The organism is Streptomyces erythrochromogenes, from assembly GCF_036170895.1.
Taxonomy (GTDB): Bacteria; Actinomycetota; Actinomycetes; order Streptomycetales; family Streptomycetaceae; genus Streptomyces; species Streptomyces erythrochromogenes.
Genome location: NZ_CP108036.1, coordinates 2,674,483 through 2,730,044, shown reverse-complemented (window position 1 = coordinate 2,730,044; position 55,562 = coordinate 2,674,483). Strand labels below are relative to the sequence as shown.

55 protein-coding genes, 5 tRNA genes and 1 pseudogene (1 of these 61 running past the window's edge) are annotated in these 55,562 nt (G+C 71.1%); 42 read left to right on the top strand and 19 right to left on the bottom strand.

Features of this window, described 5'->3' with window-relative positions:
- Positions 1 to 128, bottom strand: the beginning of a protein-coding gene (locus OHA91_RS12095) for an NADP-dependent oxidoreductase (RefSeq protein WP_328739223.1). It extends 886 nt beyond the left edge of the window; the window shows 128 of its 1,014 coding nt (coding positions 1-128); the start codon lies at positions 126 to 128; its stop codon lies beyond the left edge, outside the window.
- Positions 129 to 229: 101 nt separating this feature from the next.
- Between OHA91_RS12095 and OHA91_RS12090 the strand changes: the two genes are divergently transcribed.
- The 4 genes from OHA91_RS12090 to OHA91_RS12075 all read left to right on the top strand — a co-directional run bounded on the left by OHA91_RS12090 (position 230) and on the right by OHA91_RS12075 (position 3,946).
- Entirely contained in the window at positions 230 to 1,114 is an 885-nt protein-coding gene (locus tag OHA91_RS12090; protein WP_328739222.1) for a LysR family transcriptional regulator, read from the top strand.
- A gap of 260 nt (positions 1,115 to 1,374) precedes the next feature.
- Positions 1,375 to 1,503 (top strand): hypothetical protein, encoded by a 129-nt coding sequence (locus OHA91_RS12085; protein ID WP_258054012.1) that lies wholly within the window; start codon positions 1,375 to 1,377, stop codon positions 1,501 to 1,503.
- A 90-nt stretch (positions 1,504 to 1,593) separates the two neighbouring features.
- Entirely contained in the window at positions 1,594 to 2,634 is a 1,041-nt protein-coding gene (locus OHA91_RS12080) for a 3-isopropylmalate dehydrogenase (protein WP_031148591.1), read from the top strand.
- Between the two features lie 226 nt (positions 2,635 to 2,860).
- Complete coding sequence (locus OHA91_RS12075) at positions 2,861 to 3,946, top strand: branched-chain amino acid aminotransferase (protein ID WP_031148593.1); 1,086 nt, start codon at positions 2,861 to 2,863, stop codon at positions 3,944 to 3,946.
- An 87-nt stretch (positions 3,947 to 4,033) separates the two neighbouring features.
- On the opposite strand, the gene OHA91_RS12070 is transcribed toward OHA91_RS12075, so the two are convergent.
- The gene (locus OHA91_RS12070) at positions 4,034 to 5,455 is read right to left on the bottom strand and encodes a cytosine permease (protein ID WP_031148595.1); all 1,422 of its coding nucleotides are present in this window, start codon (positions 5,453 to 5,455) and stop codon (positions 4,034 to 4,036) included.
- Between the two features lie 157 nt (positions 5,456 to 5,612).
- Between OHA91_RS12070 and ureA the strand changes: the two genes are divergently transcribed.
- From ureA to cimA, 5 genes are all read left to right on the top strand, one after another.
- Positions 5,613 to 6,350 carry an urease subunit gamma gene (ureA, locus tag OHA91_RS12065; RefSeq protein ID WP_051893010.1) on the top strand — a complete coding sequence of 246 codons (738 nt, stop codon included), beginning with the start codon at positions 5,613 to 5,615 and terminating at the stop codon, positions 6,348 to 6,350.
- Positions 6,347 to 8,089 (top strand): urease subunit alpha, encoded by a 1,743-nt coding sequence (locus OHA91_RS12060; RefSeq protein WP_328739221.1) that lies wholly within the window; start codon positions 6,347 to 6,349, stop codon positions 8,087 to 8,089. Before ureA ends, OHA91_RS12060 begins: the two co-directional genes overlap by 4 nt.
- Before the next feature lie 29 nt (positions 8,090 to 8,118).
- Positions 8,119 to 9,168: an agmatine deiminase family protein gene (locus OHA91_RS12055; protein ID WP_266497440.1), complete on the top strand. Its 1,050-nt coding sequence runs from the start codon at positions 8,119 to 8,121 to the stop codon at positions 9,166 to 9,168.
- A 39-nt stretch (positions 9,169 to 9,207) separates the two neighbouring features.
- Positions 9,208 to 9,831: a TetR/AcrR family transcriptional regulator gene (locus tag OHA91_RS12050; protein ID WP_031148602.1), complete on the top strand. Its 624-nt coding sequence runs from the start codon at positions 9,208 to 9,210 to the stop codon at positions 9,829 to 9,831.
- A gap of 341 nt (positions 9,832 to 10,172) precedes the next feature.
- Complete coding sequence (cimA, locus tag OHA91_RS12045) at positions 10,173 to 11,801, top strand: citramalate synthase (protein WP_266497258.1); 1,629 nt, start codon at positions 10,173 to 10,175, stop codon at positions 11,799 to 11,801.
- 6 nt (positions 11,802 to 11,807) lie between these two features.
- Here the strand turns inward: cimA and OHA91_RS12040 are convergent, their stop codons facing one another.
- Positions 11,808 to 12,341: a hypothetical protein gene (locus OHA91_RS12040; protein ID WP_063835522.1), complete on the bottom strand. Its 534-nt coding sequence runs from the start codon at positions 12,339 to 12,341 to the stop codon at positions 11,808 to 11,810.
- Positions 12,342 to 12,451: 110 nt separating this feature from the next.
- Here OHA91_RS12040 and OHA91_RS12035 point away from each other — a divergent pair, with 110 nt between their 5' ends.
- Positions 12,452 to 13,807: a hypothetical protein gene (locus tag OHA91_RS12035; protein WP_031148610.1), complete on the top strand. Its 1,356-nt coding sequence runs from the start codon at positions 12,452 to 12,454 to the stop codon at positions 13,805 to 13,807.
- 32 nt (positions 13,808 to 13,839) lie between these two features.
- On the opposite strand, the gene OHA91_RS12030 is transcribed toward OHA91_RS12035, so the two are convergent.
- Positions 13,840 to 14,448 (bottom strand): YceI family protein, encoded by a 609-nt coding sequence (locus tag OHA91_RS12030; protein ID WP_031148611.1) that lies wholly within the window; start codon positions 14,446 to 14,448, stop codon positions 13,840 to 13,842.
- A gap of 275 nt (positions 14,449 to 14,723) precedes the next feature.
- Here OHA91_RS12030 and OHA91_RS12025 point away from each other — a divergent pair, with 275 nt between their 5' ends.
- Positions 14,724 to 16,307, top strand: coding sequence for an acyl-CoA carboxylase subunit beta (locus OHA91_RS12025; protein WP_031148613.1), 1,584 nt, complete (start codon positions 14,724 to 14,726; stop codon positions 16,305 to 16,307).
- Between the two features lie 23 nt (positions 16,308 to 16,330).
- Positions 16,331 to 16,531: an acyl-CoA carboxylase subunit epsilon gene (locus OHA91_RS12020; RefSeq protein ID WP_031148615.1), complete on the top strand. Its 201-nt coding sequence runs from the start codon at positions 16,331 to 16,333 to the stop codon at positions 16,529 to 16,531.
- Between the two features lie 174 nt (positions 16,532 to 16,705).
- On the opposite strand, the gene OHA91_RS12015 is transcribed toward OHA91_RS12020, so the two are convergent.
- The 8 genes from OHA91_RS12015 to OHA91_RS11980 all read right to left on the bottom strand — a co-directional run bounded on the left by OHA91_RS12015 (position 16,706) and on the right by OHA91_RS11980 (position 26,978).
- A complete protein-coding gene (locus OHA91_RS12015) occupies positions 16,706 to 17,290 on the bottom strand; it encodes a GTP-binding protein (protein ID WP_007266770.1) in 585 nt (194 codons plus the stop codon).
- A complete protein-coding gene (locus OHA91_RS12010; RefSeq protein WP_266497250.1) occupies positions 17,271 to 17,813 on the bottom strand; it encodes a DUF742 domain-containing protein in 543 nt (180 codons plus the stop codon). Before OHA91_RS12010 ends, OHA91_RS12015 begins: the two co-directional genes overlap by 20 nt.
- Before the next feature lie 93 nt (positions 17,814 to 17,906).
- Entirely contained in the window at positions 17,907 to 18,320 is a 414-nt protein-coding gene (locus OHA91_RS12005) for a roadblock/LC7 domain-containing protein (protein WP_030037347.1), read from the bottom strand.
- Between the two features lie 10 nt (positions 18,321 to 18,330).
- A complete protein-coding gene (locus tag OHA91_RS12000) occupies positions 18,331 to 21,516 on the bottom strand; it encodes a sensor histidine kinase (RefSeq protein ID WP_031148621.1) in 3,186 nt (1,061 codons plus the stop codon).
- Between the two features lie 296 nt (positions 21,517 to 21,812).
- Positions 21,813 to 22,394 (bottom strand): GTP-binding protein, encoded by a 582-nt coding sequence (locus OHA91_RS11995; RefSeq protein WP_046776286.1) that lies wholly within the window; start codon positions 22,392 to 22,394, stop codon positions 21,813 to 21,815.
- Positions 22,375 to 22,767, bottom strand: coding sequence for a DUF742 domain-containing protein (locus OHA91_RS11990; protein WP_030037344.1), 393 nt, complete (start codon positions 22,765 to 22,767; stop codon positions 22,375 to 22,377). The genes OHA91_RS11995 and OHA91_RS11990 overlap by 20 nt, the downstream gene beginning before the upstream one ends.
- Before the next feature lie 152 nt (positions 22,768 to 22,919).
- A complete protein-coding gene (locus OHA91_RS11985) occupies positions 22,920 to 23,333 on the bottom strand; it encodes a roadblock/LC7 domain-containing protein (protein WP_030846990.1) in 414 nt (137 codons plus the stop codon).
- A gap of 9 nt (positions 23,334 to 23,342) precedes the next feature.
- Positions 23,343 to 26,978, bottom strand: a complete 3,636-nt coding sequence (locus tag OHA91_RS11980; protein ID WP_328739220.1) for a sensor histidine kinase — start codon at positions 26,976 to 26,978, stop codon at positions 23,343 to 23,345.
- A 577-nt stretch (positions 26,979 to 27,555) separates the two neighbouring features.
- On the opposite strand from OHA91_RS11980, the gene OHA91_RS11975 reads away from it, so the two are divergent.
- The 10 genes from OHA91_RS11975 to OHA91_RS11930 all read left to right on the top strand — a co-directional run bounded on the left by OHA91_RS11975 (position 27,556) and on the right by OHA91_RS11930 (position 32,067).
- Positions 27,556 to 27,744 (top strand): hypothetical protein, encoded by a 189-nt coding sequence (locus OHA91_RS11975; protein ID WP_030029864.1) that lies wholly within the window; start codon positions 27,556 to 27,558, stop codon positions 27,742 to 27,744.
- A 97-nt stretch (positions 27,745 to 27,841) separates the two neighbouring features.
- Positions 27,842 to 28,630 (top strand): fumarylacetoacetate hydrolase family protein, encoded by a 789-nt coding sequence (locus OHA91_RS11970; protein ID WP_030958498.1) that lies wholly within the window; start codon positions 27,842 to 27,844, stop codon positions 28,628 to 28,630.
- Positions 28,623 to 30,098: a glutamate--tRNA ligase gene (gene gltX, locus OHA91_RS11965; RefSeq protein WP_051893013.1), complete on the top strand. Its 1,476-nt coding sequence runs from the start codon at positions 28,623 to 28,625 to the stop codon at positions 30,096 to 30,098. Before OHA91_RS11970 ends, gltX begins: the two co-directional genes overlap by 8 nt.
- 374 nt (positions 30,099 to 30,472) lie before the next feature.
- Positions 30,473 to 30,754: a DUF4241 domain-containing protein gene (locus OHA91_RS11960; protein ID WP_328739219.1), complete on the top strand. Its 282-nt coding sequence runs from the start codon at positions 30,473 to 30,475 to the stop codon at positions 30,752 to 30,754.
- A 10-nt stretch (positions 30,755 to 30,764) separates the two neighbouring features.
- Positions 30,765 to 31,493 carry an HAD family hydrolase gene (locus OHA91_RS11955; RefSeq protein ID WP_031148631.1) on the top strand — a complete coding sequence of 243 codons (729 nt, stop codon included), beginning with the start codon at positions 30,765 to 30,767 and terminating at the stop codon, positions 31,491 to 31,493.
- Between the two features lie 85 nt (positions 31,494 to 31,578).
- Positions 31,579 to 31,650 (top strand) — tRNA-Gln (locus OHA91_RS11950).
- A 27-nt stretch (positions 31,651 to 31,677) separates the two neighbouring features.
- Positions 31,678 to 31,750 (top strand) — tRNA-Glu (locus OHA91_RS11945).
- A 64-nt stretch (positions 31,751 to 31,814) separates the two neighbouring features.
- Positions 31,815 to 31,887: transfer RNA gene (locus OHA91_RS11940), tRNA-Glu, on the top strand.
- A 21-nt stretch (positions 31,888 to 31,908) separates the two neighbouring features.
- Positions 31,909 to 31,980: transfer RNA gene (locus OHA91_RS11935), tRNA-Gln, on the top strand.
- Between the two features lie 14 nt (positions 31,981 to 31,994).
- Positions 31,995 to 32,067 (top strand) — tRNA-Glu (locus tag OHA91_RS11930).
- 159 nt (positions 32,068 to 32,226) lie between these two features.
- Here the strand turns inward: OHA91_RS11930 and ndgR are convergent.
- Positions 32,227 to 32,943, bottom strand: a complete 717-nt coding sequence (ndgR, locus tag OHA91_RS11925; RefSeq protein ID WP_007266782.1) for an IclR family transcriptional regulator NdgR — start codon at positions 32,941 to 32,943, stop codon at positions 32,227 to 32,229.
- A 183-nt stretch (positions 32,944 to 33,126) separates the two neighbouring features.
- Here ndgR and leuC point away from each other — a divergent pair, with 183 nt between their 5' ends.
- The 4 genes from leuC to OHA91_RS11905 all read left to right on the top strand — a co-directional run bounded on the left by leuC (position 33,127) and on the right by OHA91_RS11905 (position 36,335).
- Complete coding sequence (leuC, locus tag OHA91_RS11920) at positions 33,127 to 34,551, top strand: 3-isopropylmalate dehydratase large subunit (RefSeq protein WP_031148634.1); 1,425 nt, start codon at positions 33,127 to 33,129, stop codon at positions 34,549 to 34,551.
- Positions 34,552 to 34,554: 3 nt separating this feature from the next.
- On the top strand, positions 34,555 to 35,148 hold the full coding sequence (gene leuD / locus OHA91_RS11915) for a 3-isopropylmalate dehydratase small subunit (protein ID WP_031148636.1): 594 nt from the start codon (positions 34,555 to 34,557) through the stop codon (positions 35,146 to 35,148).
- 137 nt (positions 35,149 to 35,285) lie between these two features.
- Entirely contained in the window at positions 35,286 to 35,513 is a 228-nt protein-coding gene (locus OHA91_RS11910; protein WP_030009267.1) for an SCO5555 family protein, read from the top strand.
- A 144-nt stretch (positions 35,514 to 35,657) separates the two neighbouring features.
- Positions 35,658 to 36,335 (top strand): HU family DNA-binding protein, encoded by a 678-nt coding sequence (locus tag OHA91_RS11905; protein ID WP_031148640.1) that lies wholly within the window; start codon positions 35,658 to 35,660, stop codon positions 36,333 to 36,335.
- Between the two features lie 306 nt (positions 36,336 to 36,641).
- Here the strand turns inward: OHA91_RS11905 and cofC are convergent.
- A pseudogene (gene cofC / locus OHA91_RS11900) lies at positions 36,642 to 37,247 on the bottom strand (2-phospho-L-lactate guanylyltransferase); the annotation flags it as partial.
- Positions 37,248 to 37,491: 244 nt separating this feature from the next.
- On the opposite strand from cofC, the gene OHA91_RS11895 reads away from it, so the two are divergent.
- Genes OHA91_RS11895 through OHA91_RS11885 form a run of 3 tightly spaced genes read left to right on the top strand, consistent with a single transcriptional unit; the run spans position 37,492 to position 40,448 of the window.
- Entirely contained in the window at positions 37,492 to 38,244 is a 753-nt protein-coding gene (locus OHA91_RS11895) for a lysophospholipid acyltransferase family protein (RefSeq protein ID WP_031148645.1), read from the top strand.
- Entirely contained in the window at positions 38,241 to 39,251 is a 1,011-nt protein-coding gene (locus OHA91_RS11890; protein WP_328739218.1) for an NAD(P)H-dependent glycerol-3-phosphate dehydrogenase, read from the top strand. The genes OHA91_RS11895 and OHA91_RS11890 overlap by 4 nt, the downstream gene beginning before the upstream one ends.
- Positions 39,252 to 39,290: 39 nt before the next feature.
- Positions 39,291 to 40,448, top strand: a complete 1,158-nt coding sequence (locus tag OHA91_RS11885; protein ID WP_031148649.1) for a D-alanine--D-alanine ligase family protein — start codon at positions 39,291 to 39,293, stop codon at positions 40,446 to 40,448.
- Positions 40,449 to 40,518: 70 nt separating this feature from the next.
- On the opposite strand, the gene OHA91_RS11880 is transcribed toward OHA91_RS11885, so the two are convergent.
- A complete protein-coding gene (locus tag OHA91_RS11880; RefSeq protein WP_266497212.1) occupies positions 40,519 to 41,010 on the bottom strand; it encodes a DUF3515 domain-containing protein in 492 nt (163 codons plus the stop codon).
- Between the two features lie 23 nt (positions 41,011 to 41,033).
- Positions 41,034 to 41,267, bottom strand: a complete 234-nt coding sequence (locus OHA91_RS11875) for an Lrp/AsnC family transcriptional regulator (RefSeq protein ID WP_030028650.1) — start codon at positions 41,265 to 41,267, stop codon at positions 41,034 to 41,036.
- Positions 41,268 to 41,512: 245 nt separating this feature from the next.
- Between OHA91_RS11875 and OHA91_RS11870 the strand changes: the two genes are divergently transcribed.
- Both OHA91_RS11870 and thiD read left to right on the top strand, forming a co-directional pair.
- Complete coding sequence (locus OHA91_RS11870) at positions 41,513 to 42,496, top strand: thiamine-phosphate kinase (RefSeq protein WP_031148653.1); 984 nt, start codon at positions 41,513 to 41,515, stop codon at positions 42,494 to 42,496.
- Entirely contained in the window at positions 42,493 to 43,293 is an 801-nt protein-coding gene (gene thiD, locus OHA91_RS11865) for a bifunctional hydroxymethylpyrimidine kinase/phosphomethylpyrimidine kinase (protein WP_031148655.1), read from the top strand. Before OHA91_RS11870 ends, thiD begins: the two co-directional genes overlap by 4 nt.
- A 118-nt stretch (positions 43,294 to 43,411) precedes the next feature.
- On the opposite strand, the gene rpmB is transcribed toward thiD, so the two are convergent.
- Entirely contained in the window at positions 43,412 to 43,597 is a 186-nt protein-coding gene (gene rpmB / locus OHA91_RS11860; RefSeq protein ID WP_007266795.1) for a 50S ribosomal protein L28, read from the bottom strand.
- Between the two features lie 244 nt (positions 43,598 to 43,841).
- Here rpmB and OHA91_RS11855 point away from each other — a divergent pair, with 244 nt between their 5' ends.
- From OHA91_RS11855 to mutM, 9 genes are all read left to right on the top strand, one after another.
- The gene (locus OHA91_RS11855; protein ID WP_031148658.1) at positions 43,842 to 45,506 is read left to right on the top strand and encodes a DAK2 domain-containing protein; all 1,665 of its coding nucleotides are present in this window, start codon (positions 43,842 to 43,844) and stop codon (positions 45,504 to 45,506) included.
- A gap of 26 nt (positions 45,507 to 45,532) precedes the next feature.
- Complete coding sequence (recG, locus tag OHA91_RS11850) at positions 45,533 to 47,725, top strand: ATP-dependent DNA helicase RecG (protein ID WP_266497204.1); 2,193 nt, start codon at positions 45,533 to 45,535, stop codon at positions 47,723 to 47,725.
- Between the two features lie 73 nt (positions 47,726 to 47,798).
- The gene (rsmD, locus tag OHA91_RS11845; protein ID WP_031148662.1) at positions 47,799 to 48,377 is read left to right on the top strand and encodes a 16S rRNA (guanine(966)-N(2))-methyltransferase RsmD; all 579 of its coding nucleotides are present in this window, start codon (positions 47,799 to 47,801) and stop codon (positions 48,375 to 48,377) included.
- 14 nt (positions 48,378 to 48,391) lie between these two features.
- The gene (gene coaD, locus OHA91_RS11840; protein WP_031148664.1) at positions 48,392 to 48,871 is read left to right on the top strand and encodes a pantetheine-phosphate adenylyltransferase; all 480 of its coding nucleotides are present in this window, start codon (positions 48,392 to 48,394) and stop codon (positions 48,869 to 48,871) included.
- Positions 48,872 to 48,974: 103 nt separating this feature from the next.
- The gene (locus OHA91_RS11835; protein ID WP_328739217.1) at positions 48,975 to 50,012 is read left to right on the top strand and encodes an ATP synthase subunit B family protein; all 1,038 of its coding nucleotides are present in this window, start codon (positions 48,975 to 48,977) and stop codon (positions 50,010 to 50,012) included.
- 69 nt (positions 50,013 to 50,081) lie between these two features.
- Positions 50,082 to 50,789, top strand: coding sequence for a YceD family protein (locus OHA91_RS11830; RefSeq protein WP_051893017.1), 708 nt, complete (start codon positions 50,082 to 50,084; stop codon positions 50,787 to 50,789).
- Between the two features lie 2 nt (positions 50,790 to 50,791).
- Entirely contained in the window at positions 50,792 to 50,965 is a 174-nt protein-coding gene (gene rpmF / locus OHA91_RS11825) for a 50S ribosomal protein L32 (RefSeq protein WP_003965982.1), read from the top strand.
- Between the two features lie 19 nt (positions 50,966 to 50,984).
- Positions 50,985 to 51,824: a ribonuclease III gene (gene rnc / locus OHA91_RS11820; RefSeq protein WP_031148671.1), complete on the top strand. Its 840-nt coding sequence runs from the start codon at positions 50,985 to 50,987 to the stop codon at positions 51,822 to 51,824.
- 115 nt (positions 51,825 to 51,939) lie between these two features.
- The gene (mutM, locus tag OHA91_RS11815) at positions 51,940 to 52,809 is read left to right on the top strand and encodes a bifunctional DNA-formamidopyrimidine glycosylase/DNA-(apurinic or apyrimidinic site) lyase (protein WP_031148673.1); all 870 of its coding nucleotides are present in this window, start codon (positions 51,940 to 51,942) and stop codon (positions 52,807 to 52,809) included.
- Here mutM and OHA91_RS11810 read toward each other — a convergent pair.
- Positions 52,782 to 53,192 carry a winged helix-turn-helix transcriptional regulator gene (locus tag OHA91_RS11810; RefSeq protein WP_031148675.1) on the bottom strand — a complete coding sequence of 137 codons (411 nt, stop codon included), beginning with the start codon at positions 53,190 to 53,192 and terminating at the stop codon, positions 52,782 to 52,784. The genes mutM and OHA91_RS11810 overlap by 28 nt on opposite strands.
- Positions 53,193 to 53,327: 135 nt before the next feature.
- Here OHA91_RS11810 and OHA91_RS11805 point away from each other — a divergent pair, with 135 nt between their 5' ends.
- Positions 53,328 to 53,930: a flavodoxin family protein gene (locus tag OHA91_RS11805; RefSeq protein WP_455753590.1), complete on the top strand. Its 603-nt coding sequence runs from the start codon at positions 53,328 to 53,330 to the stop codon at positions 53,928 to 53,930.
- Between the two features lie 9 nt (positions 53,931 to 53,939).
- Here the strand turns inward: OHA91_RS11805 and OHA91_RS11800 are convergent, their stop codons facing one another.
- Positions 53,940 to 54,905 carry a CAP domain-containing protein gene (locus OHA91_RS11800; protein ID WP_031148679.1) on the bottom strand — a complete coding sequence of 322 codons (966 nt, stop codon included), beginning with the start codon at positions 54,903 to 54,905 and terminating at the stop codon, positions 53,940 to 53,942.
- Between the two features lie 137 nt (positions 54,906 to 55,042).
- Between OHA91_RS11800 and OHA91_RS11795 the strand changes: the two genes are divergently transcribed.
- The gene (locus OHA91_RS11795) at positions 55,043 to 55,324 is read left to right on the top strand and encodes an acylphosphatase (protein ID WP_078909436.1); all 282 of its coding nucleotides are present in this window, start codon (positions 55,043 to 55,045) and stop codon (positions 55,322 to 55,324) included.
- The last annotated feature ends 238 nt before the right edge of the window (positions 55,325 to 55,562 follow it).

Sequence of the window (55,562 nt, the reverse complement as noted above, 5' to 3'; positions counted from 1 at the left end):
TTCTCCACCAGGGCGGTGCCGGGTCGAGGCTCGGGGACCGGGGAGGCGACGTAGGCGAAGTCGGAGGCGGCGGGGAAGCCGTCGGTGCGGGCGATCTGGTGGACGGCGCGAGCGGTGTTCGTGGTCATGGCCCGAACGCTAGGAAGGAATCCCGGAGCCGGGCAGGGGGTTGGGTTCATGGAAGCCACGCATCCATGAACGCCACTCATACAACGAGGTGGGAGCCCCGGTGTCCGATCTCCTCCCGCAGGAACTGCGGATCCTGGTCGCCGTCGCGGAAGCCCGCGGGTTCTCCGCCGCGGCCGCGGCGCTCGGCCTCACCCAGTCGGCCGTATCGCACTCGGTGCGGGGGAGCGAGGCCAAGCTCGGCGCGGTGCTCTTCGAGCGCGGGCGGTCCGGGGCGTCGCCCACACCGGCGGGGGAGCGGGCGGTCGGCCACGCCCGCCGCATCCTGCGGCTGTACGAGGCCATGGGCGCGGAGGCGCGCGGCGCGGGCCGGGACGGGGGCCGCGACACGCTCGGCGGCGTACTGCGGATCGCGGCGTTCCGCAGCGCTGCCCTGCACCTGCTGCCAGCCGCCCTGGAACGGCTGACCGCCCGGCACCCCGGCATCCGCCCCGAGGTCCGCGTGGTGCGCGAGATCGGCGCCGGCGCGGCCGGGGAAGTGGCGGCGGGCCGTGCGGACCTGGGCATCGCCACCCTGGGCGGCTCGCAGGACCCGGCGCCGCCGGGCCTGCTGACCGGGGTGCTCATGCAGGAGGCGTACCGCCTGGTGCACCCGGCGGGGCATCCCGACCCGAGGTCGCTGCCCCTCATGGACTGGGACGAGAACTGCGGCTCCTACACCCGCGCCTGGTGGCGGGCCCAGGACTGGATCCCGCGAGCGACGGTCAAGGCGGAGGACGACGCGATGGTGCTGACCATGGTCGGCCGCGGCCTCGGCATGGCGATCATGCCCGAGCTCTCCCTGAGGGAGGCGACCGAGGCGGTGGAGATCACCGGATTGGGCCCGCAGGGGCCGGTGAGGCAGGTGGGATACGTCACGACGTCGGAAGCCGCCTCCACCCTCGCCATCAGGGCTCTGATCAGGGAACTTCGCTCCGCGAGAGGCTGAAACGGACCCTCGGGAGGCGGCTTTTCGAAGGGATTCGCGTCTCAGATAGTAGGAAGTCCGAGTAACTGCCGAGACATACAGCGGGACCTGCCCTAGCTTTGTAGGAGCCGAACGTCTCGCCGATCAGGCGAATGGCGGTCGAGAGCGCGCGCCCCTGGCAGGCAACCCCTGCGGCGCACAGCTCCCCGCCTCTTCCGGCGCCTTGAAGGAACCCCTCATCCGTGGCCCCGCCACGCCGTGATCTCAAGGAGTCGATCACCATGACCGCAACCACCACCGCCCGCCGCGTCCGCCACGCCTCCGCCTCGGCCGACGAGCGCAAGAACGCCGCCGCCGCCCTGCAGCGCGCCCTCGACCGCCGCGACAACGGCGGCTCGACCGGCCACTGACCCGCCCTGGCACAACGCCGCCCAGGACATTTCACGTCCACATCGTGGACGTGAAATGTCTGAGGGCTGGACACGGAGTACGGTTTCGCCATGTCGACCAGCATCAATCTCGCAGTGATCCCCGGTGATGGCATCGGCCAGGAAGTCGTGGCTCAGGGACTCAAGGTCCTTACCGCGGTCCTGCCCCAGGATGTGAAGCTGGAGACCAGGCAATACGACCTCGGCGCCCAGCGCTGGCACCGCACCGGTGAGACCCTCCCGGACGCGGAGCTCGAAGCCCTCAAGCACCACGACGCGATCCTGCTGGGCGCCATCGGCGACCCCTCGGTGCCGTCCGGCGTGCTGGAGCGCGGCCTGCTGCTGAAGCTGCGCTTCGCCTTCGACCACTTCATCAACCTGCGCCCGTCGAAGCTGTTCCCCAACACCGCCACCCCGCTGGCGGGCCGCCCGGACATCGACTTCGTCGTGGTCCGCGAGGGCACCGAGGGCCCGTACACCGGCAACGGCGGCAGCCTGCGCACGGGTACCCCGGCCGAGGTGGCCACCGAGGTCAGCATCAACACCGCGTACGGCGTCGAGCGCGTCGTCCGTGACGCGTACGAGCGGGCCAACTCCCGCCCCCGCAAGAAGCTGACGCTGGTCCACAAGAACAACGTCCTCGTGTACGCGGGCCACATGTGGAAGAACATCTTCGACAAGGTCGGCCAGGAGTACCCCGAGGTCACCACCGACTACCTGCACGTCGACGCCGCGACGATCTTCTTCGTCACCCAGCCGGAGCGCTTCGACGTCATCGTCACGGACAACCTTTTCGGTGACATCCTCACCGACCTGGCCGCAGCCGTCACCGGCGGAATCGGCCTGGCCGCCTCCGGGAACATCAACCCGACCGGCGCCTTCCCGTCCATGTTCGAGCCCGTCCACGGTTCGGCCCCGGACATCGCCGGCACCGGCAAGGCCGACCCGACCGCGACGATCCTCTCCGTCGCCCTGCTGCTGCGCCACCTGGGCTACGAGGCCGAGGCCGTCCGCATCGAGGACGCGGTCTCCGCCGACCTCGCCGAGCGCGACGGAACCTTCCGCTCCACCGACGCGATCGGCGACGCCCTCGCCGCGCGAGTAGCCGGCTGACCCGGCCGCTCCACCTCAGGAAGCCGCCGGGTCACAATGGGACCCGGCGGCTTTTCCTGTGCGGCCCCGGGTGCCACCATCTCCCCTGGGCCGCAATCCCCCGCTTCTCCGAAGCCTGCCCGCGCGCGATAATCGAACGCGAGGCCGCGGAATGCGGGGAAGCTCGGACGTCCTGGTGCGCCGTGAGCGCGGTCCGCCATACACAACCGGTGAAGGACAAGCACTCATGACGACGCCCACGATCGAGCTCAAGCCCTCCTCGAACCCGCTGTCCGACGCGGAGCGCGAGGCGATCCTGGCCAGCCCCGGCTTCGGCCGCCACTTCACCGACCACATGGTGACGATCAAGTGGACCGAGGGCCGCGGATGGCACGACGCCGAACTGGTCCCGTACGCGCCGCTCTCGATCGACCCGGCGAACATGACCCTGCACTACGCGCAGACGATCTTCGAGGGCCTCAAGGCCTACCGCCAGCCCGACGGCACCGTCGCCACGTTCCGCCCCGAGGCCAACGCCGCGCGCTTCCAGTCCTCCGCGCGCCGCATGGCCATGCCGGAGCTGCCGACCGAGCTGTTCATCGAGGCCTGCGACGTCCTGATCAAGCAGGACCGCGCCTGGGTGCCGGACTCCGGCGAGGCCTCGCTGTACCTGCGGCCCTTCATGTTCGCCTCCGAGGTCGGCCTCGGCGTCCGCCCGGCCAACGAGTTCCTCTTCATCGTCATCGCCTCGCCCGCCGGCGCGTACTTCCCCGGCGGCGTCAAGCCCGTCTCCGTCTGGCTCTCCGAGGACTACGTCCGCGCGGTCAAGGGCGGCACCGGCGCGGCCAAGACCGGCGGCAACTACGCCGCCTCGCTCGTCGCGCAGGCCCAGGCCGCCTCGCACGGCTGCGACCAGGTGGTCTGGCTCGACGCCGTCGAGCACCGCTGGATCGAGGAGATGGGCGGGATGAACCTGTACTTCGTGTACGGCGACCGCATCGTCACCCCCGAGCTCACCGGCTCGCTGCTCCCCGGCATCACCCGCGACTCCCTCCTCACCATCGCCCGCGACCTCGGCTACACCGCCGAAGAGGGCCGCCTGACCACCGAGGACTGGCAGCGCGACAACGCCAACGGCACCCTCACCGAGGTGTTCGCCTGCGGCACGGCCGCCGTCATCACCCCGGTCGGCTCGGTCAAGTCCGAGCGCGCCGACTGGACCCAGGGCGACGGCGAGCCCGGCGAGGTCACCATGCGCCTGCGCAAGGCGCTGCTGGAGCTCCAGACCGGCCGGGCCGCCGACACCCACGGCTGGATGCACCCCCTGGGCTAGGGGGCGCGGGTGTCGCCACCTGCGTACGGGAGCGGGCCCGCACTCCGGATCTCCGGGGTGCGGGCCCGCTCGCGTACGGGGGGGGCCTCAGGCGTTCGCGGGCTCCTCGGCGGCCGCCGGAGCCGGGGCGGGAGCGCAGCGGGCGGTGAGCGCTGCGTACACGAGCCCGCCGGTGAGGCCGGAGAGGACGAAGGAGCAGTCAACGCCGCCGGTGAGGGCGAGCAGCGGGCCCTCGTAGAAGGGGGTGGTCACGGCGAGCAGGCCGACGGCCGCGCCGATCGCCCAGGAGGCGGTGGCCGCGACGTTCCAGCCGGATCGGTACCAGTAGACCCCGCCCACCGACCGGCGGTTGAAGACCTGGAGCGCGTCGGCGTCGTAGACCCCGCGGCAGCGCACGTGGCCGATCAGGGTGATCACGGCCCACGGGGTGCCGATCGCGGTCAGCACCAGCACGAACGAGGTCATCGCGGACTGCACGTCCCACTCGAAGGACCCGATGAAGACGAAGGCGGTCGCGACGGCCGCGGCGATCACGGTGGCCGTGGTGCGGGTCGCCCGGGGGACGATCGCGTCGAGGTCCAGGCCCATGGAGTAGAGCATCAGCCCGGCGTTGCCGACCGAGCCGGCCGCGGCGGCCGCCAGCAGCGGGAGCAGGTACCACAGCGGCGCGGCCTCCACCAGCGGCCCGGCGTAGTCCAGGCCCGCCCGGGCGGCCAGTGCCGTGTAGGTGCCGAAGAGCTGCGGGATCAGCAGGCCGATCAGCAGGCCGAAGGCGGTGGCCCACAGGACCTTGCGCGAGCCGTGCCGGCGCGGGGAGATGTAGCGCGTGTAGTCGCCCAGCAGGGTGATGAAGGCGACGGGCCCGCTGAGGCCGGCGGCGACGGCGGCCAGCAGCCACGTCGGCCAGAAGGAGCCGAGCAGGTACGCGGTCTCGGGTGGCGCGGCGGTGGTGAAGTCCGGGGCGTAGGCGACGAAGCCGACCGCCAGCAGCACCACCATGGCGATGGACAGCACCTTGCTCATGCGCAGCAGCAGTCGGTAGCCGAAGACGGCCGCGACGACGGTACACGCGGCGAGGAAGCCGTACATCGCCGCCCGCGAGAGGCCGGTGTCCGGCAGCCCGGTGAGCCGCGCGAGGGTGCCGACCATCACGTCGCCGCCGATCCACAGCGTGAGTGCCGTGTAGCCGAGCGAGAGCAGCAGGCCCACCACCGAACCCACGAGCCGCCCCCGCACGCCGAACTGCGCGCCGCTGGAGGTGGAGAGGTTGGTCGCGGTGCGCAGGGAGACGAGTGCCAGCGGCGCGGTGAAGGCGATGCCGACGAGGGTGCCGGTCACGATGGCCGTGACCGAGGGCCACAGGCCCAGTCCGAAGGAGGGCGGCAGCCAGCCGAAGACGATCACACCGAGGCACAAGTTGGAGCCGAGCAGGATCGATATCAGGTCACGGGGACCGCTGGTCCGCTCCTCCTCCGGGATGGTGTCGACTCCGCGCTGTTCGATGGGCATGGGGGGACTCCCTTGGCAGGGCGGGGGGTGGTTGCGCTTGTGTTTGAGCGACACTCAATGTGACTCAAGCCCTGCGTTCAGGTCAATGATTCCCCGCAACGAAATGAAGAGTTAGAGTGATGCTCTAACCCATCGACTCAAGAGGTGGTGGATCGGCGTGCGGCTGACCCCTACGGAGCGCGACCGGCTGCTGCTCCGCAGCGCTGCGGAACTGGCCCGGGCCCGGCGGGCCCGTGGCCTGAAACTCAATGTCCCGGAGGCCACCGCGCTGATCGCGGACACGGTCTGCGAGGCCGCGCGCGACGGAAAGCGGCTGGCCGAGGCCATCGAGGAGGCCCGCAGCGTGCTGGGCCCCGACGACGTCCTGCCCGGCGTCGCAGACGTGGTCACCGAGGTCCACGTGGAGGCCGTCTTCGACGACGGATCCCGCCTCGCCGTGGTCTCGTCCCCCGTCCGGGGCGCGGTGCCGCTCGGCGAGGACGCCCCCGGCGCCGTCGTCCCCGGCCCCGGCGTCCCCCAGCCGGAGCCGGTCCTGCACCTGCACGTGCGCAACACCGCCGACGTGCCGGTGAGCGTGACCTCGCACTTCCACTTCTTCGAGGCGAACCCGCGCCTGGACTTCGACCGCGCCGCGGCCTACGGCATGCGGCTGTGCGTCCCGGCGGGCTCGTCCGTACGGTTCGACCCGCACGGCGAGGGCGACGTCGGCCTCGTCCCGCTCGGGGGCGACCGCATCGCGATCGGCTTCGCGGGTCTCGTCGACGGCCCGCTCGACGCCCCCGGGGCCAGGGAGGAGGCCCTGCGCCGCGCGGCCGCCTGCGGCTACCTCGGAGTCACCCCGACCGGGGCCGGCCAGGCCGGCCCCGCCGACCGCCCGGAAGGGACGACGGCATGAGCAGGCAGACACCGCACACCGACCACAGTGCGCACTGCGCGCCGGGCAGCCGGCACATCGATCCGCACGAGTACGCGGCCGTGTTCGGCCCCCGTGCGGGGGACCGGGTCCGGCTCGGCGACTCCGGGCTGACCGTCCGGGTGGAGTCGGACGCGCAGAAGCCGGGGGACGAGTTCCTGGCGGGCTTCGGCAAGACCGCCCGCGACGGCCTGCACCTGAAGGCGGCCGCGGTCCGCGAGACCTGCGACGTCGTGATCAGCAACGTCCTGGTCGTCGACGCCGTCCTCGGCATCCGCAAGGTCTCCATCGGCATCCGCGAGGGCCGCATCCACGCGATCGGCCGGGCCGGCAACCCCGACACCCTCGACGGCGTCGACGTCGTCGTCGGCACCGGCACCTCGATCGTCTCCGGCGAGGGTCTGATCGCCACCGCGGGCGCCGTGGACACCCACGTCCACCTGCTGTCCCCGCGCATCATGGAGGCCTCGCTCGCCGCGGGCGTCACCACCGTCATCGGCCAGGAGTTCGGCCCGGTGTGGGGCGTCGGCGTCAACTCCCCGTGGGCCCTGAAGCACGCCTTCAACGCTTTCGACGCCTGGCCCGTGAACATCGGCTTCCTCGCCCGCGGCTCCTCCTCCGACGCCGCACCCCTGGTCGAGGCCCTCGCCGAGGGCGGCGCCTGCGGCTTCAAGGTGCACGAGGACATGGGCGCCCACACCCGGGCCCTGGACACGGCGCTGCGGGTGGCCGAGGAGTACGACGTGCAGGTCGCCCTGCACAGCGACGGCCTCAACGAATGCCTGTCGGTCGAGGACACCCTGCGGGTGCTGGAGGGCCGGACCATCCACGCCTTCCACATCGAGGGCTGCGGCGGCGGACACGTCCCGAACGTGCTGAAGATGGCGGGCGTGCCCAACATCATCGGCTCCTCCACCAACCCCACGCTGCCCTTCGGCCGGGACGCGGTCGCCGAGCACTACGGCATGATCGTCTCCGTCCACGACCTCAAGCCCGACCTCCCCGGCGACGCCGCCATGGCCCGCGACCGGATCCGGGCCGGGACGATGGGCGCCGAGGACGTCCTGCACGACCTGGGCGCGATCGGCATCACCTCCTCCGACGCCCAGGGCATGGGCCGCGCCGGCGAGACCATCCGCCGCACCTTCGCGATGGCCGCGAAGATGAAGGGCGAGCTCGGCCCGCTGGAGGGCGACGGCGAGGGCGACGACAACGCCCGCGTGCTGCGCTACATGGCCAAGCTGACCATCAACCCGGCCATCGCCCACGGCCTGGCGCACGAGATCGGCTCCATCGAGGTCGGCAAGCTCGCCGACATCGTGCTCTGGCGCCCCCAGTTCTTCGGGGCCAAGCCGCAGCTCGTCCTCAAGTCCGGCTTCCCCGCCTACGGCGTCACCGGCGACCCCAACGCCGCCACCGACACCTGCGAACCCCTCGTCCTGGGGCCGCAGTTCGGCTCGTACGGGGCCACCGCGGCCGACATCTCCGTCGCCTTCGTCTCCGCCGCGGCCGCGGCCCTGGGCGGCGACGAGATGCCGACCCGCCGCCGCCGGGTCGCCGTCCGCGGCACCCGCGGCATCGGCCCCGGCGACCTGCTCCTCAACTCCCGGGTGGGCGCGGTCGACGTGGACGCGCGCAGCGGACTCGTCTCCCTCGACGGGGAACCCCTGCGCTCCGAAGCCGCCGAATCGGTCTCCCTCAACCGCCTGTACTTCCTCTGAGTCAGCACAGCCGTAAGGACCTGCCTGCCATGACCGCCAAGCCCGTGCACAACGGATTCCGGATGCCCGCCGAGTGGACGCCCCACGAGCGCACCTGGATGGCCTGGCCCAGCCCGAACCCGACCTTCACCAACGAGCAGGAGCTCGCCGAGGCCCGCGGGGCCTGGGGAGCCGTCGCCCGCGCGGTCCGCGCGTACGAGCCGGTGACCCTCGTCGTCTCCCCGGGCGACGCCGAGAACGCCCGGGCGATCGCCGGCGCCGGTGACGGCCACCCGCTCGACGTGGTCGAGCGCGAGCTCGACGACGCCTGGATGCGCGACATCGGCCCGACCTTCGTCACGAACGACGCCGGCGAGCTGGCCGCCGTCGACTGGACCTTCAACGGCTGGGGCGCCCAGGAGTGGGCCCGCTGGGACCACGACTCGAAGATCGCCCGCCAGGTCTCGGACGTGCTCGGCACCCGCACGTTCAGCACCCCGCTCGTCAACGAGGGCGGCGCCATCCACGTCGACGGCGAGGGCACCGTGCTGCTCACCGACACCGTCCAGCTGGGCAAGGGCCGCAACCCCGACTGGACCCGGGAGCAGGTCGAGACCGAGATCCACGCCCACCTCGGCACCACCAAGGCGATCTGGCTGCCGTACGGCCTGGCAGGCGACTACGGGACCTACGGCACCCAGGGCCACGTCGACATCGTCGCGGCCTTCGCCCGTCCCGGCGTGGTCATGGTGCACACCCAGCCCGACCCCTCCCACCCGGACCACGAGCGCTGCAAGACCATCGCGGCGATCCTGCGCGCGTCCACCGACGCCCGGGGCCGGCAGCTGGAGGTCGTGGAGGTCCCGGCGCCGACCGTGCTGGAGGAGGACGGCGAGTGGGTGGACTACTCCTACATCAACCACTACCTGTGCAACGACGGCGTCGTGCTGTGCTCCTTCGACGACCCGCGCGACGAGGAGGCCGCCGAGATCTTCCGCGGCCTGTTCCCCGAACGGACCGTGACCCTCGTTGACGCACGTACGATTTTCGCCGGGGGTGGCGGTATCCACTGCATCACCCAGCAGCAGCCGAAGGTCTGATCCGCGGACGAACGGCGGCCGAACGACGAGGAGTGGTCCATGGCGGCGGGCGGAGTACCGGTACGTGCGGCGCGCAAGAACGCGCCCCCGCGCGAGGACGTACTCGTCGCCGCCATGGCCACGATCGCCGAGCGCGGGCTGGAGGGCCTGACCATGGCCGGTCTGGGCCGCGAGGTCGGCATGAGCAGCGGCCACCTCCTCTACTACTTCCGCAGCAAGGACGAGCTCCTGCTCCAGACCCTGGAGTGGAGCGAGGCCGAACTGGGCAGCGCGCGGCGGGCCCTGCTCGCCCGCCGCGGTCCGGTGACCGAGCGCCTGCAGGCGTACGTGGACCTGTACGTGCCCACGCAGGCCCGCGACCCGCACTGGACGCTGTGGCTGGAGGTGTGGAACCGCTCCCAGAACGCCGGCCCCCAGGAACGCGACCGCCAGGCGGCCATCGAGGGCGCCTGGCACCGCGACCTGGTGGCGCTGCTCGCCGAGGGCATCTCGCGCGGGGAGTTCCGCCCGGTGGACGCCGAGCGCGTGGCCACCCGCATCCGGGCCCTGCTCGACGGCTTCAGCATCCAGCTGGCGGTGGGCCTGCCGACCCTCGACCGGACCGACATCCTGGCCCACGTGCGCGAGTTCCTCACCGACACCCTCAGCCCCAACGGCGACTGAGGCGCGGGGGTCCGCCCCGAAGGGACGGCAGCGCCCGCATGGTGAGACACCTGTCCATCCGCGGGGAGCGGTGTGCCACACTGCGACCGTGCCTGCTCAGCTCATGATTATTGACAGCAGCGCGCCGGTCCCCAGTGGCCGCTGAACCGTGGAAGAACTTCGCGGACGCGGCCACCGTGCCTCGGACCCGCGTGCAGACCTCTCGCTACCCGCGAGAGGTTTTTTCGTTTCCCGGCCCATCCCTGCCGGGAGCGGACTGCGCGCGATGATGGGGGCAGTGACGGCGGCCTTCCCCATTGGCGGGTTTCCGGAACCACTCATCCGACAGGAGTCAGATCAGCATGACGACGACACCAGAGGCGGCAACTGCGCTCGCCGGGGGCCTGGACGACAGCTTCCACGTCTTCGACACCACCCTGCGCGACGGCGCCCAGCGTGAGGGCATCAACCTCACGGTCGCCGACAAGCTGACGATCGCCCGCCATCTGGACGACTTCGGAGTGGGCTTCATCGAGGGCGGCTGGCCCGGCGCCAACCCCCGCGACACCGAGTTCTTCGCCCGCGCCCGCGCGGAGATCGACTTCAAGAACGCCAAGCTGGTCGCCTTCGGCGCCACCCGCCGGGCCGGCGGCTCGGCCGATCAGGACCCGCAGGTGCGGGCCCTGCTGGAGTCCGGCGCCCCCGTGATCACGCTCGTCGCCAAGTCCCACGACCGCCACGTCGAGCTCGCCCTGCGCACCACCCTGGACGAGAACCTGGAGATGGTCCGGGACACCGTCTCCCACCTGGTGGCCAAGGGCCGCCGGGTCTTCGTCGACTGCGAGCACTTCTTCGACGGCTACCGGGCCAACGCCGAGTACGCGAAGGCCGTCGTGCGCACCGCGCACGAGGCCGGCGCCGACGTCGTCATCCTCTGCGACACCAACGGGGGCATGCTGCCCGCCCAGGTCTCGGCGACCGTCGCCACCGTCCTCGCCGACACCGGCGCCCGCCTCGGCATCCACGCCCAGGACGACACCGGCTGCGCCGTCGCCAACACCCTGGCCGCCGTCGACGCCGGCGCCACCCACGTCCAGTGCACCGCGAACGGCTACGGCGAGCGCGTCGGCAACGCCAACCTGTTCCCCGTCGTCGCCGCGCTGGAGATCAAGTACGGGCGCAAGGTGCTGCCCGAGGGCGCGCTCGCCGAGATGACCCGGATCTCGCACGCCATCGCCGAGGTCGTCAACCTCACGCCCTCCACCCACCAGCCCTACGTCGGCGTCTCCGCCTTCGCGCACAAGGCGGGCCTGCACGCCTCGGCGATCAAGGTCGACCCGGACCTCTACCAGCACATCGACCCCGAGCGGGTCGGCAACACCATGCGGATGCTGGTCTCCGACATGGCCGGCCGCGCCTCCATCGAACTCAAGGGCAAGGAGCTCGGCGTCGAGCTCGGCGGGGACCGCGCGCTGATCTCCCGCGTCGTGGAGCGGGTCAAGGAGCGCGAGCTCCAGGGCTACACCTACGAGGCGGCCGACGCCTCCTTCGAGCTGCTGCTGCGGGCCGAGGCCGAGGGGCGGGCCCGCAAGTACTTCCGCATCGAGTCCTGGCGGGCGATCGTCGAGGACCGCCCGGACGGCACCCACGCCAACGAGGCCACGGTCAAGCTGTGGGCCAAGGGCGAGCGGATCGTCGCGACGGCCGAGGGCAACGGCCCGGTCAACGCGCTGGACCGGGCCCTGCGGGTGGCGCTGGAGCGGTTCTACCCGCAGCTCGCCAAGTTCGAGCTGGTCGACTACAAGGTCCGCATCCTGGAGGGCACGCACGGCACGGAGTCCACGACGCGCGTGCTCGTCGCCACGACGGACGGGGTCCGCGAGTGGTCGACGGTAGGCGTCGCCCCGAACGTGATCGCCGCCTCCTGGCAGGCCCTGGAGGACGCCTTCACCTACGGCCTCCTGCACGCGGGCGTCGAGCCGGCCGAGTAACCGCCGTCAGCACGCGTCCTCGGCGAGCCGGCGGAACGCCGTCCGGGACATGGCCCTGCCGTCCGCCCACACCTCGTCGGCCGCCAGGCCGTCGAGGTCCTCCGTGGCGAAGGCCAGCACGCCCGCGTACGCGTCGGAGCCCGGAGGCCGGAACCGCACGGTGTAGCGGAAGCCGGGCAGGAGCCGCCGCTCCCCGTCCCACCGCCGGACCGCCCAGGAGGCGGGCGGGGAGAAGAGCGGGAACGCGGCCGCGCCGGCGGAGGGGCGCGAGTCGGCCGCCATCCAGCTCTCCGACATCGGCCCGCCCGGCGCGGCCGGTCCGTCCGGCCCCGGGCCGGACGCGGTGCCGGCCCCCGGCGGGAAGACGCGCAGCTCCGCCGCTCCGACCCCGTCCTCGCCGCACGGGACCATCGTCACCTGCGGTGTTCCGTCCGCTCCGTGATGCACCGCGATCAGCGGCAGGTCGCCCGCCGCTCCGCAGCCCGTCAACACCACCGCACCCACCGTGGTCCAAGCCGTCACCAGCCGTGCGCGCCGCATCGCCCACCACCCCCTGCCGGAAGGGTAGGCGCGGAGCCCCCGCGTCCGGCAAGAGGTGCCCTTATGCCCTGCTCACACGGGAAAGTGCCGGTTCGGGTAGCGTCATGGATATGAGGACCAGGCTGATGTCCATACGTTTGGGATCGTTGCTGTCCGGTCTGCTGCTGGCTCTCGGTGCGACCGCCCTGGCGGCCGCACCGCAGGCATCTGCCGCCACCGGAGTCGCCGCCGTGGCCGAGGCCCTCAAGGAGGGTCCCGTCTACGTCGACCCGCGGGCCGAGGCGCAGCTGCCGAAGGCCGAGGCCGATGCGCTCGCGAAGAAGATCAAGGACGCCGGAAAGCCGGTCTTCGTCGCCGTGCTCCCGGCCACCGCCGACTTCCCGCAGGACAAGGTGCTCGCCGCGATCCGTGCGGAGACCGGCATCACCGGGCTCTACGCGATCCGGCTCGGCGACGGCTTCAACGCCGGCGCCGACCGGGCGGTCATGCCGACCAACGCCGTCCGCAACCTCACCGAGGCGGTCAAGACGGGCGCCCCGGCCGACGCGAGCACCCAGCTCAACAACTTCGTGGACCAGGCCCTGACCCAGACCAAGGGCAGCGCCCCCGGCTCCTGGGGCACCACAGGCGCCGACGACGGCGTCCCGGTCGGCGGGCTGGTCACCCTCGGCGCGGTGGCCGCGATCGGGGGCGGCGGCGCCTACGCGCTGGTCCGCCGGAACCGCAAGAAGAAGGAAGAGGCCCGGCGCGAGGCCGTCGAGCGGCTGAGCGTGGTCGTCGACGAGGACATCACGGCCTTCGGCGAGGAGCTGGAGCGCCTCGACTTCCACCCCGGCGAGCCCGGCGCCGACGACGCCATGCGCGAGGACTACGAGCGGGGGCTCGACTCGTACGAGAAGGCCAAGCAGATCATGGCCTCCGTCCGGTACCCGCAAGAGGTCACCGGGGTGACCCAGGCGCTGGAGGACGGCCGGTACGCCCTGGCCTGTCTGGACGCGCGCCGACAGGGCGAGCCGGTGCCGGAGCGCCGCGCTCCGTGCTTCTTCGACCCGCGCCACGGGCCGAGCACCGAGGACGCGGTGTGGTCCCCGGCCGCTGGGGCGGCGCGTACCGTGCCCGTCTGCACGGCGGACGCGGTGCGGCTGCGAGACGGAGTGGACCCGGCCGTGCGCACGGTCGACACCGAGCACGGACCGCGGCCGTACTACGACGCCGGCCCGGCGTACGGACCCTGGGCCGGCGGCTACTTCGGCGGCGGCATCCTGCCCGGCCTGCTCGTGGGCACGATGCTCGGTTCGATGATGTCGACCCCGGCCTACGCCGCGGACTACGGCGGCGGCACGGGGGGCGGCTATGACGGCGGGGACTACTCCGGGGCCGACTTCAACCCGTCCGACTTCGGCGGAGGGGACTTCGGCGGCGGAGGCGGGTTCGACGGCGGTGGATTCGACGGGGGCGGCTTCTAGACGGGGCCGCCCCCGGGTCGCCGTGCGGGCGGTCAGGCCTGCTTGATGGCGGAGATGTCGAAGGTCAGCTTCACCTTGTCGCTGACCACGACGCCGCCGGTCTCCAGCGCCGCGTTCCAGGTCAGGCCCCAGTCCGAGCGCAGGATGTCCGTGCTGCCCTCGAACCCGACGCGCTGGTTGCCGTACGGGTCGGTGGCGGAACCGTTGAACTCCAGGTCGATGGAGAGCGGCCGGGTGACGTCCTTGATGGTGAGGTCGCCGGTGATCCGGTAGGTGTCCCCGCCGAGGAACGCGGCCTCGGTGGAGCGGAAGGTCATCAGCGGGAAGGTCTCGGCGTCGAAGAAGTCGCCGCTGCGCAGGTGGCCGTCGCGGTCGGCGATGCCGGTGTCCACGGAGGCGATCTTGACGTCGATGGAGGCCGTGGAGCGGGAGGGGTCGGAACCGTCCAGGTGCAGGGTGCCCTCGTGGTCGGCGAAGGAGCCGCGGACGTTGGTCACCATCGCGTGGCGGACGGTGAAGCCGATGCTGCTGTGGGCCGGGTCGATGACGTAGTCGCCGGTGAGGGCGGCCAGCGCCGGGTCCACTTCCAGGGTGGCGACGGCGGCGGTGTTCTCCGGGGTGCGGCGGTTGAAGAGACCCATGACTTACTCCTCGGTAGTGATTCTGTGTGGGGGGCGCCGAAGCTGTTTAAGTTTCAACGACTTCGACACGAGAGACACTAGAACCATTCCGTTCAAATTTCAACCACTGGTCGGAGTGTCGGCGGATTCTGTGAAGGTCCTACAACCCGGGATGGCCCCATCTGGCGGAGTCCTTACTTCCACCGGTGGTTCTGTGCGGGCCGGACAGCGGAAGACTCCCGAGACTGTGCGGAATGAACGGAGGTTTTTCATCACGATCTTCGTAAGGTCGGTACATGACCGTTGTGGACCAGATCCCGAGCGAGCCGACGGACGCCCGTGGGCGCGTGGCCGAGCTGCACTCCCTGCGCGAGCAGGCGCGGCGTGGACCGAGTGACCGTGCGACCGAGGCCCAGCACGCGAAGGGCAAGCTGACGGCGCGCGAGCGCATCGCACTGCTCCTCGACGAGGGTTCCTTCAAGGAGGTCGAGCAGCTGCGCCGCCACCGCGCGACCGGCTTCGGCCTCGAGAACAAGAAGCCGTACACCGACGGTGTCATCACCGGCTGGGGCACGGTCGAGGGCCGCACGGTCTTCGTCTACGCGCACGACTTCCGGATCTTCGGCGGCGCCCTGGGCGAGGCCCACGCCACCAAGATCCACAAGATCATGGACATGGCCATCGCGGCCGGTGCCCCGCTGGTCTCCCTCAACGACGGCGCCGGCGCCCGTATCCAGGAGGGCGTCTCCGCCCTCGCCGGCTACGGCGGCATCTTCCAGCGCAACACCAAGGCCTCGGGTGTCATCCCGCAGATCTCGGTGATGCTCGGCCCGTGCGCCGGCGGAGCCGCGTACTCCCCGGCCCTCACGGACTTCGTCTTCATGGTCCGTGACACCTCGCAGATGTTCATCACCGGCCCGGACGTGGTCCGCGCGGTGACCGGCGAGGAGATCACCCAGAACGGCCTCGGCGGCGCCGACGTGCACGCCGAGACCTCGGGCGTCGCGCACTTCGCGTACGACGACGAGGAGACCTGCATCTCCGAGGTCCGCTACCTCATCTCGATGCTCCCCTCGAACAACCGCGAGAACCCGCCCGTCCACGAGACGAGCGACCCGGCGGACCGCCGCAGCGAGGTCCTCCTGGACCTGGTGCCCGCGGACGGCAACCGCCCGTACGACATGCACAAGGTCATCGAGGAGCTCGTCGACGACGGCGACGTCCTGGAGATCCACGAGCGCTGGGCCCGCAACATCATCTGCGCCCTGGCGCGCATGGACGGCCAGGTCGTCGGCATCGTCGCCAACCAGCCCGCCCACCTCGCCGGAGTCCTCGACATCGAGGCCTCCGAGAAGTCCGCGCGCTTCGTCCAGATGTGCGACGCCTTCAACATCCCGATCATCACGCTGCTGGACGTCCCCGGCTTCCTGCCGGGCGTCGACCAGGAGCACGGCGGCATCATCCGCCACGGCGCCAAGCTGCTGTACGCGTACTGCAACGCCACCGTCCCGCGGATCTCGCTGATCCTGCGCAAGGCCTACGGCGGCGCGTACATCGTCATGGACTCCCAGTCCATCGGCGCCGACATCACCTACGCCTGGCCCACCAACGAGATCGCCGTGATGGGCGCCGAGGGCGCGGCCAACGTCATCTTCCGCAAGCAGATCGCGGACGCCGAGGACCCCGAGGCCATGCGCACGCGCATGGTCAAGGAGTACAAGTCCGAGCTGATGCACCCGTACTACGCGGCCGAGCGCGGCCTCGTCGACGACGTCATCGACCCCGCCGAGACCCGCGAGGTGCTCGTCAGCGCCCTCTCGATGCTCCGCAACAAGCACGCCGATCTGCCGTCCCGCAAGCACGGCAACCCGCCGCAGTAACCGCGAAGGAGATCTGCCACCCCATGACCAACGCCTCTGACACCCTGCTCCGCGTCGAGAAGGGCAACGCCGCACCCGAGGAGCTGGCCGCGATCACCGCGATCCTGCTCGCCCGCGCCGCCGCCACTCCCGAGGAGACCGCGGTCCGCCTGCCGCGCCAGGCCGGCTGGCGCCGCCTGGAGCGCACCCCGGGCTTCCGCGCCCCGCACAGCTGGCAGGGCTGAGCCCCGGGCTCTCCCGAAAGCCGCCGAAGGCCCCGCACCCCGTCCAGGGTGCGGGGCCTTCCGCGTACCGGCGTACGTACGGCCCCGCGCGCCGCAGCACGCGCCGCGTCGGGCCCGCACACGGCAAAGGCCCCCGCGTCGTGGACACAGGGGCCTGTCGGACGCGGCCGGCTCCTACCGCAGGCGCGCCATGAGGGCGTGCTCGACGAGCGTGATGAGCGCGCTCTTGGCGTCCGCGCGGTGGCGGGCGTCCGTGGTGATGATGGGGGCGTCCGGGCCGATCTGCAGGGCCTCGCGGACTTCCTCCGGCGTGTAGGGCTGGTGCCCGTCGAAGCCGTTGAGGGCGATGACGAAGGGCAGGCCGCTGTTCTCGAAGTAGTCGACCGCGGGGAAGCAGTCGGCGAGACGGCGCGTGTCGACGAGCACGACGGCGCCGATGGCGCCGCGGACCAGGTCGTCCCACATGAACCAGAAGCGGTCCTGGCCGGGGGTGCCGAACAGGTACAGGATCAGGTCCTGGTCGAGCGTGATGCGGCCGAAGTCCATGGCGACCGTGGTGGTCGTCTTGTCACCGGTGTGGGTGAGGTCGTCGATGCCCGCGCTCGCGGACGTCATGACGGCTTCGGTGCGCAGCGGGTTGATCTCGGACACGGCTCCGACGAACGTGGTCTTGCCCACGCCGAAGCCGCCCGCCACCACGATCTTCGCGGAGGTGGTGGAGCGGGGAGCCGCTCCGCCGTTAGAGCTTGCGAAGTCCACTGAGCACCCTTTCGAGCAGTGTCACGTCTGGCTGGCCACCGGCAGACTCGTCGCCGCCGGGCTGGTGAATGGCGACAAGGCCCGCCTCCGCCAGGTCGGCTACGAGGATGCGGGCGACACCAAGAGGAATGGAGAGAAGTGCCGAGATCTCCGCGACGGATTTGATCTCCTGGCACAGGCGGCAGATGCGCTGGTGCTCGGGCAACTGCCCTTGCAGACGCGCGGGATCCGCCGTGGTACTGACCAGCGCCTCGATGGCGAGCTGGTAGCGCGGCCGAGTACGGCCGCCGGTCATCGCGTACGGGCGCACCAGCGGGTTGTGGGCCTTCGGGGCCGGCTGCCGCGCGGCGCGCGGAGGCGCCTGCGGGGGCATCTGGGGCTGCTGGGGCTGTCCGTACTGCTGGTAGTGGCTCTGCTCCGGCACGGGCCGGCTCGGTGCGGAGGGGAAGTTGAAGCGGTTCTGGTCGTGCCCACCCTGCGGCTGCTGCGCGCCGCCATAAGGATGTCCTCCGGGTGTTGTCACGTCTCCTCCTCCGACTCCAAGAACGCAGTACTCCCTGTGGAACCGCGCCACCGCACCCTACGGTGCGATGGCGCGAAACGCACTGCCTGTTTGCTAGTTGAGAAGGCTTCCCTGCAGTTCGGCGCGCAGGTCCGGGGTCAGGACACTGCCCGCACGATCCACCAGAAGAGCCATCTCGTAGCCCACGAGGCCGATGTCGCACTCCGGGTGCGCCAGCACCGCGAGGGACGATCCGTCCGAGACGGACATCAGGAACAGGAATCCCCGGTCCATCTCGACCACGGTCTGGTTGACGGCGCCACCCTCGAAGATGCGGGAGGCACCGGCGGTCAGCGAGGTCAGTCCGGAGGCCACGGCCGCCAGCTGATCGGCGCGGTCGCGCGGAAATCCGTCGGACATCGCCAGAAGAAGGCCGTCGGCGGAGACCACCACCGTGTGCGACACCCCGGGGGTGTTGTCCACGAAATTGGTGATCAACCAGTTCAGGTTCTGTGCCGCCTGGCTCATCGGGCTCACACTAACGCTCCTGGTCATAGCTGTTACTTGACTGCTCAGTACCCGCGCTGCGTCCCTGCTGGACACCTCGCCGCAGGTTGCTCAACCTGCCGCGGACGTCCTCCGGAGCGCGGGAGACCTGGGGGCCGCCCTGCGGGGTCGTCTCCGCTGCGCCCTCGACCAGGTTGGCCTTGGGCACGCGCCGAGGGAGACCGGACGGGGTGACCCCGCCCGCCTTCGGCTCACGGAGTTTGGCGGCCTGCTGCCAGCGCTCGTCGTTACCCGAGCGCCACGCCGTGCCACCGTCCTGCTCCTGCTCCGCCGCCGCGGCCTGCCGCTGACGCTGCGGCCGCTGCTCGAAGAGGGACCCGGAGGACTCCGCTTCCTGCTGCGCCGGCCCCCACTGCTGCTGGCTGCCGCGTCGCGGCAGGCCCGCTCCGGTCATTTCGTGACCGGTGTCGGCAGCGGCACCCGGACGGTCGAAGCCTACGCGCTCCGCGGCCGGTTCGGGGACGGCCTGGGATTCCGATTCAGTCCCGTAATCCTGCTGGTAGGCAGCCGGATACGTGTTCTGTTCGGGCCACTCGGCCTGCCCCGACTGGGCTTCGTAGCCTCCGTCGTAGCTCTGCGTGCTCGACTGCTGGTCCGGGTAGCCGTCTTCCGTATAGGCGTAGTCCTGCTGCGGGTACGCCTCGTACCCCTGCTGCGCGCCCTGTCCGTCGTACGCGGGTTCGTAACCCTGCTCGGACTGCTGCTCGTAGCCCTGGTACGGCTGGTACCCGTGCTCCGGCTGAGGTTCCGGATAGTCCTGGCCGCCCTGCTCGGCGTAGCCCTGCTGCTCCTGCGGGAAGCCGACCTGGGCCTCCAGCGCGGCACGCCGCTCCTCGCGGCCGAGCGAACGCCCGACCGGGTCGAGCCCGTGCCCCTCGCCGGCCTGCTCGTAGCGCGAGTCGTCGAAGCCGAGCTCCGCGGCCGTGCGCATCGGGGCGGCCAGCTGGGTCTTCTGCTCCGGAATGATCTGCGAGACCGTGAAGTCGTCGTCCGGGATGCCCTCGCCACCGCCACCGTGCGTGATGGCGTCGGGAAGCATGATCAGCGAGGTGGTGCCCGCAGCCTCGCCCGAGGGGCGCAGCTGGACGCGGATGCTGTGGCGGTCCGCCAGCCGGCCGACCACGAACAGACCCATGCGCTGCGAGATCGCGGCGTCCACGGTCGGCGGGTTGGCGAGCTTGTGGTTGATGTCCGCGAAGTCCTCGGCGGTGAGGCCGATGCCCTTGTCGTGGATCTCCACCATCACGCGGCCGTCGGGCAGACGCGTGGCGTTGACGCGGACCTTGGTCTGCGGGGAGGAGAACGTGGTGGCGTTCTCCAGCAGCTCGGCCAGCAGGTGCACGAGGTCGGTCACGGCCTGGCCGTGGATCTCGGCCTCGGAGACACCGGAGAGCTCGATGCGCTCGTACTGCTCCACCTCGGAGGAGGCGGCGCGGAGCACGTCCACGAGGGGCACCGGCTGGTCCCAGCGGCGGCCCGGCTCCTCACCCGCGAGGATGAGGAGGTTCTCGCCGTTGCGGCGCATACGGGTGGCCAGGTGGTCCAGGCGGAAGAGGTTCTCCAGCTGGTCCGGGTCGGCCTCGTTGTTCTCCAGGTCGGTGATGAGGGTCAGCTGGCCCTCGATCAGCGACTGGTTGCGCATGGAGAGGTTCGTGAAGATCGCGTTGACGTTCCCTCGCAGGAGCGCCTGCTCGGCGGCGAGCCGGACCGCTTCGCGGTGGACCTGGTCGAAGGCGCGGGCGACCTCGCCGATCTCGTCCTGGGAGTCGATCGGGATCGGGTGGACACGGGTGTCGACCTTGCCCGGATCGGTGCGCGAGAGCTGGTCGACGAGCGACGGCAGGCGCTGCTCGGCGATGTCGAAGGCGGCGGTGCGCAGGCGGCTCATCGCGCGGCCCATCTGGCGGGCCATCATGCCGGCCAGGATGAACGCGGCGAGCAGGGCCACGACCACGATGGCGCCGTTGGTGATGGCGTCGGCGCGGGCGTCGTCCGAGACCGCGACGGCGTCGTTGACGGCCTTCTCGAGGAGTTCCTTCTCGACCTCGTCGTAGCCGTCGAACTTGGACGTGGCGGCGAACTGCCACGCCGCCGGCGTGGTGCCGCCTTCGATGACCTTCTTCTTGGGATCGCCGCTGGCGATCGCCTCGGTCATGCCGGTGAGGATCGACTTGTTGATCGGCGAGACGGGCGGGGCCTTGAAGGGGGTGCCGGCCTGCTCGGCGGCGGCCTTCGCCTCGGCGAGCTTGGCGGCGCCCTCTTCGGACTTCTTCGCCATGACCGTCTTCAGCCTGGTCACGTCCTCCTCGGTACCCGCCGCGACGTACTCGCCGATGGCGATTTCCTCGAGGTAGGCGTAGGAGGAGAAGGCGACGAGCTGGGCCTTGCGGGTGTTCTCGTCGTTGCTCGGGCGCACCAGCAGGTGCGTGCCGACGGAGCGCTGGAGCGAGTTCGCCGCCTTGGCCAGCTGGATCGCGTAGACCATGCGGCCGTACGAGGTCACGTTGCCGGTGCCGAGACCGAGCTCGTTGGCGAACTGCATCAGGTAGTGCTGGACGGTGACGTAGCCCTCTTCGGTCGGGATGGGGCCGAACGAAGAAGGCGGGTTCTTCTTGGGGCTCTCGATCCCGGCCTGGTAGGCCGTCTGACGGACGTCCGTCAGCTTGGGCTCCTCCGTGCGGAAGAGCTCCAGGCGCCGTTCCATGCCCTGGTTCTCGGGCAGGTCCTGGACGGCCTTGTCGAACTTCTCCTTGGCCGCGGTGGTCGCCGCGTAGGCCTTGGTGACCTTGTCGTCCTTGGTCAGGCCGTTCAGGAGCGGCTCGGCGGTCAGGTCACGCTCGTTGAGCAGTGCCTGGCTGTATTCCGAGGCGGCCTGGACGACCCGGGCTATCTGCTCGGCGTCCTTGGCCTCGTTCCACGTGTCGACGGAGCCCTTCACCTGGAACCCGCCCATGACCAGGCCCACGAGGGCCGGCACGAGCAGGATGGCGTTCAGGCGGGTCGGCACGCGCCAGTTGCGGGGAGAGAACCTGCTGGTGCTCCCGCTCTTCACAGGCGGTTCCACGGGCACGTCGGCGGGCGACGTGGCCGCTCGCGGCGGCGGGGTGAAGTTGCCGCGCGCGGGTTCATCCGCGGGGCTTGCGTTGCTTCGCCTCACTCGACCAACAACCTCTCGGCGGTGCTACTAGCTAGTTCGTTGAATTCCAGCACGGTTGACGGCCCTGTTCCAAACAGTTGAAATCCGTGAGTCCTGGAGACTTATGCCTCACATAAACCGGACATAAAGAGCGTCCTGCGGCAAAAGCCGGGGTGGTTGTGAGCGCAGCGGCACCGACCGAACGCATCCGGTTGCCAACTGGCTTCAATTCTCTGTCGAAACGTTATGAACGACAGGGGCGGGCCGTGTCATACGACACAGCCCGCCCCTCCCGTGCGGCAGTTGGAGCCGCCCTGCTACTTGAGCCGCGCCATGAGGGCGTGCTCGACGAGCGTGATGAGCGCGCTCTTGGCGTCCGCGCGGTGGCGGGCGTCCGTGGTGATGATGGGGGCGCCGGGGCCGATCTGCAGGGCCTCGCGCACCTCCTCCGGCGTGTACGGCTGGTGTCCCTCGAAGCCGTTGAGCGCCACGACGAAGGGCAGGCCGCTGTTCTCGAAGTAGTCGACCGCGGGGAAGCAGTCGGCGAGACGGCGCGTGTCGACGAGCACGATCGCACCGATCGCGCCGCGGACCAGGTCGTCCCACATGAACCAGAAGCGGTCCTGGCCCGGCGTACCGAAGAGGTACAGGATCAGGTCCTGGTCCAGCGTGATGCGGCCGAAGTCCATGGCGACCGTGGTGGTCGTCTTGTCACCGGTGTGCGTGAGGTCGTCGATGCCGGCGGAGGCGCTGGTCATGACGGCTTCGGTGCGCAGCGGGTTGATCTCGGACACGGCTCCGACGAACGTGGTCTTGCCCACGCCGAAGCCGCCCGCCACCACGATCTTCGCGGAGGTGGTGGAGCGGGGAGCCGCTCCGCTAGATGTTCCGAAGGCCACTGAGCACCCTTTCGAGCAGTGTTACATCCGGCGTGCCGCCGGCCTCTCCATTGCCCGGCTGGTGGATGGCCACCATGCCGGCCTCGGCCAGGTCGGCGACGAGGATGCGTGCCACACCGAGCGGCATGGACAGCAGCGCGGAGACCTCGGCGACCGACTTGACCTCGCGGCACAGGGTGCAGATGCGCTGGTGCTCCGGGAGCAGGCCGGACAGGTGCATCGGATCGGCGGTGGTGCTGACCAGCGCCTCGATGGCGAGCTGGTAGCGGGGCCGGGTCCGGCCGCCGGTCATCGCATAGGGGCGGACCAGCGGCTGATCGCCTTCCGAGTACGAATCTCCGTACGCATCGGGGTAGGCGGGGGGCGGGGTCATGGATCCTCCGGGCTGGACAGCAGTGGTCAGCGTGCCGTCTGACGGGGCGGCCGGTGGGGGGAACGGTATGACGGCCTGGCGGTGGTACTGGATTCCGGGGCGTGGGCCCCGGTCTCCCGGCCGGTAGTACCGTCCGGCCGGGAGAGGGGAAGTCAGCCGAGCAGGCTTCCCTGCAGTTCGGCGCGCAGGTCCGGGGTGAGGACACTGCCCGCGCGATCCACCAGAAGAGCCATCTCATAGCCCACGAGGCCGATGTCGCACTCCGGGTGCGCCAGTACGGCCAGCGAGGATCCGTCGGACACGGACATGAGGAAGAGGAATCCCCGGTCCATCTCGACCACGGTCTGGTTGACGGCGCCACCCTCGAAGATGCGGGAGGCACCGGCGGTCAGCGAGGTCAGTCCGGAGGCCACGGCCGCCAGCTGATCGGCGCGGTCGCGGGGGAATCCGTCGGACATCGCCAGAAGGAGGCCGTCGGCGGAGACCACCACCGTGTGGGACACCCCGGGGGTGTTGTCCACGAAGTTGGTGATCAACCAGTTCAGGTTCTGTGCCGCCTGGCTCATCGAACTCAACTATCGCTCCTGCTGGTAAGTGGGGTCGATGTGGTAACTGCCGGTCGTCTGGCTGTTGTTGCCAGCCTGACGGCCCTGCTGGATACCGCGTCGGAGGTTGGTCAGACGGCCGCGGACGTCGTCCGGCGCCCGCGAGACCTGCGGACCCGCCTGTGCGTCGGCCTGCTGCTGCGCGGTGCCGGCCACGAGGTTCGCCCGCGGGACCCGGCGGGGCAGCCCCGACGTCGTGATGCCGCCGGCGGCGGGCTGGCGCACGCGCTCGGCCTGCCGCATCAGCTCGTCGTTCGGCGAGGACTTCCAGCTGACGGTCGGCATGCTGCCGGTCGCCGTCTGGGCGGGCTCGGCCGCGTGCTCCTGGCCGCGCTGCGGCAGCTGGTGCTGCTGCGGGGCCGACGGAGCGGACTGCTGCGGCTGCTGGGGTACGGCCGGGGCCTGCGCGGGGGGCTGCTGCCCCTCCTCGCGGAACCAGTTCGACTCCAGCGTGTCGAAGATCGGGCTGCGGGCGTCGCCGGAGCTCTGGGCCGGCGGCAGCGCCTCGGGCCGGTGGGCCTGCGGCAGCCGCGGAGCCTCGGGCCGCGCGGGCGGTACGGGTGCGTACTCGCCGCCCGGCTGCGGAGCCTGCGGCTGCATGTGCTGCGGCTGGGGCTGCTGCGGGGCCTGCGGCTGGCGGGCGAACCCGCCGACCCCGGGGCCGCCCGGCCGCTGGGGCTGGTAGCCCGGGCGCTCGAACTGGCCGGTGCTGGACGGGTCGATGGGGCCCCGTACGTCCGGACGTTCGAACTGGCCGGTGGTGCTGCCCGCGCCGTCGCCCTGGGGCATCGGCGCGTTGAAGTCGGGGCGCGCGAACTCGGCCGTCGAGCCGGGGCCCGAGAGCTCGTCGTGGCCGCGGGCCTGGTCGGAGCCCCAGCTGGTGGTCTGCGGGCCGGCCAGCTCCGGACGGGCTGCGGCGCCGCCGCGCGGCGGCAGCTGCGGCCGCTGACCGCCCGGGGCCGGAGCCGCAGGACCGGTCGGCTGCTGCTGAGCCTGCTGGGGCTGGGGCTGCTGCGGCTGAGGCCGCTCGAAGCCGTTGCCCTGCTGGAAGCCCAAGGCACCGGGGGAGGCCGGACGCGACTGCGCGCCACCGCCGAAGCCGACACTGGGGACCGGACCGCGCGTCGGCAGCGGGCCGCCGGCGGCGAAGCCGCCCTGGCCCTGTCCCGCGGTGGTCTGACCCTGCTGCGGACGGGGACCGGGAGCACCCGGACCGCCCTGCTGCGGGGACCGGCCGCCCTGCGGACGCTGCTGACCGGCGCCGCCGTCGCGACCCGGCAGGGCGGCGCGCTGGCCACCCCCGCCGACCTGGCCGCGCTGCGGGCCCGCGCCCACGGTGGGACGTCCGGCCGGACCGGGCACGGAGGCCTGGGCACCGGGGCCGCCCTGGGCGCCGCCCGGGCCGCCCTGACCCGGCGTCGGGCCCGGCTTCTTGCCGCCCTGGGCGACGTCCACCGGGAGCATGACGAGGGCCGTCGTACCACCCGAGTCGGAGGGGCGCAGCTGGATGCGGATGCCGTGTCGCAGGGACAGGCGGCCGACCACGAACAGACCCATGCGTCGGGAGACGGAGACGTCCACGGTGGGCGGCGACGCGAGTCGCTCGTTGATCGCGGCGAGGTCCTCCGGGGAGAGACCGATACCGGTGTCGTGGATCTCGACGAGCACGCGGCCGTCGGGCAGCGCGTGACCGGTGACCTTGACCTTGGTCTGCGGGGAGGAGAACGAGGTGGCGTTCTCCAGCAGCTCCGCGAGCACGTGCACGAGGTCGTTGACGACGCGGCCGGCGACGTCGGTGCCGGGCACCGAGGCCAGCTCGACGCGCTCGTACTGTTCCACCTCGGACGCGGCGGCGCGGAGCACGTCGACGAGCGGGACGGGGCGGGTCCACCGGCGGCCCGGCTCCTCGCCCGCGAGGACGAGGAGGTTTTCGCCGTTACGGCGCATGCGGGTCGCGAGGTGGTCGAGCTTGAAGAGGGAGGAGAGCTGGTCCGGGTCGGCCTCGCGCGACTCCAGTTCGGAGATGAGCGAGAGCTGACGCTGGATGAGGCCCTGCGAGCGGCGCGAGAGGTTGGTGAACATCGCGTTGACGTTGCCTCGCAGGAGGGCCTGCTCGGCGGCGAGGCGGACGGCCTCGCGGTGCACGTCGTCGAATGCCGCGGCCACCTGGCCGATCTCGTCCCGGGTGTGCACACCGACCGACTCCACGGACGTGTCCACGTCCTGCGGGTCGGACTCGGAGAGCTGCTTGACGAGCTCGGGCAGGCGGTCCTGGGCGACCCGGGTCGCGGTGTCCTGGAGGCGGCGCAGCGAGCGGATCATCGAGCGGGCCATGACGAAGGCGCCGACGAGGGAGACACCGAGGACGAGGAGGATCAGCGCACCGTTGATGATGGCGTCCTGCTGGGCCTCGTTCTTCAGCTCACGGGCCTTCTGCTCCATCTCCTCGAGCAGGGTCAGCTCGATGACCTTCATCGCCTGGAGCTTGGTGCCGTCCGCGTCGTACCAGTCCAGCCAGGACCGGTTCTTCTCGCGGAGGAAGGCGTCCTGGCTGGCCAGCACGCGACGTGCGTAGTGGTCGGCGCTGGAGATCTCGGAGTTGCTGTCGCCCAGACCGGCGAGGAGTTCCTCGGTGCGGCCCTGGTAGACGAGCTCGAAGGTCGTCTTCGACTGCTGCTCGCCCTTCTGGGCGGAGAGGGCGTAGAGACGGTCGTTCTCCTGCAGCTTGCCCTGCTTGTCCGAGGTCTCGGGCAGCGAGGCGGCGATGATCGCGCGCTGGATGGAGGCGTACTCCTTGGCGGCGGAGAACGCGGCCAGGGCACGCGTACGCTTGATCATCTCCGGGTTGGAGGTGGCCTGCGCCATGTCCTGGGAGAGCGAGAGCAGAGACACGATCATCGCGTTGTACTCGCTGACGGTCTGCTGGGCGCCGTTGGCGTACGCCTTGGTGCGGATCGTCTCGATGTTCGTGAGCTGACGACCGATCTGCAGCACGTTGTTGCGGATCGACTTGAGGGTGTCGTCCTTCTCGCCCGTGCTGTCGACCTTGTCGGTCGCGGCGGCGAAGGCCTTGGCGGCGGTGTCGGTCTGCGCGCGGGCGCCGTCGACACTGCTGTTGCTCTTGCCCCCGGAGAGCGAGAGCGGACCTGCGGAGAGGTCGCGCTCCTCCTGGAGCATGGCGGCCAGGTTGGTGGCCTGTCGCGTCATCGTCGTCAGCAGCTGCATGTGCTCGAGCTGCGCGATGTCGTTGAGCGAGTCGTTGATTCGGAAGCCACCGAGCGTGGTGGCGGCGACGACCGGCAGGGTCAGCAGCGACACGAGTCGCGTGCTGATGCGCCAGTTCTGCATGGCGAGGCGAGAGCCGGGCCCACTGGGGGCCTTCGGTATCGCCACGTCCTGCTCGGTCGACCCGGCCTTGTCCTTGGACTTGGCCTTCACGGACTTCACACGGCCCTTGGCCTTCACCGCTGCGGATGCGTCGGGGCGTGCGCCCTCGACAGCCGGCCCGCGGTTCTGGGCGTGCTGGGGCGAGGAGCCACGGTCGGTCCCGCCGCGCGGCTCCTGCTCCGCCGCAGCGCTGCCATCCCTCTTGAATCGTCCCTGCACTAGCGTCGCAACCTCTGGACCAGGCGTCCCGCCGGGCGACCGGCGGAACGGTGTCGAGTCGTGGGGCACTTTCGGCCCCATGGTGGTCGTCGGTGACCGGCGCGTCTCCCTTTCCTTCCGCCGCTCGGCGCGGTGTCGCGCCACCTGCGCGCCGGACTGAATCCCGCGGCGGTCCCGCGAATTCCAGCACAGTGGCGGATCTCCAACAAGGTGCGCGTGTTCCCCCGGAGAGTCGGTCACGGCACGTGACAGATGCACTACGCGATGTGCGACCGCATTCGGTTGAAATCGGACTTACGCCATCCAAACAACATGGCTGGCAAGGTGTCCCAGTCGCGATGATCAGGAGCGGAATGGCGCATTCAGTGGCGCAATGTCCGTTTCGACGGATCTCGTTGGCTGTCCGTTATGGAAGTAATGTCTGGTCACGGGTGAGCAAACTCACATAGCCGTGGCCATTACTTCCCGGTTCGGCGGGGGATTCAGATGTTTAGCCTTGCCCCTTAAAGGGTTGGCGCAAGGGTTGGTGTGCGCGCCGGCCGACATCCACAGACCGAACCGAGGACCCCGAACTCCGATGAAGACGACGACGATGTTCCGCAACATAGCCAACCCCCGCCGCACCACCCTCGCGCACCTCAAGGACGCCGAGGAGCTGCAGGCGGCCCCGGCCACCCCGGAGCACGCCGTCGAGCTGCCGACGCAGACCGCCAACCCCCGGCGCACGGTCCTCATGGACGCGCCGGTCGCCGCCGCCGCGCAGTAAGCCGCCCCGCACGGAACGTGAAGCGCCGCCGCCCGCCGCGTTAGCCTGGGGACCGCAGACTCCAGCCAGCGGAAATACAGAGGGGCAGACGCAACACGTGCGCATCGCCAGGTTCTCGATCGACGGCAATGTCGCGTTCGGCGCGGTCGAGGGCGACGCCGCCCCCGGCAACGAAGCGTCGCTCGTGCTCGACATCATCAAGGGCATCCCGTTCGCGGACTTCGAGCTCTCGGGCACCAAGGTCCCGCTGAGCAAGGTCCGGCTCCTGCCGCCCGTGCTCCCGAACAAGGTCGTGGCCATCGGCCGCAACTACGCGGAGCACGCGGCGGAGCTCGGCAACGAGGTCCCGGACGCCCCCATCACCTTCTTCAAGCCGTCCACCTCGGTGGTCGGCCCGGGTGACCCGATCACCTACCCCTCCTTCTCCCAGGACCTCCACCACGAGGCGGAGCTCGCCGTGGTCATCGGCCGCATGTGCCGAGAGGTCCCCAGGGAGCGCGTCAAGGACGTCATCCTCGGCTACACCTGCGCCAACGACGTCACGGCGCGCGACGTCCAGCAACGGGAGAAGCAGTGGGCCCGGGCCAAGGGCTTCGACAGCTCCTGCCCCCTCGGCCCCTGGATCGAGACCGACCTGGACCCGGGCGACCTGACCATCCAGTGCACGGTCAACGGCCAGCAGCGCCAGCTGGGCCGCACCAGTGACATGGTCCGCTCCATCGAGGACCTGGTCGTCCACATCACCGAGGCCATGACGCTGCTCCCCGGCGACGTCATCCTCACGGGGACCCCGGCCGGAGTCGGCCCCCTCAACGTCGGCGACGAGGTCGCCGTCACCATCGAAGGCATCGGCACTCTCACCAACAAGGTGATCAAGCGTGGCTAACGGACCCGTCCGCGTACGTTTCTGTCCCTCCCCGACCGGCAACCCCCACGTGGGCCTGGTGCGGACCGCCCTCTTCAACTGGGCGTTCGCCCGCCACCACGGCGGCACGTTCGTGTTCCGCATCGAGGACACCGACGCGGCCCGCGACTCCGAGGAGTCCTACGACCAGCTGCTCGACTCGCTGCGCTGGCTCGGCTTCACCTGGGACGAGGGCCCCGAGGTCGGCGGCCCGCACGCCCCGTACCGCCAGTCCGAGCGCATGGACATCTACAAGGACGTCGCCCAGAAGCTGCTGGACGGCGGCTACGCCTACCACTGCTACTGCAGCACCGAGGAGCTCGACGCGCGCCGCGCCGCCGCCCGCGCGGCCGGCAAGCCCTCCGGCTACGACGGCCACTGCCGCGAGCTCACCACCGTGCAGATCGAGGCGTACCAGGGCGAGCACCGCCCCGCGATCGTCCGCTTCCGGATGCCCGACGAGCCCATCACCTTCACCGACCTGGTGCGCGGCGAGCTGACCTTCACCCCGGACAACGTGCCGGACTTCGGCATCGTCCGGGCCAACGGGGCCCCGCTCTACACCCTGGTCAACCCGGTGGACGACGCGCTGATGGAGATTACGCACGTCCTGCGCGGCGAGGACCTCCTCTCGTCGACCCCGCGCCAGATCGCCCTGTACAAGGCGCTGATCGAGCTGGGCGTCGCCAAGGGCACCCCCGCCTTCGGCCACCTGCCGTACGTGATGGGCGAGGGCAACAAGAAGCTCTCCAAGCGCGACCCCGAGGCCTCGCTCAACCTGTACCGCGAGCGCGGCTTCCTGCCCGAGGGCCTGCTGAACTACCTCTCGCTCCTCGGCTGGTCCTTCTCCAAGGACCAGGACGTCTTCTCGATCGAGGAGATGGTCCAGAAGTTCGACATCGACGGCGTGAACGCCAACCCGGCGCGCTTCGACCTGAAGAAGGCCGAGTCGATCAACGGCGACCACATCCGCCTGCTCGACCCGAAGGTCTTCGCGGACCGCTGCGCCCCGTGGCTGCAGGCCCCGCACGCCAACTGGGCGCCGGAGGACTTCGACACCGAGGCCTGGGAGCGCATCGCGCCGTACGCCCAGACGCGCGTGGGCGTCCTGTCGGAGATCACCGCCAACGTCGACTTCCTGTTCCGCAAGGAGCCCGTCGAGGACCAGGCCTCGTGGGACAAGGCGATGAAGGGCGAGCCGGCGGCCCTGCTGACCACCGCCCGCGAGAAGCTCGCCGACGCCGACTGGTCGGACCCGGAGTCCCTCAAGCAGGCCGTCCTGACCGCCGGCGAGGCCCACGGCCTCAAGCTCGGCAAGGCCCAGGCCCCCGTCCGCGTGGCCGTCACCGGCCGCACGGTCGGCCTGCCGCTCTTCGAGTCCCTGGAGATCCTGGGCAAGGAGCGCTCGCTGGCCCGCATCGACGCGGCCCTGGCCAAGCTGGCCGGCTGATCCGCAGCACCACCCGTACGTCCCGCAGGGGGCGGCGGCCCGGACCCCCGGGCCGCCGCCCCCTGCGGCGTTGCCGGCGGTGCCCCATGGGCTCCGGCGGAACCGATCACCCCGCGCATTCCCGGAGGCTCCGCCGTGCCGATGACCCCGCCCGACTACGCCTGGCACTTCACCGCGGGTTCCGCCTTCGCCCACGACAACGGGACGACGGGGACGCTCGCCCCGGTCGTCATCGGGGACGCGACCCTGCCCACGGGCCGGATCGTCGCCTGCGACCCCTTCGTCCTCCTCGGGTCGGGCGACGCGGAGCCGTTCGCGGTGACGAGAGCCAGGACCCGGCCGTCCTGGGCGAGGACGAGTTCTACGGGTACGGCGTGGACGCGGGCACCGGCTGTTTCTACGACGCCGCCGCCGACGGCTCGTTCCCCGGTACCGGGGAGGAGGAAGGCGCGGTGTGGGCCGCCATGGAGACGGTCGGCGACGGCCCTGCGGTCTTCCTGGCCGGGGGAGAGGCCGGTCCCACCCTCGCGGGATTCACCTCCGGGTGGGGCGACGGCTGCTACCCGACCTGGATCGGCCGCGACGCCGAGGGCCGGGTCACCTGCTTCGTGACGGACTTCTTCGTCGTGCCCCCGCAGGAGGGCGCTTCGGCATAGGCTCGGGCACATGCCGATCCGCGCCGTGCTGTGGGACATCGACGACACCCTCTTCGACTACACGGGGGCCGACGCGGCCGGTCTCGCGGCGCAGCTGGAGGCCGTCCGGCTCGCCGAGCGGTACGGGACCCCCGCGCAGGCGCTCGCGCGCTGGCGGGAGATCACCGACCGCCACTGGGCGAACTTCGCCGCGGGCGTGGGCACCTTCCAGGGGCAGCGCCAGGAGCGGGTACGGGAGTTCCTCGACGAGCCCGGCATGACCGCGGCCGAGGCCGACGCCTGGTTCGACAGTTACGTCGAGCACTACAAGGCCGCCTGGACCGTCTTCCCCGACGTCGTGCCGGCGCTCGACGCCCTCGCGGCCGACTACCGGCACGGGGTGCTCTCCAACTCCTCCACGACCAACCAGGACCCCAAACTGCGTCACCTCGGCCTGCGCGAACGCTTCGAGGTGCTGGTCTGCGCCGTCGAGCTCGGCGTCAGCAAACCCGAGGCGGAGGCCTTCCTCGCCGCGTGCGAGGCGCTCGGACTGCCGCCCGGGGAGGTGGCGTACGTGGGGGACCAGCCCGAGATCGACGCGCGGGGGGCCCGCGACGCCGGGCTGCTCGCCGTCTGGATCGACCGGGACGGCGGCCGGGGACCCGCCCCCGAGGGGGCGCACCGGATCGAAGGCCTTGACCGGCTGCCCGAGCTGCTGGCGCGCGATACCCGTTTTGGAGCACGGTCAGGCATCCGGTAATGTTCTTTCTGCGCCGCCGGAGCGGGCCGAAAGGCCGGACGGAGGCGCCACTCGAAAGAAAATCCCCCAGGGGGTTGACTTTCGGTGGGGTATAGTGTAATTGGCAACACGAGGGTTTCTGGTTCCCTTATTCTAGGTTCGAGTCCTGGTACCCCAGCGCAGTGCAGTAGTAACGCAGTGCTTTGCCCCCGTTGTGTAGCGGCCTAGCACGCCGCCCTCTCAAGGCGGTAGCGCCGGTTCGAATCCGGTCGGGGGTACAGATCCTTCCCGCAAGATCTCCTCTTGGGTAGCTCCCGGACGTCTTGATGCAGGATCGCTAGGGCCCCCGTTGTGTAGCGGCCTAGCACGCCGCCCTCTCAAGGCGGTAGCGCCGGTTCGAATCCGGTCGGGGGTACTGGTCTGGTATAGACCACATTGGGCTATGGTGTAATTGGCAACACGAAGGTTTCTGGTTCCTTTGTTCTAGGTTCGAGTCCTGGTAGCCCAGCGCAGTACAAGCAAGCCCCCGTTGTGTAGCGGCCTAGCACGCCGCCCTCTCAAGGCGGTAGCGCCGGTTCGAATCCGGTCGGGGGTACGCATCGAAGAGGCCCTCCGCGTTCATCGCGGAGGGCCTCTTCGCTTTGTGCCGGTCCTGCCGGCGCGGGCACAAGTACGGGCCCGGAGGCGCGTGTTCGGACGTGTGCGGCGTCGAACGCGCCCCCGGGCCCGGGGGTGAACAGGTGGGGTCGGGGCGTCAGCCGGAGCGGCGCAGCGCCTCCGTGAGCCGTGCGGCCGCGTCGATGACGGCCTGGGCGTGCATCCGGCCCGGGTGGCGCGTCAGCCGCTCGATCGGCCCGGAGACCGATACGGAGGCCACCACGCGGTTCGACGGCCCGCGCACCGGCGCCGAGACGGACGCCACGCCGGGCTCCCGCTCGCCGATCGACTGCGCCCAGCCGCGGCGCCGCACGCCCGAGAGCGCCGTCGCCGTGAAGCGCGCGCCCTGCAGGCCGCGGTGGAGCCGCTCGGGCTCCTCCCAGGCCATCAGGATCTGCGCGGCCGAGCCGGCCTTCATCGGCAGGGTCGAGCCCACCGGGACGGTGTCCCGGAGGCCGGACAGCCGTTCCGCCGCCGCCACGCAGATGCGCATGTCTCCCTGACGGCGGTAGAGCTGCGCGCTCTCGCCCGTCACGTCACGGAGGTGGGTGAGTACCGGTCCCGCCGTGGCCAGCAGACGGTCCTCGCCGGCCGCGGCGGCGAGCTCCGCCAGCCGCGGACCGAGGATGAACCGGCCCTGCATGTCCCTCGCCACCATCCGGTGGTGTTCCAGTGCCACGGCAAGGCGATGTGCCGTGGGTCGTGCGAGCCCTGTCGCCGCGACCAGCCCGGCGAGGGTGGCCGGACCGGACTCCAGTGCGCTCAATACCAGAGCTGCCTTGTCGAGAACGCCGACGCCGCTAGAGTTGTCCATGAAACGATATTCGCGTCTCACACTGTGAAACGCAAGTTCAATTTTTCCAAGAACCAGCGAGTCTGTATGTGCGGGTCCACGAACCACTGGGTCCGAGCCGTCGTCCGGGACGTGGGGTACGGGCGTCCGGTGGCACAGATCTCTATGAAGCGCCGGCACAACCCGCCGGCCGGAGGGAAAGCGATGGGTAGGACACTCGCGGAGAAGGTCTGGGACGACCATGTCGTCCGGCGCGCCGAAGGCGAGCCCGACCTCCTCTTCATCGATCTGCACCTGCTGCACGAGGTGACCAGCCCGCAGGCCTTCGAAGGACTGCGCCAGGCAGGCCGCAAGGTCCGACGCCTCGACCTCACCATTGCGACCGAGGACCACAACACCCCCACCCTCGACATCGACAAGCCGATCGCGGACCCGGTCTCCCGCGCCCAGCTGGAGACGCTGCGGGCGAACTGCGCCGAGTTCGGCGTGCGCCTGCACTCGCTGGGCGACGTCGAGCAGGGAGTGGTCCACGTCGTGGGACCGCAGCTGGGCCTGACCCAGCCCGGCACCACCGTGGTCTGCGGCGACTCGCACACCTCCACGCACGGCGCCTTCGGCGCGCTGGCCTTCGGCATCGGCACCAGCCAGGTCGAGCACGTACTGGCCACCCAGACCCTGCCGCTGGCCCGCCCGAAGACCATGGCCATCACGGTCACCGGCGAGCTGCCCGAGGGCGTCACCGCGAAGGACCTGATCCTGGCGATCATCGCCAAGATCGGCACCGGCGGCGGCCAGGGCTACATCCTGGAGTACCGCGGCGAGGCCATCGAGCAGCTCTCGATGGAAGCCCGCATGACCATCTGCAACATGTCGATCGAGGCCGGCGCCCGGGCGGGCATGATCGCCCCCGACCAGACCACCTTCGACTACCTCCAGGGCCGCGACCACGCCCCCGTGGGCGAGGACTGGGACGCGGCCGTCGCGTACTGGAAGACCCTGCGCACCGACGAGGACGCGGTCTTCGACGCCGAGGTCGTCATCGACGGCGCCGCGCTGTCGCCCTTCGTCACCTGGGGCACCAACCCGGGCCAGGGCGCGCCGCTGTCGGCCGACGTCCCCGACCCGGCTTCGTACGAGGACGCTTCGGAGCGCCTCGCGGCCGAAAAGGCCCTGGAGTACATGGGGTTGACCGCCGGGCAGCCGCTGCGCGACATCAAGGTCGACACCGTCTTCGTAGGTTCCTGCACCAACGGCCGCATCGAGGACCTGCGCGCCGTCGCCGGGATCATCGAGGGCCGCAAAGTCGCCGACGGCGTAAGGATGCTGGTCGTCCCGGGCTCGGTCCGCGTCGCCCTCCAGGCCGTGGAAGAGGGCCTGGACAAGGTCTTCAAGGAGGCCGGCGCCGAATGGCGGCACGCGGGCTGTTCGATGTGCCTCGGGATGAACCCCGACCAACTGGCGCCCGGTGAGCGCTCCGCGTCCACCTCCAACCGCAACTTCGAGGGCCGGCAGGGCAAGGGCGGGCGCACCCACCTGGTCTCCCCGCAGGTGGCCGCCGCCACCGCGGTACTGGGCCATCTGGCCTCGCCCGCCGACCTGTCCGCCGCCGACGCGACCGCCGGAGTCTGAACCATGGAAGCCTTCACCGTCCACACCGGCCGGGCCGTCCCGCTGCGCCGCAGCAACGTCGACACCGACCAGATCATCCCGGCCCACTGGCTCAAGAAGATCACCCGCGACGGCTTCGAGGACGGGCTCTTCGAGGCCTGGCGCAAGGACCCGGAGTTCGTCACGAACCGTCCGGAGCGCGCCGGCGCGACCGTGCTGGTCGCCGGCCCCGACTTCGGCACCGGCTCCTCGCGCGAGCACGCCGTCTGGGCCCTGCAGAACTTCGGGTTCAAGACGGTCATCTCCTCCCGCTTCGCCGACATCTTCCGCGGGAACTCGCTGAAGAACGGCCTGCTGACCGTCGTGCTCCCGCAGGAGACCGTCGACCGGCTCTGGGAGCTGACCGAGGCCGACCCGACCGCGGAGATCACGGTCGACCTGGTCGACCGCCAGGTGCGCGCGGAAGGCGTCGTGGCCGAGTTCGAACTCGACGACAACGCCCGCTGGCGTCTGCTGGAAGGCCTGGACGACATCTCGCTCACCCTTCAGAACGAAGCGGACATCGCGACCTACGAAAGCGCCCGCCCGGCCTTCAAGCCGCGCACGATTCAGGCCTGATTCCTGCCTGATCAGCGCTTATTCACCCCCGGGTGATCACATCGACAACACTGTGCCCCCCGCCCTCCGGCGGGGGGCACAGCCGTTTGTTGAGGCCCCGTGAGGCGACAACTCGCCCCAGATGGCACAATCTGTGCATGGAACGCGACAGTCAACTCGAGCTCTACGAACTCGTCGCGGACCGGCTGAAAGAAGCACACACACGGGTGCGCTCACTGCAAGTCCCGGAGGGCGTAAGGATGGCGCTGTCCCGGAAGCTGTTGGTCGTCACAGCCGCGGCGAAGCACGATCTCGCCGATGCGGCAAGGCGCCTGGACAGGTTGATGAAGGACCTCGACGAGGGTCGATTCCCTGAAGGCGACTGATGCGAAGGAACTCCGTAACCGCCTCCGGCGTTGCGGCACTAGGGTGATTAGCCCGTTTCGTGTTTGATTTGCGGTATATATCCGCCTAACGTGCGAAATAAGCTTGAACACATTCGTTCTGGCGAAGTCTCCGAAGGGGAAGACGTGAACAAGGCGCAGCTCGTAGAAGCGATTGCCGACAAGCTGGGCGGCCGCCAGCAGGCCGCGGACGCTGTCGACGCGGTACTGGACGCCATCGTCCGCGCTACCGTCGCGGGCGACCGGGTCTCGGTCACGGGCTTCGGCTCGTTCGAGAAGGTCGACCGTCCGGCCCGTTACGCCCGCAACCCGCAGACGGGTGAGCGCGTCCGGGTCAAGAAGACCTCGGTGCCCCGATTCCGTGCCGGCCAGGGCTTCAAGGACCTGGTCAGCGGCACCAAGAAGCTGCCCAAGGGCGGCGAGGTGTCGGTGAAGAAGGCGCCGAAGGGCAGCCTCACCGGCGGTGCCTCCGCGACGGTCAAGAAGGCCGCGGCGAAGAAGGCCACCACCGCCAAGAAGGCGGCGGCAAAGACCACGGTCGCAAAGAAGGTCGCGGCGAAGAAGACCACCGCGACCGCCAAGAAGGCGGCGGTGAAGAGCACGGCCACGGCGAAGAAGGCGACGACCGCCGCCAAGAAGGCCACCACCGCCAAGAAGGCCACGGCCACGGCGAAGAAGACCACCGCCGCCGCGAAGAAGACCGCTCCGGCGGCCAAGAAGGTCACCGCAGCGACGAAGGCGCCGGCCAAGAAGACGGCGACCCGCAAGGCCACCGCGAAGAAGACCACCGCCCGCAAGAAGTAGGGGCACGAGTCACACACGCCGGGCCGGCTTCCCTCCTCTGGGGAAGCCGGCCCGCGGTGCGTTCCGGGGCCGCCGGACGCCCGGCGGACGCGGCGGCGGACCGGTTCAGAAGGTCTGGAGCGTGATCAGGGTGATCCGCAGGTCCGCGCCCTTGCCGTCCGTCTCGATGCGGACCCGCTGTCCGGGACGCAGCAGCCGCAGGCCGCCCGCGTCGAACGCCGGGGCCTCGAAGGACACCGGGGTGCCGTCGTCCAGCAGCACACTGCCGCTGCGGGTCTGGGAGTCGTACGTGTACGCGGTCGCCTGCATACCCGCACTGTATCGGGCGGTGTGATGCCCCACACCGAGGGCGAGCGCCGTCCGCAGGTCCGCCGCGGTGTCCACGTCCCGCCGCACGCTGTCGACGTCCGCCAGTGCGATTTCGACGGCTCCCGAGGCGGAATGCCTGGCCCGCGACGGACCCCCGAAGGACGGCGCCAATTCCACGTCCGGTGCGGCGGAAAGAAGAGTCGTCCCGATTCCGGCCGCATCCGCCAGAAATGCCCGTGGAAATACCGAGGCGTTTTCGAGCACGCGTAGCAATTCGGGGGGCCGCAGCGCCGGCAGGTCGGCGTTCATCGCCGCGACTGCGGCGCCGGGCCGCCGCTCCCGGGCCGCCCGCGCGCCGTGGGCCAGCGCCGCGTTGAGCCCGGCCGCCGGGGCGTCCGGGACGATCCGCGCCCCCAGCCTGGCCAGTTCCGCACCGGCCGCGGCGTCGTCCGTGACCACCACCACATCCGCGACCGCGGCGCAGGCCAGCGCCCCCGCGACGGTGTCCTGGGCGAAGGCAAGGGCGAGCCCCGGACGGGAGGCCCCCACGGCTGCCGCGAGACGGCTCTTGGCCACCGACAGAGGCTTCAGCGGGACCACCAGACTCCAGACGGCGTTCGTGACGGACCCCTTCCCTCCGGTGCGCTCCGGCCCCTCCCCGGGCCAAGGTCAGGTCATGGCCGGGTCATGTGTCGGCCCATTGTCGCCCCCGCCCGGGCAGCCCGGGAGCCCGCCGGTGTGAGCGGGGCGTACGGTGTTCTCGACAGAGACCGGGCCCGGGGCCACACTTGTCCGGCCGACGACGAGGTGCCCCAGCCGCGCACCGGTCCTAGAGGAAGGTGTCCGAGTGTCCCGCCGCAGAATCGGCTTCTGGTACCGCCTGGCGGCGGTCATCGCAAAACCGCCGCTGGTAGTGCTCTTCAAGCGGGACTGGCGGGGAATGGAGCACATTCCGGCCGAGGGCGGCTTTATCACCGCCGTCAATCACAACTCGTATCTGGACCCGCTCTCCTACGCGCACTTCCAGTACAACACCGGCCGGGTGCCCCGATTGCTCGCCAAGGCCGCCCTCTTCAAGGTCCCCATTGTCGGGTCGATCCTGCGCGGCAGCGGGCAGATCCCCGTCTACCGGGAGAGCACCAACGCCCTGGACGCATTCCGGGCCGCCGTCGACGCCATCGAGGGCGGTGAATGCGTGGCCTTTTACCCGGAGGGCACCCTCACCCGCGACCCCGACATGTGGCCGATGGCCGGCAAGACCGGCGCCGCCCGTGTCGCGCTGATGACCAGGGCGCCCGTCATTCCGGTGGCCCAGTGGGGCGCGAACCTCGCGATGCCGCCGTACGCCAAGGAGAACAAGGTCCGGCTGTTCCCGCGCAAGACCCTCCAGGTGCTCGCCGGACCGCCCGTGGACCTCTCGGCCTTCTACGACCGGGAGCCCACCCCGGACGTCCTCAAGGAGGCCACCGAGGTCATCATGGCGGCCATCACCGGCCTCCTGGAGGAGGTGCGGGGGGAGACCGCGCCCGAGCAGCCGTACGACCATCGCAACGCCAGGGCGGAACAGCGGCGCAAGGCCGCAGGGGAGGGCAAGAAGTGACACGTCCCATGAAGGCGACCGTCTTCGGAACAGGCTCCTGGGGCACGGCCTTCGCCATCGTGCTCGCCGACGCGGGCTGCGAGGTGACCCTGTGGGGCCGCCGCAGCGAGGTCGTCGACGCCATCAACACCGGCCGGACCAACCCGGACTACTTCCCCGACGTCGAACTGCCCGCGAACATCCGGGCCACCAACGACCCGGCCGAGGCCGCCGCGGGCGCCGACTTCACCGTCCTGGCCGTCCCCTCCCAGACCCTGCGCGACAACCTCGCCGCCTGGGCCCCGCTGCTGGCCCCCGACACGGTGCTCGTCTCCCTCATGAAGGGCATCGAACTCGGCACCGCCAAGAGGATGAGCGAGGTCATCGAGGAGGTGGCCAAGGTCCCGGCCGAGCGCATCGCCGTCGTCACCGGCCCCAACCTGGCCGCCGAGATCGCCGCCCGCCAGCCCGCCGCCTCCGTCGTCGCCTGCGTGGACGAGGCCGTCGCCCAGCGCCTCCAGGCCGCCTGCCACACCGCGTACTTCCGCCCGTACACGAGCACCGACGTCATCGGCTGCGAGCTCGGCGGCGCCGTCAAGAACGTCATCGGCCTCGCCGTCGGCATCGCGGACGGCATGGGGCTCGGCGACAACACCAAGGGCTCGCTCATCACCCGCGGACTGGCCGAAGCGACCCGCCTGGGCGTGGCCATGGGCGCCGACCCGCTCACCTTCTCCGGCCTCGCGGGCCTCGGCGACCTGGTCGCCACCTGCTCCTCGCCGCTCTCCCGGAACCACACCTTCGGCACCAACCTCGGCCGCGGGATGACCCTGGAGGAGACCATCGCGGTCACCAAGCAGACCGCCGAGGGAGTCAAGTCCTGCCAGTCAGTGGCCGATCTGGCGGGCCGACACGGGGTGGACATGCCGATCACCGAGACCGTCGTGGACATCGTCCACCACGGCAAGCCGACCCTGGTGGCCCTGAAGGAGCTGATGAGCCGCAGCGCCAAACCGGAACGTCGCTAACTCCTTTCCGGACGCTTGAGCGGGTACTCTCATGCCGATATGAGCAGCGAGAACCTCCCCCAGACCCCTGAGCAGCAGGGCCGCAAGCCCCGCGTGGCCGTCGTGTTCGGCGGCCGCAGCTCGGAACACGCCATCTCGGTCGTCACGGCGGGCGCCGTACTGCGCTCCATCGACCGGTCCAAGTACGAGGTGCTGCCCATCGGCATCACCACGGACGGCCGGTGGGCGCTGACCGCCGACGAGCCCGCGCGGATGGCCATCGCAGACCGCAGGCTCCCGAGCGTCGAGGAGCTCGCCGAGTCCGAGGACGGCGCCGTCGTGCTCTCGGTCGACCCGGCCAGCCGCCAGGTCGTCTACACCGAGCCGGGCGCCGTCCCGAAGGCCCTGGGCGAGGTCGACGTCGTCTTCCCCGTGCTGCACGGCCCCTACGGCGAGGACGGCACCCTCCAGGGCCTCCTGGAGCTCTCCGGCATCCCGTACGTCGGCTCGGGCGTCCTCGCCTCGGCCGTCGGGCAGGACAAGGACTACATGAAGCGGGTGTTCACGTCCTTCGGGCTGAGCGTCGGCCCGTACGTGACCATCCGCCCCCGCGAGTGGGAAGCCGACCGGGACGCCGCCACGGCCCGCATCCTGGACTTCGCCGCCGAGCACGGCTGGCCGCTCTTCGTGAAGCCCGCCCGCGCCGGCTCCTCGATCGGCATCACCAAGGTCGACGACGCCTCCGGCCTGGAGGCCGCCGTCAAGGAGGCCCGCCGCCACGACCCGAAGATCATCGTGGAGGCGCTGCTGCGCGGCCGCGAGATCGAGTGCGGCGTCCTGGAGTTCGAGGACGGGCCGCGCGCGAGCGTGCCCGCCGAGATCCCGCCGGTGTCCAGCCACGACTTCTACGACTTCGAGGCGAAGTACATCGACTCCGCCTCCGGGATCGTGCCCGCCCCCCTCACCCCGGAGCAGACCGCCGAGGTGCAGCGGCTCGCGATCGAGGCCTTCGAGGCCGCGTCGTGCGAGGGCCTCGTGCGCGCCGACTTCTTCCTCACCGAGGACGGCGACTTCGTCATCAACGAGATCAACACGATGCCCGGTTTCACGCCGATCTCGATGTACCCGCTGATGTGGGAGAAGACCGGCATCGCGTACCCGGAGCTGGTGGACCGCCTGATCCAGGCCGCCCTGCGCCGCTCCACCGGGCTGCGCTGACAGCAGGTCGAGCCGCCGCCCGCCGGCCGCCCCGCACGGGGGCGGCCGGCGGGCGGCGGTGTGCCGGAGCTCAGTAGGAGGCGATGCCCGCGGGCACGGTCGCGGCGATCGCCGTGGACAGACCGACGAGCATCCCCGCGTCCGTGGCATGCTCCTTGTCGACCCGGACCTCCGTGTAAGCCAGCCGCATCCCGGTGGTGAAACGGAATCCGCCGTCGCCACGCTTCTCCAGCAGCCAGGACACGCCGTTCACGTCGACGCCCCCCTGCTTCGGATCCAGCATCTCGGGGGGTCTGGGGATACCGCACCGCAGTACGATCGCCGAGCCGCCCCAGGAGGCGGTCAGGTCGGACTCCGGTTCGGTCCGGGTCCGTGCCAGGCCGGCCACCGTCTCCGGGAGCTCCTTGTGCAGTGCCGCACAGAACCCCGCGACATTGCCCGGCGGCGCGGGGGGCGGTTCCACCCGGGCCTCGGAACCGCCCGGGGAGCACGCCGCCATGGCGGACACGGCCAGGGCGACGGGCATGGCCAGGACACGGACGGGCCGGCGGTGGAGGGACATCACCGGCCAAGAGTAGACGGGGGCTACAGATGGACCACCGGGCAGGTCAGGGTGCGGGTGATCCCCTCCACCTGCTGGACCTTGGCCACGACCATGCGGCCGAGCTCGTCCACGGTGTCGGCCTGGGCGCGCACGATCACGTCGTACGGACCCGTCACGTCCTCGGCCTGGATCACCCCCGGGATCTGGCCGATGGACTCGGCGACGAACGACGCCTTGCCCACTTCGGTCTGGATAAGGATGTACGCCTGTACCACGGAACCTCCAGGGCGGCCACGAGGATCATTTCCCCTAATCTTCGGGTGGACCCCACACGATGGACAGGGCCGGGGGAAGAAGGGACGCCACGGTACCGCGTCGCCGTGCGCCACGGGGAGACCTGCGGGCCCGGCGCCACGCACAGCGGGGCGTACGGAGAGCAGAAGTTGACGTATCTGTTGACGGTACCCAGAGCTGTGACGGCTCGCGACCGCAAGCGGACTGGGCAAGAAGGGGCACAGCGATGAAGGGCACTGTCGGCGAGCTGGGGGAGTTCGGGCTGATCAGGGAGCTCACCTCACGGCTCACCACCACCCCGGCGGTCCGGCTCGGACCCGGCGACGACGCCGCCGTGGTGTCGGCGCCCGACCGGAGGGTCGTGGCGAGCACCGACATCCTGCTGGAGGGCCGGCACTTCCGGCGCGACTGGTCCACGGCCTACGACGTGGGCCGCAAGGCGGCCGCGCAGAACCTGGCGGACATCGCGGCCATGGGAGCGGTGCCGACCGCGCTGCTGCTCGGCCTCGTCGTACCCGCCGAACTCCCGGTGACCTGGCCCACCGAGCTCATGGACGGCATCCGCGACGAGTGCCAGGTCGCCGGTGCCGCCGTGGTCGGCGGGGACGTGGTCCGTGGAGACACCATCACCGTCTCCATCACCGCCCTCGGCGACCTGCGCAACCACGAGCCCGTCCTGCGCTCCGGCGCACAGCCCGGCGACGTCGTCGCCGTCACCGGCTGGCTCGGCTGGTCGGCGGCCGGCTACGCAGTGCTCTCGCGCGGCTTCCGCTCCCCGCGGGCCTTCGTCGAGGCCCATCGGCGCCCCGAGCCGCCGTACCACGCAGGCCCCGCGGCCGCCGGGCTCGGCGCCAGCGCCATGACCGACGTCAGCGACGGCCTGATCGCCGACCTCGGGCACATCGCCGAGGCCAGCAAGGTACGGATCGACCTGCGCTCGGCCGCCGTCGACATCCCGACCCAGATGCACGACATCGGGCAGGCCGTGGGCGTGGACCCGCTCCAGTGGGTGCTCACCGGGGGAGAGGACCACGCGATCGTGGCGACCTTCCCGCCCGACGTGAAGCTCCCCGCCCGCTGGAAGGTCATCGGCGAGGTCCTCAACCGCTCCGCGCTGCCCCAGGTGACCGTCGACGGCGCGCCCTGGACCAGCACGGGCGGCTGGGACCACTTCGGGGCCGACCCGGCCGCCCAGGACGGCACGCAGTGAACACGGCGCCGCCGCTGTGCCTGACCGTCGCCGGATCGGACTCCGGCGGCGGCGCGGGCATCCAGGCCGACCTCAAGACCATGCTGGCGCTCGGCGTCCACGGCATGAGCGTGGTGACCGCCGTGACCGCGCAGAACTCACTCGGGGTACGGGGAGCCTGGGAGCTGCCCGCCGAGGCCGTCACGGCCCAGTACCGGGCCGTCGTGGACGACATAGGGGTGCACGCCGTGAAGACCGGCATGCTCTCCTCCGCCGTTCTGGTGGAGACCGTGGCCGCGCTGCTGGCCGACACCGCGGCCCCGGCCGTCGTGGACCCCGTCGGCGTCTCCAAGCACGGGGACGCCCTGCTCGCCGCCTCGGCGCTGGACGCCGTACGCACGGAACTGCTGCCGCGGGCCACCGTGGCCACGCCCAACCTGGACGAGGTCGCCCAGCTCACCGGCATCGTCGTGGAGACCGAGGACGACATGCGCCGGGCCGCCGACGCGATCCTCGGCCACGGGCCCCGCTGGGCGCTGATCAAGGGCGGCCACCTCGCGGCGCACGGCGAGGAGGCCGTGGACCTGCTCACCGACGGCACCGGGGAGCGGTGGCTGCGCGCCCCGCGCCACTCCAACCGGCACACCCACGGCACGGGCTGCACCCTCGCCAGCGCCATCGCGGCCGGCCTGGCCAAGGGCCTCGCCGTCCCGGAGGCCGTCACGGCCGCCAAGGAGTACGTGACGGGCGGCATCGCCGCCGGCTTCGCACTCGGCGGGGGCATCGGCCCGGTGGATCACGCCTGGCGGCTGCGCTGACCCCGCCCCGGGTGCCGGGATCCCGGCACCCGGAATCCCCCGGGCAAGGCAAAAGGCCGGTTCACCAGAGGTGAACCGGCCTTCTTGGCAACCGGAAGGGGCTGCGCTACGACGGGCGTCAGCGCGAGACCTTGCCGGCCTTGATGCACGAGGTGCAGGCGTTGAGGCGCTTCGGCGTCCCATTGACCACGGCACGAACGCGCTGGATGTTCGGGTTCCAGCGACGCGAGGTGCGGCGGTGCGAGTGGGAGATGTTGTTGCCGAAGCTCGGCCCCTTGGCGCAAACGTCGCAGTTGGCAGCCACAGGTCACTCCAAAGACTTCAGATGCAATTACAGTGAATCCGGCGCACCGGAATCAGAGGTCTGAAGTGGTTTGCCGGGGAAAAGACCCGACTCTCATCGGGCAACCGGAGCAGCATACAACGACTGCGCCCGTCCAAGAAAACTACCATGGCGGCCGACGCCCCCGCCCCGCGGTCCGGACCCCGGGGGCGCGGTCCTTCGTTACCCTGCGGTGAACCCTGGCCCGCACAAGGAGGAACGCCCGGTGCCGCACGAGCCGCAGCCGCAGCCCGCCGACGAGCTCGACGCCGAGGCCGTGCGCACCTGGAGCTCGCTCGCCCTGGCCGCACTGGGCCGGGCCCGCGAGGACATCGACGCGATCAACGTATACCCGGTCGCCGACGCGGACACCGGCACCAACCTCTACCTCACCGCAGAGTCGGCCGACCGCGCGCTGGCCGAGACCTTCGACAGCGCCGCCCGCGCCGCCGCGGCACCGACCTCCCTGCCCGAGGCCGTACGGGCATGGGCGCACGGCGCGCTCGTCGGGGCGCGCGGTAACTCCGGGACGATCCTCGCGCAGCTGCTGCGCGGGGTGGCCGACGTACTCGGCGCCGAGCCCGAAGGCCGGCAGAGCGGCCCCGGCGGGCTGCTGGCGCACGCGCTCACCCGGGCCGCGGAGGAGGCGTACGCGGCCGTCGCGCACCCGGTGGAGGGCACCATGCTCACCGTCGCGGGCGCCGCCGCGCGGGCCGGCGAAGCGGCCTCGGCGGCCGCCGGCACCGCGGCCGACGTGGCCCGCGCCGCCTACGACGCCGCCCGCGCCGCACTCGCCGAGACTCCCGGGCAGCTCGCCGCGCTCGGCCGGGCCGGGGTGGTCGACGCCGGCGGCTGCGGACTGGTCGCCGTCCTCGGCGCCCTCTGGCAGGCGCTGTCCGGGCAGGAGCCGGCCGCCGAACCCGTGGCCGGCCGGACCGCGGTGCCCGCCGCGCGGCCGGACGACCCGTGCGAGCAGCACGAGGACGGGCCCGCGTACGAGGTCATCTACCTGCTGGAGGCCTCGGAGGCGGCGGTCGCGGAACTGCGCGCCCGGCTCGACGGCCTAGGCGACTCCCTGGTCGTGGTCGGCGGCGACGGGCTGTGGAACGTCCACGTCCATGTCGACGACCCCGGCGCGGCCGTGGAGGCGGGGGTCGTCGCAGGGCGGCCGTACCGGATACGGATCACGCACTTCGGCGACGAGCGCCGCCGCGGCCGCGGCGAGCGCGCCCAGCGTGCCGTGGTCGCCGTGGTTCCCGGCGAGGGACTGGCGGGCCTGTGCGCCGAGGCCGGCGCGACCACCGTGCTCGTGCGCCCCGGCGAGGTCCCGGCCACCGCCGAACTCCTCGACGCCGTCCGCCGCGCCCACGCCCGCGAGGTGGTGCTCCTGCCGGGCGGCACGGAACTGCGCGCGGCGGCGGCCACGGCCGCCGAACAGGCCCGCGCCGAGGGCGTGCGGGTCGCCGTGATCCCCACCCGCTCCGCCGTCCAGGGCCTGGCCGCGCTCGCCGTGCACGACCCGGACGGCAGCTTCGACGAGGACGTGGTGGCCATGACCGCGGCCGCCGGCGCCACCCGCTACGGGGAACTGGCCGTCGCCGAGCGCCAGTCCTTCACCTCGGCCGGCATCTGCCAGGCCGGCGACGTGCTCGGCCTCATCGACGGCGACGTCGCCGTGATCGGCGCGGGTCTGACCGAGACCGCCGAGGCGGTGCTGGACCGGATGCTGGGCTCCGGCGGCGAACTGGTCACCCTGGTCCTCGGACCGGAGGTGCCCGACGCCGTCGCCGAGCGCCTGGAGGCCTACGTGCAGTCCGGCCACCTGGCCGTGGACACCGTCACCTACCGGGGCGGCCGGTACTCGGCGCCGCTGCTCATCGGGGTGGAATAGCCGGCTTGTCAGCGCCATGGTGTGCAATGGAACACGTGCCCGCGCTCGACGAAGACCTCAAGAAGACGCTCGGTCCCGCCACCGCCAAGGTGCTGGCCGAGCAGCTCGGCCTGCACACGGCCCTGGACCTGCTCCACCACTACCCGAGGCGGTACGCCGAGCGCGGTGAGCTGACCTCGCTGGCCGAGCTCGCCGACCAGATCGACGAGCACGTGACCGTCGTCGCGCAGGTCGCCGACGCCCGCGTCCTGACCTTCAACGGGGGCCGGGGCAAGCGGCTGGAGGTGACCATCACCGACGGCAGCGGCCGCCTCCAGCTGGTCTTCTTCGGTGCCGGGGTCCACAAGCCGCACAAGGAACTGCTCCCCGGCAGCCGCGCGATGTTCGCCGGCAAGGTCTCCAAGTTCAACCACAAGCTCCAGCTCGCGCACCCGGCGTACGAGCCGCTCGGCGCCGACGCCTCCGACCGGGACGCCGCCACCGCCTTCGCCAACCAGCTCATCCCGATCTACCCGGCCTGCGCGAAGCTGGAGTCCTGGAAGATCGCCAAGTGCGTGGACGCCGTGCTGCCCAGCGCCCAGGAGGCCGTGGACCCGCTGCCGCCGGCCCTGCGCGAGGGCCGCGGGCTCGTACCGCTCACCGAGGCCCTGCTGAAGATCCACCGGCCGGCCACCAAGGCCGACATCGAAGACGCCCGCCAACGCCTGAAGTGGGACGAGGCCTTCGTCCTGCAGGTCGCCCTGGCCCGCCGCCGCCACGCCGACGCCCAGCTCCCGGCCGTCCCGCGCCGCCCCGCCCCCGGCGGGCTGCTCGACGCCTTCGACGCCAAGCTCCCCTTCACCCTCACCGAGGGCCAGCAGAAGGTCTCGAAGGAGATCTTCGACGACCTCGCCACCAGCCACCCCATGCACCGCCTCCTCCAGGGCGAGGTCGGAAGCGGGAAGACGATGGTGGCCCTGCGGGCGATGCTGGCCGTCGTGGACTCCGGCGGGCAGGCGGCGATGCTCGCGCCGACCGAGGTGCTCGCCCAGCAGCACCACCGCTCCATCGTCGAGATGATGGGCGAACTGGCCGAGGGCGGCATGCTCGGCGGATCCGACCAGGGCACCAAGGTCGTGCTGCTCACCGGGTCCATGGGGATGCCGGCGCGCCGCCAGGCCCTGCTCGACCTGGTCACCGGCGAGGCCGGGATCGTCATCGGCACGCACGCCCTGATCGAGGACAAGGTGCAGTTCCACGACCTCGGCCTGGTCGTCGTGGACGAACAGCACCGCTTCGGCGTGGAGCAGCGAGACGCGCTCCGGTCCAAGGGCAAGCAGCCCCCGCACCTGCTGGTGATGACCGCCACCCCGATCCCGCGCACCGTCGCCATGACCGTCTTCGGCGACCTGGAGACCTCCGTCCTGGACCAGCTGCCCGCCGGGCGCTCGCCGATCGCCACCCACGTGGTGCCGGCCAAGGACAAGCCGCACTTCCTCGCCCGGGCCTGGGAGCGGGTCCGCGAGGAGGTGGAGAAGGGCCACCAGGCGTACGTGGTCTGCCCGCGCATCGGCGACGGGGAGGACGACCCCAAGAAGAAGCAGGCGGCCGAGGAGGCCGACAGGCGGCCGCCGCTCGCGGTCCTGGAGATCGCCGAGCAGCTCGGCCGCGGACCGCTGGCCGGGCTGCGCGTCGAGGTGCTGCACGGCCGGATGGACCCCGCCGACAAGGACGACGTCATGCGCCGGTTCGCGGCCGGCGAGGTGAAGGTGCTGGTCGCCACCACCGTCATCGAGGTCGGCGTGAACGTCCCCAACTCCACCGTCATGGTGATCATGGACGCTGACCGGTTCGGCGTCTCCCAGCTCCACCAGCTGCGCGGCCGCGTCGGCCGCGGCTCCGCCCCCGGCCTGTGCCTGCTGGTCAGCGAGATGCACGAGGCGAGCCCCGCCAGGGCCCGGCTCGCCGCCGTCGCCGCCACCCTCGACGGCTTCGAGCTCTCCCGGATCGACCTGGAACAGCGGCGCGAGGGCGACGTCCTGGGCCAGGCCCAGTCGGGGGTGCGCTCCTCGCTGCGCATGCTCGCCGTCATCGACGACGAGGAGGTCATCGCCCAGGCCCGGGAGGAGGCCACCCGCGTGGTGGCCGAGGACCCCGCGCTGGAGCGGCTGCCGGGCCTGCGGACCGCGCTGGACGCCCTGCTCGACACCGAGCGCGAGCAGTACCTGGAGAAGGGCTGAGCGGCACGACCTATCGTTGGAGTGCCGCGGCAGTCCGCCGCGCTCCCCCTACCGCCGTACCGAAGGACCCCAGATGACCCGCGTGATCGCCGGCAGCGCCGGCGGGCGACGGCTGGCCGTGCCCCCCGGCACCGGCACCCGGCCGACCTCGGACCGGATGCGCGAAGGCCTCTTCTCCACCTGGGAGTCGCTGCACGGGGTCGAAGGGGCCCGGGTGCTCGACCTGTACGGCGGCTCCGGCGCCGTCGGCCTGGAAGCCCTCTCCCGGGGCGCGGACCACGCCCTCCTGGTCGAGGCGGACCCCAAGGCCGCCAAGGCGATCCGGGACAACATCAGGACGCTGGGCCTGCCCGGCGCCGAATTCCGGGCCGGCAAGGCCGAGCAGATCGTGGCGGCCCGCGCGGGCGGGCACCCGTACGACGTCGTCTTCCTGGACCCGCCGTACGCCGTGGACAGCGCGGACCTGCGGGAGATCCTGCTCACACTCCGGTCCAATGGCTGGATCACGGACGACGCGCTCGTCACCGTGGAGCGCAGCACCAGGAGCGGCGCCTTCCCGTGGCCCGAGGGCTTCGAGCCGCTCCGGTCGCGCAAGTACGGCGAGGGCACCCTTTGGTACGGCCGCGCCGCTTTCACCAGCGAAGACTCATGAACGAGGGAGCTCAGTTGCGCCGCGCCGTCTGTCCGGGGTCCTTCGATCCCATCCACAACGGACACCTCGACATCATCGGACGCGCCTCCAGGCTGTACGACGTCGTGCACGTCGCCGTGGGGATCAACGAGTCGAAGCAGGGCCTCTTCACCGTCGAGGAGCGGATCGAGCTGATCCGCGAGGCGACGGCGGACTACGGCAACGTCCAGGTGGAGGCCTTCCGCGGACTGCTCGTCGACTTCTGCAAGCAGCGGGACATCCCGGCCATCGTCAAGGGCCTGCGCGCGGTCAGCGACTTCGACTACGAGCTCCAGATGGCCCAGATGAACCTGGGCCTGTCGGGCGTCGAGACGCTGTTCGTCCCGACCATCCCCTCCTACAGCTTTCTGTCCTCCTCGCTGGTCAAGGAGGTCGCGACCTGGGGCGGAGACGTCGCCCACCTGCTGCCGGAGCACGTGCACACGGCGCTCCTGGAGCGGCTGCGCGAGCGCTGACCCCCTGACGGGCCGTCAGTCGGTGTCGGGGGCCCGCCCGCTGGCCTTACAGTCGTCCCGTCCGTCTCAGGAACCGCCTGAGGCCGAGAGAGTGCGAGCCCCCATGGACGTGCAGAAGAAGCTCGACGAGATCGTCGCGGCCGTCGGCGGCGCCCGCTCCATGCCCATGTCGGCCTCCTGCGTGATCAACCGCGCCGAGCTGCTCGCCCAGCTGGAAGAGGTCCGCCAGGCGCTCCCCGGCTCGCTCGCACAGGCCCAGGAGCTCATCGGCGGCCGGGAGCAGATGGTCGAGGACGCCCGCCGGGAGGCGGAGCGGATCATCGACGCGGCCCACAACCAGCGCGGTTCGCTGATCGCCGACACCGAGATCGCACGGCGCTCCCAGGCCGAGGCGGACCGCATCCTGGAGGAGGCCCGCCGGGAGGCCGAGGAGATCCGGGCCGAGGCCGACGACTACGTCGACAGCAAGCTCGCGAACTTCGAGGTCGTGCTGACCAAGACGATCGGCTCGGTGGACCGGGGCCGGGAGAAGCTGCTGGGCCGCGGCCCGGGCCTGGACGAGGACGGCTACCCGGACGCGGACGCGCCCGAGCGCAGCCACGACCCCGAGACGCAGCGGCAGCAGGCGGACGCCTACGTGGACACCAAGCTCGCGACCTTCGAGGCGGTGCTCTCCAAGACCCTGGAGGCCGTGGGCCGCGGCCGCCAGAAGCTGCTCGGCCGGGTCCCGACGGACGACCTGGGCGTGCACATGGCGGCCCAGGACGCGGCGGGGGGCCAGTCCTCCCGCTCCGCGAGCGACTCGGACTTCCTGGCGGGCCTCGCGGAACCGGAGCCCGCGCGCGTGCAGGCGCCGATCCCGGCCCAGCCGGAGCTCCTGTACGACTCGTACGCCTACCAGCAGCCCGCGGCCCAGCAGCAGGACGCCTACTCCTACCAGGACCCGTACGGGGGCTACCAGCAGCAGCCGGACCCGTACTCGGCCTACCAGCAGCAGCCCGACCCGTACGCCGCCTACCAGCAGCCGCAGCAGGCCCAGCACCCGCAGCAGGCCCAGCAGCCCTCGCTCGACGAAACCAGCTTCTTCGACACGAGCATGATCAACCTGGACCAGCTGCGCCAGTACGAACAGGGCCGCTGACACCGGATTGGGCGCACGGCTCCGCTCCGGGTATCCTGGCTCTTCGGTCGCGCGTATGCGTCGCGATCCATGCTGCCCGTGAGCGGCGGAATCTTTGATCTTCAGCGATCTGTGAAAGCAGGAACGGCCCTGAACACCCGCCTCGACCACCGCAACCCCCTCGTGTTCGACACGCACGAGCTGGGTCGGCGTCCTGGTGCCATGCAGCGGTTGTCCCGTGAGATCGACGCACCGGCCGACCTCGGTCTGGCCGACGTGATCGGAGTGCCGGAAGGCGCCCCGGTGAAGCTCAACCTCCGCCTCGAGTCGGTCATGGAAGGGGTGCTCGTCACAGGCACCGTCCGTGCATCGGCGACGGGGGAGTGCGTAAGGTGTCTGGAGACCGTCGAGCGTGAGCTCAAGGCGGACTTCCAGGAGATGTTCTCGTACCCTGACGCCGACGACCGGGGCCGCGCCAAAGCGGAGCCGGCCGACGACGCCGAGGACGACGAGGACACGCTCTTCCTCGAGGACGGTTTGTTCGACCTCGAACCCGTGCTGCGGGACGCGGTGGTGCTCGCACTGCCGATGCAGCCGGTGTGCCGGGAGGACTGTCTCGGACTGTGCCCTGAATGCGGGGCCGGCCTGAACGACGACCCGGACCACCACCACGACGCCGTCGACATCCGTTGGGCGGCATTGCAGGGACTCGTCACCGATCAGGGCGATGAGAAGGACAACATGAGCGGCACTGCGTCTGACGGAGTTCAGAGCGCCGCCGAGAAGCAGGAGAAGTAGCCGTGGCTGTTCCGAAGCGGAAGATGTCGCGCAGCAACACGCGCCACCGCCGGTCGCAGTGGAAGGCTGCGGTCCCCACCCTGGTTTCGTGTGAGCGTTGCCAGGAGCCGAAGCTCCAGCACATCGCGTGCCCGAGCTGCGGCACCTACAACAAGCGCCAGGTCCTCGAGGTCTGAGCGGCTGGTGAGAGGCGCAATGTCTGAGCTGTCCAACGCTGAGAAGCAGGCAGACAGTAACAACGCGGCCTCGTCCCACACGCTTCTGGAAGGGCGGCTCGGGTACCGACTCGAGTCCGCCCTTCTGGTGCGTGCGCTGACCCACCGCTCGTACGCGTACGAGAACGGCGGTCTGCCCACCAACGAACGCCTGGAGTTCCTCGGGGACTCCGTGCTGGGCCTGGTGGTCACGGACACGCTGTACACGACCCACCCGGACCTCCCCGAAGGCCAGCTGGCCAAGCTTCGGGCCGCGGTGGTCAACTCGCGCGCACTGGCGGAGGTCGGGCGCGGCCTCGAACTCGGCTCCTTCATCCGGCTCGGCCGGGGCGAAGAGGGCACGGGCGGCCGGGACAAGGCCTCCATCCTCGCCGACACCCTTGAAGCGGTCATCGGCGCGGTCTACCTCGACCAGGGCCTCGACGCGGCCTCGGAGCTGGTCCACCGGCTCTTCGACCCGCTCATCGAGAAGTCCTCGAACCTCGGGGCCGGCCTGGACTGGAAGACCAGCCTCCAGGAGCTCACGGCGGCCGAAGGTCTTGGCGTACCGGAATACCTGGTCACCGAGACCGGCCCGGACCACGAGAAGACCTTCACTGCTGCCGCCCGCGTCGGTGGTGTCTCGTACGGCACCGGCACCGGCCGCAGCAAGAAGGAAGCGGAACAGCAGGCCGCGGAGTCCGCTTGGCGCGGGATCCGCGCCGCGGCGGACGAGCGGATCGCGGCGGCAGCGGCCGCCGTTCCGGCAGAGGTCCCGGCTTCGGCCGAGACCGTGGGCGGCGGGGTGCCGACGCCCGCCGATCCGGCGCCGGACGCCTGACCTTCCTTCGGGTATTCCATCGCCCGCCCCTGCACAGCAGGGGCGGGCGATGCCGTTTCCGGGCGGCCGGTACGCTCGCGGCAGCGCCCAGATCCGCACTCACCGGAGGTTCCCCGTGCCCGAGCTGCCCGAAGTCGAAGTCGTGCGACGGGGGCTCGAACGCTGGGTCGCCGGCCGGACCGTCGAGGCCGTCGAGGTCCTGCACCCGCGTGCGGTGAGGCGCCATCCGGGCGGCGGGGCCGACTTCGCGGCACGGCTGCGGGGGGAGACCCTCGGGGTCCCGCAGCGGCGCGGGAAGTACCTGTGGCTGCCCCTGGCGGGGCGGGACCTGTCGGTGCTCGGGCACCTGGGCATGAGCGGGCAGCTGCTCGTGCAGCCCGAGGACGCCCCCGACGAGAAGCACCTGCGGATCCGGGTGCGCTTCGGGGACGACGCCGGGACGGAGCTGCGCTTCGTGGACCAGCGGACCTTCGGCGGGCTCTCGCTGCACGAGACCGTGGCCGACAGCGCCGAGGGCCTGCCCGACGTCATCGCGCACATCGCGCGCGACCCCCTGGATCCGCTGTTCGACGAGACGGCCTACCACCTCGCGCTGCGGGCCAAGCGGACCACCGTCAAGCGGGCGCTGCTGGACCAGTCGCTGATCAGCGGGGTCGGCAACATCTACGCGGACGAAGCGCTGTGGCGCTCGAAGCTGCACTACGAGCGCCCGACGGCCAACCTCACGCGCCCCCGGAGTACGGAACTCCTCGGCCATGTCCGGGACGTCATGAACGCGGCACTCGCCGTGGGCGGCACGAGCTTCGACAGCCTGTACGTCAACGTGAACGGCGAGTCGGGGTACTTCGACCGTTCGCTCGACGCCTACGGGCGCGAGGACGAGCCCTGCCGGCGCTGCGGCACCCCGATGCGGCGGCGGCCGTGGATGAACAGGTCGAGCTACTTCTGCCCGCGCTGTCAGCGGCCGCCGCGGGTCGCGTCGTAGGAGTCCCGGGCGGACAGCACCGCCGGCATGCTCCCCTCCAGGTGGTGGATCAGCGCGAGGAGCCGGTCCGCCACCTCGACGCCGAGGGGGGTCAGTTCGTAGTCCACGCGCGGCGGGTTGGTCGGCTGCGCCTCGCGGTGGACGATCCCGTCGCGCTCCAGCGCGTGCAGGGTCTGCGACAGCATCTTCTCGCTCACGCCCTCCACCCGGCGGCGCAGCTCGTTGAAGCGGACCGGACCCTCGCGCAGGGCGCCCACGGTGAGGCTTCCCCAGCGGCCGGTGACGTGTTCCAGCGTCTCCCGGGACGGGCAGGAGCGGGCGAACACGTCGAACGGCAGCTCGCAGTGCTCGGCTTCGGCTTCGGTACAGGCAGGGGTCTCCATAGAACAAGCGTACCCGCAGGTAGCGCTAACTCGGAGCTTGCGCTTTCGAAAAGTTAGTGGTTCTCTGCTACTCGTCGCGGCGCGCCCCGTGCTGCGACGGGAGCCTTCCCGAGGGAGAGATCAGCCTTGTCCGGTATCACGCACACCCCCGTCGTCTCGATCGCCTACCACTCCGGCTACGGCCACACCGCTGTCGTCGCAGAGGCGGTCCGCAGCGGCGCCGTCGACGCCGGGGCGACCGTCCACCTGATCAAGGTCGACGAGATCGACGACGCGCAGTGGGAGCTGCTCGACGCCTCCGACGCGATCGTCTTCGGTTCTCCGACCTACATGGGCACCGCCTCGGGCGCCTTCCACGTCTTCGCCGAGGCCTCCTCGAAGCGCTGGTTCGGCGACGCCTGGCAGGACAAGGTCGCGGCGGGCTTCACCAACTCCGCCTCGAAGAGCGGCGACAAGCTGCACACGCTGCAGTTCTTCCAGGTGCTGGCCGCGCAGCACGGCATGAACTGGGTCAACCTGGGCCTGAAGCCGGGCTGGAACTCCAGCACGGCCTCCGAGAACGACCTCAACCGCCTGGGCTTCTTCTCCGGCGCGGCCGCCCAGTCCAACTCGGACGAGGGTGCCGACGCCGTCCACAAGGCCGACATCGCGACGGCGGAGCACCTGGGCCGCCGCGTGGCCGAGCACGCCCGCATCGTCGTCGCGGGCCGCGCGGCCCTGGCGGCCGCGTCCGTCTGACCCCTGCTGTCAGAAGCCGAAGTCCTGGGTCCACCAGGGGCCGCCGGCGGCGAAGTGGGCGCCGACGCCCAGGGTGCGGAACTCGCAGTTGAGGATGTTCGCCTTGTGGCCCGGGCTGTTCATCCAGGCCCTCATCACGGACTCCGCATCGCCCTGGCCGCGGGCTATGTTCTCGCCGCCGAGGCCCGAGAGGCCGGCCTTCGCGGCACGGTCCCAGGGGGTGTTGCCCTCGGGGTCGTCGTGGCCGAAGAAGCCGCGGGCGGCCATGTCCTTGCTGAAGGCGCCGGCCAGCGCCGCCAGCGGCGGGTTGGCGCGGACCGGGCCGCAGCCCGCCTGGGCGCGCTCCTGGTTCACCAGGGTGACGACGGCCGCCTCCTCCGCCGAGTGGGTGTCGAGGCTCGGCCGGGTCGCGGTGGCGGTGGGGGCCGGCGCGGAGGGCGCCGGGGCCTGGGTCTTCTTCGGAGCCTCGGTCTGCTTCGGGGCCTCGGTGGAGGGGACCGGTGCGGCCGGGACCGGGGCGGCCGGGGTCCGGCGCGTGGTGCTGGGCGATGCGGCCGGCGGCGTGTTGCTGGGTGATGCGGCCGGCGGTGTAGTGCTGGGGGACGCCTTCCGGGGTGCGGACGCCGAGGGGGTCGGCGAGGCCGGCGCGGAGGGCGAGGCCGGAGGCGTCGCGGAGGGGGAGGGCGCGCTGCTCGTCGCCGAGCCGCGGCCGGACAGGCTCGCCAGGCCGCCCTGCCGGTCGATCACGGAGTCGGAGGCGGAGTCGGGTGTGGCCTTGGCCGCCCCGGTCTTCACCGTGGTGTCCGTGGTGCTGACGCCCACATAGGGGAAGGAGGCGCCGACCGGCACCATGCCGGTCGTGACGGCCGCGGCGCCCAGGGCGACGGCCACCGAGACCCCCAGCAGGCCGGTGCGCAGGGCGGTGCCGCGCTTGCCGCCGCGGCGCGGCGCGGCGTGGAGTCCGTGGCGTCCCATCGGTGTCGTGCCTTCCTGACCGGATCAAGATCGTCCCTTACCCACCCAAATGGGTGAGTTCATTGGTGCGCGACTGTACGCCATGGGGCCCTGGGGGCGATGTGACCGGAAAGTTCGCTCCCGGTTAGCGTTCACGCATGAATGAAGAGGTCCGTCTGACCGCCTGGGTGCGCGGCCGTGTGCAGGGAGTGGGCTTCCGCTGGTTCACCAGGGAGAACGCCCTGGAGATCGGGGGGGTGGTCGGCTTCGCGCTCAACCTCGACGACGGGCGAGTACAGGTGGTCGCCGAAGGTCAACGTGAGAATTGCCACCGGCTGCTGGACTGGTTGCGGTCCTCCGACACGCCCGGCCGGGTGGACGGGGTGACAGAGATCTGGGGTACACCGCGCGGTGGCTACGACGGCTTCGGGATGCGGTGAGCGATCGACTGATCATGCACTCATCACATCTCCGATCGCCCGGACCCGGTCGGAACTGGGCATTCGTCGTCGACGCGTTGCCGTCGCGGACGATTCGTGGAAGGCTCGGAGATGAGGATGATCTCCACGCCCCTTGCGGGGGCCGGGGTGCCCGCCGATACGGGGCGTGATCGTGTTGACCGTCAAACTTTTTGGTGAGACGCTGGAAGCCCCGCGCACCTGAGCTGTTTGGCAGTGC

Excerpts from the sequence above, each read along its gene's own strand:
- OHA91_RS12085 (WP_258054012.1), top strand. The coding sequence starts at position 1,375 with ATGACCGCAACCACCACCGCCCGCCGCGTCCGCCACGCCTCCGCCTCG.
- OHA91_RS12080 (WP_031148591.1), top strand. The coding sequence starts at position 1,594 with ATGTCGACCAGCATCAATCTCGCAGTGATCCCCGGTGATGGCATCGGC.
- OHA91_RS12075 (WP_031148593.1), top strand. The coding sequence starts at position 2,861 with ATGACGACGCCCACGATCGAGCTCAAGCCCTCCTCGAACCCGCTGTCC.
- OHA91_RS12070 (WP_031148595.1), bottom strand. The coding sequence starts at position 5,455 with ATGCCCATCGAACAGCGCGGAGTCGACACCATCCCGGAGGAGGAGCGG.
- OHA91_RS12060 (WP_328739221.1), top strand. The coding sequence starts at position 6,347 with ATGAGCAGGCAGACACCGCACACCGACCACAGTGCGCACTGCGCGCCG.
- OHA91_RS12055 (WP_266497440.1), top strand. The coding sequence starts at position 8,119 with ATGACCGCCAAGCCCGTGCACAACGGATTCCGGATGCCCGCCGAGTGG.
- OHA91_RS12050 (WP_031148602.1), top strand. The coding sequence starts at position 9,208 with ATGGCGGCGGGCGGAGTACCGGTACGTGCGGCGCGCAAGAACGCGCCC.
- cimA (WP_266497258.1), top strand. The coding sequence starts at position 10,173 with ATGACGACGACACCAGAGGCGGCAACTGCGCTCGCCGGGGGCCTGGAC.
- OHA91_RS12040 (WP_063835522.1), bottom strand. The coding sequence starts at position 12,341 with ATGCGGCGCGCACGGCTGGTGACGGCTTGGACCACGGTGGGTGCGGTG.
- OHA91_RS12035 (WP_031148610.1), top strand. The coding sequence starts at position 12,452 with ATGAGGACCAGGCTGATGTCCATACGTTTGGGATCGTTGCTGTCCGGT.
- OHA91_RS12030 (WP_031148611.1), bottom strand. The coding sequence starts at position 14,448 with ATGGGTCTCTTCAACCGCCGCACCCCGGAGAACACCGCCGCCGTCGCC.
- OHA91_RS12025 (WP_031148613.1), top strand. The coding sequence starts at position 14,724 with ATGACCGTTGTGGACCAGATCCCGAGCGAGCCGACGGACGCCCGTGGG.
- OHA91_RS12020 (WP_031148615.1), top strand. The coding sequence starts at position 16,331 with ATGACCAACGCCTCTGACACCCTGCTCCGCGTCGAGAAGGGCAACGCC.
- OHA91_RS12005 (WP_030037347.1), bottom strand. The coding sequence starts at position 18,320 with ATGAGCCAGGCGGCACAGAACCTGAACTGGTTGATCACCAATTTCGTG.
- OHA91_RS11990 (WP_030037344.1), bottom strand. The coding sequence starts at position 22,767 with ATGACCCCGCCCCCCGCCTACCCCGATGCGTACGGAGATTCGTACTCG.
- OHA91_RS11985 (WP_030846990.1), bottom strand. The coding sequence starts at position 23,333 with ATGAGCCAGGCGGCACAGAACCTGAACTGGTTGATCACCAACTTCGTG.
- OHA91_RS11975 (WP_030029864.1), top strand. The coding sequence starts at position 27,556 with ATGAAGACGACGACGATGTTCCGCAACATAGCCAACCCCCGCCGCACC.
- OHA91_RS11955 (WP_031148631.1), top strand. The coding sequence starts at position 30,765 with ATGCCGATCCGCGCCGTGCTGTGGGACATCGACGACACCCTCTTCGAC.
- ndgR (WP_007266782.1), bottom strand. The coding sequence starts at position 32,943 with ATGGACAACTCTAGCGGCGTCGGCGTTCTCGACAAGGCAGCTCTGGTA.
- leuC (WP_031148634.1), top strand. The coding sequence starts at position 33,127 with ATGGGTAGGACACTCGCGGAGAAGGTCTGGGACGACCATGTCGTCCGG.
- leuD (WP_031148636.1), top strand. The coding sequence starts at position 34,555 with ATGGAAGCCTTCACCGTCCACACCGGCCGGGCCGTCCCGCTGCGCCGC.
- OHA91_RS11910 (WP_030009267.1), top strand. The coding sequence starts at position 35,286 with ATGGAACGCGACAGTCAACTCGAGCTCTACGAACTCGTCGCGGACCGG.
- OHA91_RS11885 (WP_031148649.1), top strand. The coding sequence starts at position 39,291 with ATGAGCAGCGAGAACCTCCCCCAGACCCCTGAGCAGCAGGGCCGCAAG.
- OHA91_RS11880 (WP_266497212.1), bottom strand. The coding sequence starts at position 41,010 with ATGTCCCTCCACCGCCGGCCCGTCCGTGTCCTGGCCATGCCCGTCGCC.
- OHA91_RS11870 (WP_031148653.1), top strand. The coding sequence starts at position 41,513 with ATGAAGGGCACTGTCGGCGAGCTGGGGGAGTTCGGGCTGATCAGGGAG.
- recG (WP_266497204.1), top strand. The coding sequence starts at position 45,533 with ATGGAACACGTGCCCGCGCTCGACGAAGACCTCAAGAAGACGCTCGGT.
- rsmD (WP_031148662.1), top strand. The coding sequence starts at position 47,799 with ATGACCCGCGTGATCGCCGGCAGCGCCGGCGGGCGACGGCTGGCCGTG.
- OHA91_RS11835 (WP_328739217.1), top strand. The coding sequence starts at position 48,975 with ATGGACGTGCAGAAGAAGCTCGACGAGATCGTCGCGGCCGTCGGCGGC.
- OHA91_RS11830 (WP_051893017.1), top strand. The coding sequence starts at position 50,082 with ATGCTGCCCGTGAGCGGCGGAATCTTTGATCTTCAGCGATCTGTGAAA.
- rnc (WP_031148671.1), top strand. The coding sequence starts at position 50,985 with ATGTCTGAGCTGTCCAACGCTGAGAAGCAGGCAGACAGTAACAACGCG.
- OHA91_RS11810 (WP_031148675.1), bottom strand. The coding sequence starts at position 53,192 with ATGGAGACCCCTGCCTGTACCGAAGCCGAAGCCGAGCACTGCGAGCTG.
- OHA91_RS11800 (WP_031148679.1), bottom strand. The coding sequence starts at position 54,905 with ATGGGACGCCACGGACTCCACGCCGCGCCGCGCCGCGGCGGCAAGCGC.
- OHA91_RS11795 (WP_078909436.1), top strand. The coding sequence starts at position 55,043 with ATGAATGAAGAGGTCCGTCTGACCGCCTGGGTGCGCGGCCGTGTGCAG.